At 44.4% G+C, this 57671-nt stretch carries 35 protein-coding genes (2 of these 35 only partly in view); 31 read left to right on the top strand and 4 right to left on the bottom strand.

What is annotated here, in order from left to right:
* The 30 genes from N7U62_RS11900 to N7U62_RS11755 all read left to right on the top strand — a co-directional run.
* Positions 1-852: the 3' portion of a glycoside hydrolase family 43 protein gene (locus N7U62_RS11900; protein ID WP_264138196.1), read on the top strand. It extends 135 nt beyond the left edge of the window; 852 of the gene's 987 nt are visible here — the last part of the coding sequence; its start codon lies off the left edge, out of view; it ends in the stop codon at positions 850-852.
* 182 nt (positions 853-1034) lie between these two features.
* Positions 1035-3173 (top strand): glycoside hydrolase family 43 protein, encoded by a 2139-nt coding sequence (locus N7U62_RS11895; RefSeq protein WP_264138195.1) that lies wholly within the window; start codon positions 1035-1037, stop codon positions 3171-3173.
* Between the two features lie 4 nt (positions 3174-3177).
* A complete protein-coding gene (locus tag N7U62_RS11890) occupies positions 3178-5205 on the top strand; it encodes a DUF2264 domain-containing protein (protein ID WP_264138194.1) in 2028 nt (675 codons plus the stop codon).
* 9 nt (positions 5206-5214) lie between these two features.
* On the top strand, positions 5215-6525 hold the full coding sequence (locus tag N7U62_RS11885) for a BNR repeat-containing protein (RefSeq protein WP_264138193.1): 1311 nt from the start codon (positions 5215-5217) through the stop codon (positions 6523-6525).
* An 11-nt stretch (positions 6526-6536) separates the two neighbouring features.
* Entirely contained in the window at positions 6537-7535 is a 999-nt protein-coding gene (locus N7U62_RS11880) for a glycoside hydrolase family 43 protein (protein ID WP_264138192.1), read from the top strand.
* 4 nt (positions 7536-7539) lie between these two features.
* A complete protein-coding gene (locus tag N7U62_RS11875; protein ID WP_264138191.1) occupies positions 7540-8409 on the top strand; it encodes a poly(ethylene terephthalate) hydrolase family protein in 870 nt (289 codons plus the stop codon).
* Positions 8410-8418: 9 nt separating this feature from the next.
* Positions 8419-9966, top strand: a complete 1548-nt coding sequence (locus N7U62_RS11870) for a carboxylesterase/lipase family protein (protein WP_264138190.1) — start codon at positions 8419-8421, stop codon at positions 9964-9966.
* A gap of 38 nt (positions 9967-10004) precedes the next feature.
* On the top strand, positions 10005-12671 hold the full coding sequence (locus N7U62_RS11865; RefSeq protein WP_264138189.1) for an alpha-L-arabinofuranosidase family protein: 2667 nt from the start codon (positions 10005-10007) through the stop codon (positions 12669-12671).
* Positions 12668-13540, top strand: a complete 873-nt coding sequence (locus tag N7U62_RS11860) for an alpha/beta hydrolase (RefSeq protein WP_264138188.1) — start codon at positions 12668-12670, stop codon at positions 13538-13540. The genes N7U62_RS11865 and N7U62_RS11860 overlap by 4 nt, the downstream gene beginning before the upstream one ends.
* Before the next feature lie 47 nt (positions 13541-13587).
* Complete coding sequence (locus N7U62_RS11855) at positions 13588-14544, top strand: glycoside hydrolase family 16 protein (RefSeq protein WP_264138187.1); 957 nt, start codon at positions 13588-13590, stop codon at positions 14542-14544.
* 19 nt (positions 14545-14563) lie between these two features.
* Positions 14564-15583: a family 43 glycosylhydrolase gene (locus N7U62_RS11850; protein WP_264138186.1), complete on the top strand. Its 1020-nt coding sequence runs from the start codon at positions 14564-14566 to the stop codon at positions 15581-15583.
* A 2-nt stretch (positions 15584-15585) separates the two neighbouring features.
* Positions 15586-17385 (top strand): CocE/NonD family hydrolase, encoded by a 1800-nt coding sequence (locus N7U62_RS11845; RefSeq protein ID WP_264138185.1) that lies wholly within the window; start codon positions 15586-15588, stop codon positions 17383-17385.
* A 391-nt stretch (positions 17386-17776) separates the two neighbouring features.
* Positions 17777-20203 (top strand): glycoside hydrolase family 2 TIM barrel-domain containing protein, encoded by a 2427-nt coding sequence (locus N7U62_RS11840; RefSeq protein WP_264138184.1) that lies wholly within the window; start codon positions 17777-17779, stop codon positions 20201-20203.
* Between the two features lie 8 nt (positions 20204-20211).
* Positions 20212-22269 carry a glycoside hydrolase family 53 protein gene (locus tag N7U62_RS11835; RefSeq protein WP_264138183.1) on the top strand — a complete coding sequence of 686 codons (2058 nt, stop codon included), beginning with the start codon at positions 20212-20214 and terminating at the stop codon, positions 22267-22269.
* 20 nt (positions 22270-22289) lie between these two features.
* On the top strand, positions 22290-24725 hold the full coding sequence (locus N7U62_RS11830; protein WP_264138182.1) for a glycoside hydrolase family 2 TIM barrel-domain containing protein: 2436 nt from the start codon (positions 22290-22292) through the stop codon (positions 24723-24725).
* 9 nt (positions 24726-24734) lie between these two features.
* The gene (locus tag N7U62_RS11825; protein WP_264138181.1) at positions 24735-26345 is read left to right on the top strand and encodes a family 43 glycosylhydrolase; all 1611 of its coding nucleotides are present in this window, start codon (positions 24735-24737) and stop codon (positions 26343-26345) included.
* A gap of 20 nt (positions 26346-26365) precedes the next feature.
* Positions 26366-26695, top strand: coding sequence for a hypothetical protein (locus N7U62_RS11820; protein ID WP_264138180.1), 330 nt, complete (start codon positions 26366-26368; stop codon positions 26693-26695).
* Positions 26695-27006 carry a RagB/SusD family nutrient uptake outer membrane protein gene (locus N7U62_RS11815; protein WP_264138179.1) on the top strand — a complete coding sequence of 104 codons (312 nt, stop codon included), beginning with the start codon at positions 26695-26697 and terminating at the stop codon, positions 27004-27006. Before N7U62_RS11820 ends, N7U62_RS11815 begins: the two co-directional genes overlap by 1 nt.
* Positions 27007-27171: 165 nt before the next feature.
* Entirely contained in the window at positions 27172-28326 is a 1155-nt protein-coding gene (locus N7U62_RS11810) for a glycoside hydrolase family 88/105 protein (RefSeq protein WP_404818020.1), read from the top strand.
* An 82-nt stretch (positions 28327-28408) separates the two neighbouring features.
* Positions 28409-29764 carry a rhamnogalacturonan acetylesterase gene (locus N7U62_RS11805; protein WP_264138178.1) on the top strand — a complete coding sequence of 452 codons (1356 nt, stop codon included), beginning with the start codon at positions 28409-28411 and terminating at the stop codon, positions 29762-29764.
* Position 29765: 1 nt separating this feature from the next.
* Positions 29766-30083: an L-rhamnose mutarotase gene (gene rhaM, locus N7U62_RS11800; RefSeq protein WP_264138177.1), complete on the top strand. Its 318-nt coding sequence runs from the start codon at positions 29766-29768 to the stop codon at positions 30081-30083.
* A gap of 39 nt (positions 30084-30122) precedes the next feature.
* Positions 30123-32534 carry a glycoside hydrolase family 31 protein gene (locus N7U62_RS11795; protein ID WP_264138176.1) on the top strand — a complete coding sequence of 804 codons (2412 nt, stop codon included), beginning with the start codon at positions 30123-30125 and terminating at the stop codon, positions 32532-32534.
* Between the two features lie 21 nt (positions 32535-32555).
* Positions 32556-35342 (top strand): glycosyl hydrolase, encoded by a 2787-nt coding sequence (locus N7U62_RS11790; RefSeq protein WP_264138175.1) that lies wholly within the window; start codon positions 32556-32558, stop codon positions 35340-35342.
* Positions 35343-35359: 17 nt separating this feature from the next.
* Positions 35360-36130: a rhamnogalacturonan acetylesterase gene (locus N7U62_RS11785; protein ID WP_264138174.1), complete on the top strand. Its 771-nt coding sequence runs from the start codon at positions 35360-35362 to the stop codon at positions 36128-36130.
* Positions 36127-36909 (top strand): sulfatase-like hydrolase/transferase, encoded by a 783-nt coding sequence (locus tag N7U62_RS11780; RefSeq protein WP_264138173.1) that lies wholly within the window; start codon positions 36127-36129, stop codon positions 36907-36909. Before N7U62_RS11785 ends, N7U62_RS11780 begins: the two co-directional genes overlap by 4 nt.
* Positions 36910-36944: 35 nt before the next feature.
* Positions 36945-37565 (top strand): sulfatase-like hydrolase/transferase, encoded by a 621-nt coding sequence (locus N7U62_RS11775; RefSeq protein ID WP_264138172.1) that lies wholly within the window; start codon positions 36945-36947, stop codon positions 37563-37565.
* 25 nt (positions 37566-37590) lie between these two features.
* Positions 37591-39663, top strand: a complete 2073-nt coding sequence (locus N7U62_RS11770; RefSeq protein WP_264138171.1) for a beta-galactosidase — start codon at positions 37591-37593, stop codon at positions 39661-39663.
* Between the two features lie 24 nt (positions 39664-39687).
* Positions 39688-41079, top strand: coding sequence for a glycoside hydrolase family 88/105 protein (locus N7U62_RS11765; RefSeq protein WP_264138170.1), 1392 nt, complete (start codon positions 39688-39690; stop codon positions 41077-41079).
* An 11-nt stretch (positions 41080-41090) separates the two neighbouring features.
* Positions 41091-42410 carry a beta-propeller domain-containing protein gene (locus tag N7U62_RS11760; RefSeq protein ID WP_264138169.1) on the top strand — a complete coding sequence of 440 codons (1320 nt, stop codon included), beginning with the start codon at positions 41091-41093 and terminating at the stop codon, positions 42408-42410.
* Positions 42411-42436: 26 nt separating this feature from the next.
* Complete coding sequence (locus tag N7U62_RS11755) at positions 42437-45448, top strand: glycoside hydrolase family 2 protein (protein ID WP_264138167.1); 3012 nt, start codon at positions 42437-42439, stop codon at positions 45446-45448.
* Between the two features lie 144 nt (positions 45449-45592).
* Here the strand turns inward: N7U62_RS11755 and N7U62_RS11750 are convergent, their stop codons facing one another.
* From N7U62_RS11750 to N7U62_RS11735, 4 genes are all read right to left on the bottom strand, one after another.
* Positions 45593-48043, bottom strand: a complete 2451-nt coding sequence (locus tag N7U62_RS11750) for an RICIN domain-containing protein (protein WP_264138166.1) — start codon at positions 48041-48043, stop codon at positions 45593-45595.
* Positions 48044-48449: 406 nt separating this feature from the next.
* On the bottom strand, positions 48450-51767 hold the full coding sequence (locus tag N7U62_RS11745) for a DUF5107 domain-containing protein (RefSeq protein WP_264138165.1): 3318 nt from the start codon (positions 51765-51767) through the stop codon (positions 48450-48452).
* Positions 51764-53155, bottom strand: coding sequence for a sugar porter family MFS transporter (locus tag N7U62_RS11740; RefSeq protein WP_264138164.1), 1392 nt, complete (start codon positions 53153-53155; stop codon positions 51764-51766). The genes N7U62_RS11745 and N7U62_RS11740 overlap by 4 nt, the downstream gene beginning before the upstream one ends.
* Positions 53156-53333: 178 nt before the next feature.
* A complete protein-coding gene (locus N7U62_RS11735) occupies positions 53334-54257 on the bottom strand; it encodes an AraC family transcriptional regulator (RefSeq protein WP_264138163.1) in 924 nt (307 codons plus the stop codon).
* 278 nt (positions 54258-54535) lie between these two features.
* Between N7U62_RS11735 and N7U62_RS11730 the strand changes: the two genes are divergently transcribed.
* A protein-coding gene (locus N7U62_RS11730; protein ID WP_264138162.1) for a glycoside hydrolase family 2 TIM barrel-domain containing protein crosses the window boundary here: on the top strand, positions 54536-57671 show its 5' portion. 218 nt of this gene lie beyond the right edge of the window; 3136 of the gene's 3354 nt are visible here — the first part of the coding sequence; the start codon lies at positions 54536-54538; its stop codon lies off the right edge, out of view.

The following is a 57671-nucleotide window of genomic DNA, read 5'->3' as shown; positions in this document are numbered from 1 at the left end:
CCTGCCGCACTTGTGCACGAGGGCAAAATGTATATTTACTGCGGAGAGGATAATGGAGATGGCAAGTGGTACAATATGCCCAACTGGCAGGTCTATTCTACAGAAGATTTGAAGACATGGACTGAACACCCGGTCCCATTAAAGGTGAATACATTTGAGTGGACCAAGCATAATTCTTCATGGGCTTCTCAGGTAATCGAGCGTGACGGGAAATTCTATTGGTATATAAGTGCAGAGCACGCTAATGGAACAGGCAAGGCCATCGGTGTAGCGGTATCTGATTCCCCAACGGGGCCCTTTGTAGATGCCAGAGGATCTGCTTTGATCACCAATGACATGACCACAGAATACACCGACATCTCATGGGATGATATCGACCCTACGGTTTGGATAGAAGAGAGTGGACAGGCTTATCTATTTTGGGGCAATACCCAGTGCTACTATGCCAAGCTAAAGGATAATATGACGGAGTTAGATGGAGAGATTATGCCAGTAGAACTTCCAGATTTTACCGAAGCTCCATGGATACACAAAAAGGGAGATTGGTATTATCTGTCTTATGCTACCGGATGGCCAGAAAAGACCGCCTATGCAATGAGTAAAAGCATAGAGGGGCCCTGGGAGTATAAGGGAATACTTAATGAGCTGGCCGGAAATTGCAACACCAATCACCAGTCGATAGTGAAATTCAAAGGCAAATGGTATTTCGTCTATCATAACGGAGGGCTGTTCAAAGGCGGGAGCTATTTGAGGTCGGTGTGCATAGACGAGTTGTATTACAACAAGGATCAGAGCCTCAAGAGAGTTCAGATGACTACTGAAGGTGTAGCGCCTGTACAATCTAAAAAATAAGATTGGCAGTGTGGTTTGACCTTTCAACTTGAGAATTAGGAAGACCAAGCCCGTTATATCTAAAACAGATTGAAAAATAATTGACGAATGCCCCCCCTCTAATTGCACGATAGTGAGAGGGGGCTTTTTAGCCATTGAGGTAAATTTGAGTAGATCATTGGCTTAAATGAAAGATTATAATTATGACTAAATTTCTAAAAGCAACGGCATTGGGTATGCTGGGGCTACTTTTTTTTAGCTCCTGCCAGGAGGAACCTCAGTTTGAATCCTACTTGTTTGCCTATTTTGTAGGCAATGGCCCTGGACAAGAGGCCATTCATTACGCATTGAGCGATGATGGGTTCAACTACTATGCGCTGAATGGTAATCAACCTATCGTCGATTCCAAATCGATAAGTACATCAGGTGGAGTACGGGATCCACATATCCTCAGAGGAGAAGATGGGTTGTTTTACATGGTAGTGACGGATCTGTATGTTCCAGAAATGGGCTGGCAAAATACCGCTATGGTCTTACTAAAGTCTGCTGACCTGATCAACTGGACACATACGGTATTGGATATTCCTCAACTCTACCCAGAAAATTTCGGAGAAGTGAACCGTGTTTGGGCTCCTCAGACCATCTACGATGAAGTGGAAGTCAAATACATGGTCTATTGGTCGATGCGCCACAACCAGGACAAGGACATCATCTACTATGCTTATACCAATGATGATTTTACAGCGCTGGTCAGCGAGCCGAAGCAATTGCTTTTCAAGGATGGAGCCTGTATCGACGGAGACATAGTGAAGAAGGATGGTAAGTTTCATTTCTTCTTCAAAAATGAAGATGAAGGTGCCAAGGGCATCCTGAAAGCCGTTTCGGACAAAATCAACGAAGGTTATGTGGTAGGAGAAGAATATGTAGATCAGACTGATGCACAGGTGGAAGGTTCAGGTACTTTTCAGTTGATCAATTCGAACAAGTATATCTTGATGTACGACATGTACACCACTGGCAAATACCAATTCTGTGAATCTACAGATCTGGAGAACTTCGAGGTCATCGATGAGGAGGTATCCATGAATTTTCATCCCAGACATGGATCTGTGATCCCAATCACTAGAGAAGAAAAACAGGCCCTGCTGGAAAAATGGGGTGGAATAGAAGGTGGAGTCCTTACGGTAAATGGAGAAGGAGTTAAATCCAACAATGTAGTGGTCGATGAGCAAGCTGCTACGATCTATATTCCGGTCAGTGATGAGGCGGATATCTCTTCATTTGAGCCAGATTTTGAGCTGGTTCCATGGGTAAGTGTTGATGCCAAAGGAGCCAAAGATTTTACACAGGGAAGCGTGTCGTATCAATTTGCCGACGGTTCTGGAAATGAAAAGGCCTACGAAGTAAGTCTGTCACAGGATAATAATCCTGTAGTGACGGGCTACTATGCCGACCCGGAGATCATTTATTCTGAAAAGGAAAAGAAGTATTATTTGTATCCAACTTCAGATGGATTTACGAGCTGGTCAGGATATTATTTCGAGGCATTTTCCTCCACGGATTTGGTGCATTGGAAGAATGAGGGAGTGATACTGGATCTGAAAAAAGATGTAAGCTGGACCGATCGCAATGCATGGGCACCTACCGCGATAGAACGAAAGATGGACGGTGCATACAAGTACTTCTACTATTTTACTGCAGCGCAAAAAATAGGAGTAGCTGTAGCAGATTCACCGGCAGGTCCGTTTGTGGATTCGGGGCAGCCATTGATTGATTATAAACCTACTGAAGACATTACCTGGGGGCAAGAAATTGACCCGGATGTGTTTGCGGATCCTGTTTCTGGGAAGCACTACCTCTACTGGGGCAATGGCTATTTGGCTGCTGCTGAGTTGAATGAGGATATGGTAAGCATACAGTCTTCAACCCTTAAGGTGATGACGCCAGATAAAACGTATAGAGAAGGAACAGAAGTGTTCTATCGCAAGGGCAAGTACTACTTCCTATGGTCTGAGGATGATACCCGCAGCCCGAATTACAAAGTACGCTATGCGACTTCAGATTCACCGATGGGCCCCCTGGATATCCCAGCAGATAACATTGTGATCCAAAAGGATGAATCTCAGGACATACATGCTACCGGACACAACTCCGTGATACAGATACCCGGCAAGGATGAATGGTATATTGTTTACCATCGATTCACCAGGCCAAAAGGACCTTCAATGGGAAGATCAGCTGGATATCATCGTGAAGTGTGTATAGACGAATTGAAATTTGACGAGGAGGGAGCGATCATTCAGGTAACTCCGACACTCAAAGGAATAAAAGCAATTAATTGAGCCAATGAAAAGACTAACAGCAGTATTGCTGCTAGCAGGCCTATGGGGCTGCAATCAGCAAACCGAGAAGCAGGTAATAGAAGAAGCTAAGTCAGAGAATATTTTTGAAGTAGTCAACCCAGACTATGAAACGAGTCCCTATACCGGGATGACACGTCAGCACTGGAAGGATGCGGCGCTCTACTTGCTAAAAGGAGCATTTAGCTATGTAGATGACCTGGATGACCCTATGAAATTCCCGAAGTTGCCGGGTAAGAGTTATCCACAAAAAGAATCTCAGGTGCCTACAGAAAAACTGGAAGGGATCTGTCGGACCTTGTTCGTAGCAGCACCCTTACTAAAGGATGATCCAGAACTAGAAATAGGCGGTATAGGAGTGGCAGAATATTACCGTCACCAGATTTTGAATTTACTAGACTCGACGCATGCGTCCTACATTCCTCACAGGAGAGAAGATCAGGGACCTACGCAAATATTGGTAGAATTTGGTGCTTTGGGTATGTCACTCTTTGTAGCACCGGATATTCTTTGGGACCCATTGAGTCAGGAAGACAAGGACAGACTGGCAGCCACTATGCTTAGCTATGGCGATGGGCCTACTGTACCTAGCAACTGGAAGTTCTTCAACATCTTCGTGCTTAGCTTTTTCAAAGATCAGGGCTATGAAGTCAATGAGGAGCTACTCGTGCATTACCTCAACAAATCCCTGGAACACTATCGTGCCGATGGTTGGTACAACGACGCACCGGCTTACGACTACTACAGCATGTGGGCATTTCAGCTTTATGGATCTATGTGGAGCGAGGTTTTTGGGAAAGAACACTATCCTGAGATCGCTGCAAAGTTTTTGGACTATTTCGATGATATGATTGACAACTATCCGTACCTGTTTAGCGAGGATGGGGAGATGATCATGTTTGGTCGCAGCATCAGCTATCGCATGGGCTCGATTGCTCCTTTTCCATTCATGGGACAACTAGAGGACAAAGAGATCAATTTGGGTTGGTTGCGTAGAATCTCATCTGGGGTGATGTTGCAGTTTTTACAGCACCCGGAGTTCATGCAAGACAATGTGCCTACGCTTGGGTTTTATGGACACTTTGAGCCGGCTGTGCAGAACTACAGCTGCCGAGGCAGTGTCTACTGGATGGGCAAAGCCTTTCTGGGGCTTTTGATCCCGGAGGACAGTCCTTTCTGGACTGCCAAAGAAAACAATGGTCCATGGGAGGATACCTTTCAGGACGATCAGGTCTACAACAAATATCAGGAAATCAGCAACCTGCTGATTACGGATTACCCAGGTATAGGCGCATCGGAAGTGCGTATTTGGTGTCATGAGAAAGTGGCCGATGATTGGCAGAAGTTCCGCTCCACAGAAAACTACAACCGCCTCGCTTACAACAGTGCCTTTCCCTGGCAAGCTGATGGACAGAAGGGGGAAGTAGCGATGAACTACCTGATCAAGAATGCCAAGGCGGAATGGGAGGCCTTTAGGCTTTACACCTTTCAGAAGTATGAAGAGGATATCTATTATCGCGACGTGGTGCTGGAGACAGATGAAAATATCAAGATGCAGCTCGCCGAAATGACGCTACCTAATGGCATCCTGCGAGTGGATAAAAATTTAAGTGATAAAGCCGTCGACATGCGAATGGGGCACTATGCTCTGCCCGATCTGGGCCAGGGTATTTCCAGCACGCTGCAGACTGTGGGTGAGTATCAAGCGACCATTATCGACAATGGCGAATATCAACTTGCAATGGTTCCACTGCTGGGATGGAGTGAAACAGAAACTGTCGCTACTCAAGGATTGCACCCTGTGAGCGATAGCAGTAAGGTGATCAATGTCTCGACTTCATTTGATCCAGCTGGAGAGCATATTCATGCGACTTTGATGCTATGGAAAAGATCTGGTGAGGAATGGACAGAAAAGGAATTAATGCCTGTGGCCACTATAGATGTTCAGGATGAAGGCCAGTCGGTACAACTTTCTTTCATAGATGGAAAGAGTCGATCGGTTGATTTTAACTAAATGAGGAGGATGAAAAATTCAAAGTGGTTGTTCATTTGGATATGCCTGGGCTGGAACATTAGCAGTTGCGAGCGCAGCAATCCATCCATCACACAAGTGGGGGAAGGATGGGCGAGCAATTCGGTGAATGCCGTGATTTTTCGTCGCAATTCTTTGTCCACATATGAAGATACACAGTACGCCTCGTACTATGACAAGGACCAGAATATGGTACTTGCGAAACGTCCCCTGGGGTCGGATCAATGGCAGGTCAAGCCAACACAGTTCAAAGGCAATACTAAAGATGCGCACAACTCGATCAGCATAGCAGTAGATGGTGAGGGCTTCTTGCATGTCGCCTGGGATCATCACAATACTCCCTTGCGCTACAGCCGTAGTGTGGAGCCTGGATCATTAGAGCTGAAGGATGAAATGCCAATGACCGGTGAACAGGAAAGTGATGTCACATATCCGGAGTTTTATCGTCTGCCATCGGGTGATTTGCTTTTTCTGTATCGCTCGGGCGAGTCGGGCAATGGCAATCTGGTGATGAAGCGCTATGATGTTACCAAAGAAAGTTGGAGCCTGGTTCAGGACAACTTGATTGATGGTGAAGGGCAGCGAAATGCTTACTGGCAAGCATGTGTAGATGGGGAAGGTACAATTCACCTTTCCTGGGTATGGAGAGAAACATGGGATGTCGCTACGAACCATGATTTGTGCTATGCGAGATCTAAGGACGGCGGGCTAACCTGGGAAAACTCAAAAGGAGAGCCTTATAGTCTGCCGATCAATATCAGCAATGCAGAAGTGGCCTGGGAAATTCCTCAAAAGAGCGAACTTATCAATCAGACTTCTATGACAGCTGATGCAGCAGGTCAGCCGATTATTGCCAGTTATTGGAAGGAGGGGGCAGATGCTTCTCCTCAATATCATATCGTCTACAAAGAAGATGGGGCCTGGAAGAGTGCTCAGGTGTCGCAGCGCCAGGGCAATTTTTCCCTCAGTGGAGGAGGAACTAAGAAAATTCCAATTTCGAGACCGCAAGTGCTGAGTAAAGAGGGTAAAGGAGAGCAGCAAGTATTACTACTTTTCAGAGACGAGGAACGAGACAACAAAGTCTCAGTTTTTACGAATCAGACTTTCCCATCGGGTGAGTGGGAAGCGAAAGACTTAACCCAAAGTAGTGTGGGATCATGGGAGCCTTCCTATGATACCGAGCTTTGGAAGACTCAGGGGAGCTTGAGTTTGTTTGTTCAAAAAGTGACGCAAGTGGATGGTGAAGGTCTGGCAGAGAACCAGGCAGAAATGGTCTACGTGCTTGATTGGGATATTAATTAAATAAAATGTATTTGAAGAGTTCTTATTTGTGTTTAGTTGTTTCTGCATTGTTTTTCCTCTCTTGTGAAAAGCCTTGCAAAGATCTGTCCTACAACAACCCCATCGTGGGGCAGCGGGCAGATCCATGGGTGCAAAAGGTAGAGGATACCTACTATATGGTCGCTACGGCTCCTGAGTATGATCGCATCGAAATCCGAAAAGCAGACAGTATCAATGCCCTGGGGTCAGCAGAAGCAAAAGTGATCTGGCGGAAACATGAAACCGGAATCATGGGGGCTCATATCTGGGCACCCGAGCTTCACCGCATTGATGGCACATGGTATATCTACTTTGCTGCCGGGGACGCGGAAAATGTATGGAATATCAGGATGTACGCCCTATCCAACCCCTCTGAAGATCCAACGCAAGGAGAATGGAAAGAAGAAGGAAGGATCTACTCTCAGGGAGATTCATTTTCTCTGGATGCTACCACTTTCGAGCACAATGGCACGCGATATTATATCTGGGCACAGAGTACACCGCCTAAGAGCGGAACCTCGCTCTTCATGGCAGAGATGGATGGGCCGACTAAGTTGAACGAGAAAGAAATCATCATCACCACTCCAGAGTACGAATGGGAAAGGAAGGGGTATAACGTGAATGAGGGCCCGGCAGTGATCAAACGAAACGGCAAGATCTTCGTGACCTATTCGGCCAGTGCTACAGATGCCAATTATTGCATCGGTTTGCTTTGGGCAGATGAAAAGGCTGATTTGATGAATCCTGATTCATGGAGTAAATCTGAAACGCCAGTCTTCTCTACCAACCCTGAGGTCAGACGATTTGGTCCGGGTCACAGCTGCTTTACGGTCTCGGAGGATGGTAAGAGTGACGTTTTGATCTACCATGCCAGGGTATATGAGCAGATCAGAGGAAACTCTTTATATGATTTTAACAGGCATACCAGAGCGAGAGTATTTACCTGGGATGAAAAAGGCTTTCCAGACTTTGGACAAGACCTAAAGGATTAGGAAAATGATAAGAAGACTAATAGTAAGTTGTTTCTTGTGTTTATGCAGTCTGGCTACATATTCACAAATTGTAAAAACCAAGCTGATCGATAATGGTGGAAATGGTCCTTATAAGGCCATAGCGGTATCGGAGAAAACCTTGCCGGATTTTGTGGTGTACCGACCCGAAAACCTCAAGAAGGCGGTCAAGAAAGAAGGGACATTACCCATATTAGTTTTTGCCAATGGTGCCTGTGCCAATACATCCATTACTCATGAAAAGGTATTGTCAGAGATTGCTTCCCATGGATATATCGTGGTAGCCATTGGTGCTTTGAAAATGTCCAATGATGAGAACTGGGCTAGCACAGAAGCTCAAATGTTGGTGGATGCCATGGATTGGGTAGTGAATCAGAATGAAAATGAGTCAGGAGATTATTATCAGAGGCTAGACTTAAGCAAAATAGCAGCCGGGGGTCAGTCCTGTGGTGGTGCTCAAGTAATGGCAGTAGCAGGTGATGCTCGCATCAAAACTTACATGATGTTTAACTCAGGCATGGGGGATATGACCATGGCAGGAGCGAGTACCGAATCTTTGGCCCTTGTGCATGGAAGCGTCATCTACATCGTAGGGGGTGAAGAAGATATCGCCACCAACAATGCCAGGCTCGACTATGAGCGAATCAATCATGTACCTGTGACCTTTGCCAATATGCTGGATGGGAATCATGGGGGTACATTCAATGAACAGTATGGTGGCGCCTTTGCTCGAATGGCGCTCCACTGGCTCGACTGGCAATTGAAAGGAGCGGCTGACCAGTCAGCAGTATTCCTGGAGAGTGATCTGTCCGATTTCAAGAATTGGTCTATGGATACCAAAAACTTTACCAACTAACCTGATACCATGAAGACTAAAGCACTATTAATTATTATTTCTGTAATCATCTTTTCATGTTCTGAACAAGATCCTTCGATCGTAGAGGTAGAAGGAGGTGTGCTGAAAGGTACGGTTGAGGGTGATTTACGGGTGTTCAAAGGGATTCCTTTTGCTCAACCCCCTGTTGGTGATTTAAGATGGAAAGCGCCTCAGCCTCCTGAAAAATGGGATGGGATTCGACAAGCAGTGGAGTATGCACCCTCGCCAATTCAAGGAGGAAATCCACCGTCTGGCAAAAGCGAAGATTGTTTGTACTTAAATGTATGGACCAGAGCTCAATCCAATCAAGACAAACTACCCGTGATGGTTTGGATTTATGGAGGAGGTTTCGGTGCTGGAACTACAGCCGATCCTGTTTGCAGTGGTGTGGAACTAACCAAAGAGGGTGTTGTAGTAGTAGCCATTGCTTATCGTGTGGGGATTCTTGGCTTTTTGGCGCATCCTGTGCTGAGTGCCGAATCACCTAATGGCGTGTCAGGTAATTATGGAATACAAGATCAGATTGCAGGACTGCAATGGGTGCAAAACAACATCGAAGCTTTTGGTGGTGACCCCAAAAATGTCACCATTTTCGGTGAATCAGCTGGCGGTATTTCTGTGAGTATGCTATGTGCATCTCCATTGGCAGAAGGGCTGTTTCATAGAGCTATCTCGCAGAGTGGAGGCTCATTTGGTCCGACAAGAGCAACTACCTACCCTGGAGAAAACATGAAAACCCTCGAAATGGCTCATGCAGATGGAAAGGCTTACGTAAAGCGTGCTGGAGGTAACTCTATAGAAGAATTGCGTCAAATACCTGCTGATAGTTTGCCAGGAGGTAGAGGTTGGCCTATTGTGGATGGCCATGTCATACCTGATGTGCAGCATAAGTTATATGAGAAGGGAAAATACAACGATGTACCAGTGATGATTGGGTACAACTCTGACGAAGGAGCCAGTTTTACATGGAGTCGTTCTCCAGAAGATTTCGTCAAGGGGATAGAGAGGCGTTATGGAAAGTTTGCTGATACTTTGCTTTCTGTTTACCCTATGGGTGAGAATAAAATTACCCGAACTGCCCGTGATTTGAATCGCGATGCAGCGTTTGGGTGGCAAACATGGGTATGGGCAGAGTTGCAGTCCCAAACGGGCAAATCACCTGTTTACTATTATTATTTCGATCAGCACCCAGAGTATCCAGAGGATTCTCCGAAATATGGCTATGGATCACCCCACGGTCAGGAGGTAGCTTATGCTTTCGGTACCTTGGACGAAATAGAAAAGCCAAATGATTTTATTCAGGTGGACAGCGCACTATCAGAAACGATGGTAAGCTATTGGACCAATTTCAGCAAGTATGGCGATCCCAATGGCGAAAATTTGCCGCAATGGTCCGCCTATACTCATTCAAATCCAAAGGTAATGTACCTGGATGCAGATCCTCATATGGGGACAGTGCCAAGTGAAGAATCGATGATGGTATTAGACAGTTATTTCAAATGGAGAATGACAGCAGAAGGGCAAGTGATGAATTAAGCTATCCATCTAATGTATAAAAGCAAAAACAGTTTATTATGAAAGACTACCTACAGTTATTATGGACCATGATTTTTGGGACGGCTCTTTTGAGTTGTACGCAAAATGAAGAAAGAGCCCTCACCAAACCATCCATTATCAATATTGACCTTGCTCAAGAAGGTAATGAAATTTCTGAGGATTTATGGGGGATTTTTTATGAGGAGATCAATCGATCTGGAGATGGTGGATTGTATCCTGAGATGATTTACAATCGGGCCTTTGAGGAAAAGAATATCCCTCACACACTGACCTATCAAGATGGGGTAATCAAGGCTCCTTCTAAAGTGGATTACGAATCAGGCAGGGTCAAAAACTGGCAGACAGAATTCGATGTTGAGAACAAGACTGATGGCTGGAAGTTAGAGAGCAATAGCGAAGCAGATGCTTCAATGAAAGTGGTTACAGCATCTCCACTTGATCCTGCTACACCTCATTCCTTACTGATGGATATCCAATCAAATGATGGAGTGAAGTTGGTCAATGGAGGTTTCAAAGGGATTGCATTCACAAAAGGAGAGAAGTACGATTTTCTATTTTATGCGCGTCCTTTTGCTTTTACCGGTCCTATTACCGCTTCTATTGTAGATACATTGGGCAATGTAGTGGCTACACGTGCGTTTGACATGTCTGGCAATAATGAATGGGATGCTTATTCCTTCTCATTTACCTCCGATGTGACTAACAATGCTCTTCAACTGGAGCTGACTTTTGGAGCTGCCGGTCAGGTTTGTCTTGACTACATTTCCTTGCTGCCGCAAAGTACTTTTATGGATAGAAAAGGTGGACTGAGAAAAGACATTGCACAAATGCTCGCAGACCTCAACCCAGCCTTCATTCGTTGGCCGGGAGGTTGTGTAGTAGAAGGCTGCACCATGGAAAACCGCATCAAATGGTGGGAAACCATCGGGCCGCATATCACTCGAAAAGGCGAGTGGGATCTTTGGGGCTACCACAATACTTATGGTTTTGGCTACCACGAGTTTTTGCAACTATGTGAGGATGTAGGTGCCAGCGCCATGTATGTGGCCAATGCAGGGGTTTCTTGTGCTGCCAGAAATGGTGACTACTATGAGATGGATCAAATGCCCGAAATCGTAGAGCAGGTATTAGGGTCGATAGAGTATGCTATCGGAGATGTAAGTACAAAATGGGGAGCAGAGAGAGCTAAAAATGGACATCCTGAACCATTCCCGCTCAAGTATCTGGAAATTGGGAATGAAAACTCAGGCGAGATCTATGCAGAGAGATATGATATGATCTATGATGCTGTCAGAGAGAAGTACCCAGATTTGGAAATCCTCAATGCGCATTTCTTTTTCACTCCAGAAATACCAGAATACTATACTGAAGAAAAAATTCAGATGTTGGACCCACATTGGTATCGCGATGCTGAGTTTTTCTTTGCTAACACCCAACTTTTTGACACCATCCCACGCGGTAAGTTTGATATCTATGCTGGTGAATATGCTTGCATTCAGCAGGGGAATATGTATGGGGCGCTGAGCGAGGCGGCTTTTATGACTGGCATGGAGAGAAATGCTGATATCGTGAAGATGGCTTCATATGCGCCACTGTTAGAAAATGTCAACTATAGAAATTGGCCGACGAACCTGATACATTTTAAAAATGATTCGGTATACGGTCGATCTTCTTATTATGTACAAAAGATGTTCGCCGAAAATCGCCCTGATGTGAATCTGGACACCCAATTGGACTGGGTATTTCCAGAAGAAAAAATAATCGGTGGTATTGGATTGGAGTCGCCTTCTGATTTGACAATCAAGGATTTAATAGTAGATACCGAAGATGATGTTGATAATGCATCGATCCTTAGCGATGAGAACAATTGGAAGGTGGTCAAAGGCACCTGGACAGTAAATGAGGAAGGGCTGAAAGCAGAGGCGATTCCAACACTACCTCAAGGGCAGCGCGCCTTTGATTTCGAAGGAGATGTAACCAATTCCATCCACAATGAGCAGATCCAGGCAGAAAACCTGGTGATGTCCTTTAAGGTCAAAAGAGATAGCCTGTTCCATGGGCTGAAAATCAAATTCGGTCTGAAGGATGACGACCATTATTTCCAGATTAATCTTTTCGATCCTTCGTGGAGATGGTTTCCATGGCTCAATGCAAACGTGGAAAATAATCCAGATTTGAAATTGACAGCCTCCTTGCAAAAGGCTATCAAGAATTCAGGAGGTAGGTTTGGTAGATTCGGTCCTGCTACCATTGATGTAGGCCGATTTGATAAGGAATTTGATTTTGGCATGGACAAATGGTATGATATAAAAGTGACTGTTCAGGGCAAATTGATCAGTCTTGAAGTGGACGGGGTTAGCCTGGGTCAGATCGAATACCAAAGACCACAAAGACAATTTGCCATTGCCGGATATGACAAAGAAAATGGTGAAGTAGTGGTGAAAGTAGTCAATGGAGAAGGAACTCCATTTGCTACTCAAATCAATTTAAACAATGCGGCTAATCTGGAGAAAACAGGAGAAATCATAGAGATGTCTGCCGAAGAGAAAGATGCAGAAAATAGTTTCGCTGAGCCTATGAAGGTATCCCCTAAAACTATGGCTTATGATGGGTTTAGTTCATCTTTTGACATGGAGTTCAAACCATATTCATTGACTATCCTAAAAATCAAAGCAAGCAAATGATGAGTATAAAATATAAATCAATAGGACTGATTCTGCTGATGGCAGTGTCAGTCATGGCTTGCAGTCAGCAGGCTGAGAAAGCAGAAGATATAACGAAGGAAGCCAGCTTTACTTCGGACTATAAAACCATAACTGTAACCAAGGATATTCCATATAGAGAGGGAGAAAGTGATGCCTGGAAGCTTGATTTGGCTATGCCGGCCAATTTTGGGAGTGAATTGCGTCCGGCATTGGTGATTGTTCATGGTGGCGGTTGGCGTTTCGGTTCCAAGTCAGTAGATGTTTATCAAAAGATGATGGTCGCCTATGCCCAGAAAGGCTATGTAACGATCAATGTAGAATATAGATTAACCGGTGAAGCAGAGTTTCCTGCCTGTATCGAAGATGTCAAATGTGCCGTTCGCTGGTTGCGTGCACACGCGGATGAGCTCAACGTAGACCCCAATAGAATCGGTAGCTATGGTCATTCTGCCGGAGCACATTTGTCTATGATGCTGGCTATGGTGTCAGACACTGCCAACCTCGAAGGTGATGGTGGATGGGATGAATACTCCAGTATGGTCAATGTAGCAGGAGCAGGTTCTCCTCCTACAGAACTGGGTCGAGATATGCCTATGGCCAAAAAAGAATGGTGGCCGATCGGTTATATAGCCGCTGGTCATCCACCTATGTTTCTAATTCAGGGGACAGAAGACAAAATCGTATTACCAGAAAGAACTCGGGACTTTGTAGAAAAGATGAAAGCGGCAGGAGCGACTAATCTGGAATACCTAGAGATGGAAGGAGATCATGGTATCGCTTACAATGGACAGTTGGATGTGACGGATCCGGCACTGGAAAAATTCTTTGACAAATACCTGAAGCCTTAAAGAAGATACCTCAAAAGCTGAAAAGCAAATATGGATAGAGCAGAAGCATGAGCAATCCATTTTCATCAATAGCACTAAAATGGCGTTTGGCCAATCGAGCCCAGAGTGAAGTACGATGGAGTTGGTTGAGCTGTGTTTTGCTGAATCCACGGGTGGCTGGTATCCTGGCCTTATGTATGTCATTTGGTTCTATCCTCCCATCGGAAGTTTGGGCTCAGTCGCAGAAAGAGTATCAACTGATCTGGAGTGATGAATTTGAAGGAGAGGGAAAGCCCGATACGACTTTTTGGTCTTTTGAACGGGGCTTTGTAAGAAACGAAGAGCTCCAGTGGTATCAAGATGAGAATGCCAGTCTTGAAAACGGATTGCTGGTAATCAACGGGAAGAGAGAAGACTTTCCTAATCCTAACTATGATGCCCAAAGTTCAAACTGGAGGCGGTCAAGGGAAAAAATTGAATATTCATCCTCTTGTCTTTATTCTAAAGGCAAAGTGGAATTTCAGTATGGCGTTTTAGAGGTAAGAGCCAAAATAGATACGGCCATGGGGATGTGGCCAGCTATCTGGACTTTGGGCATAGATCAGCCCTGGCCTGCCTGCGGCGAGGTAGATTTGATGGAATACTATCTCGTGGGCGGTCGTCCTACGATTTTGGCCAATGCCTGTTGGTCAGCAGGAGAAAACTATAAGAGCCACTGGGATTCGGAGAGTGTGCCACTCAAAGAGTTAACAGTGGGTAATGATAAGTGGAGTAGTCAATTTCATATTTGGAAAATGGACTGGACTCAGGACTACATTAAGCTGTATTTGGATGATCAATTGCTCAACGAAATTGACTTAAGCACGACCACCAACCCTGACGGGTTCAATCCCTTCCGTCAGCCCCATTACATCTTATTGAATCTGGCCCTGGGGTCCAATGGAGGTGATCCTTCGGGAACCCATTTCCCGAGGACTTATGAAATAGATTATGTACGACTTTATCAGCAGTCAACTACCAGATGAATCGAAATTAGGAATAAATATGAAAGATAAATTAAGTAAGAAATATAAGCTGTTAATCATCTTGATGCTGTGTGGTACCTGGGGCATGGCACAGCCTAACTGGAAACCGGATGATTCGAAGGGATTTGTAGCACATGATCCAGTAATGATCAAAGAGGGAGATGACTTCTACTTGTTCACCACAGGTGGTGGGATGGCGAAGAGCACGGATCTTGAAAAGTGGAAAAGGCTGAAACGTGTGCCTAGTAAGCTGGAATGGGTCACCGATGATATAATACCGGGCTATAGAGGTGGATATTGGGCACCAGATATTCAATATTTAGACGGTACTTATTATCTGTATTATTCTCCTTCAGCTTTTGCCAAAAATACTTCGGCGATAGGCGTAATGACCAATAAGACTTTGGATCAAAAAAGCCCGGATTATGAATGGGTAGACCATGGCATGATCCTCCAGTCTATCCCTGGTCGTGATTTTTGGAACGCCATAGATGCCAATGTTTATTTCGATAGAAAGTGGGGAGGGGAAGTGACAGGCTGGCTGTCTTTTGGTTCATTTTGGGGTGGTCTCAAGCTGGTAAAGCTTGACTCAACCATGAAGGCGCTAGCTGAGCCACAAGAATGGTATACAATCGCCAAGCAGGAGAGAACATTTGGAATGCCGGATACCGATCCGGGAGATGGTACCATAGAGGCGCCTTTTATTTACAAGAGACACCAGTACTACTATCTATTTGTGTCTACGGACTATTGCTGCCGTGGATTAGATAGCACTTACAAGGTTTTGGTAGGGCGTTCTCGCGATATCAGAGGTCCTTACTTTGACAAGGAAGGTAAACCCTTGTACGCTGGGGGAGGAACCTTTGTAGCTGGCGAAACGGATGAATATGCGGGGATTGGTCACTGTGCGGTTTATGATTTTGATGGGCAAACCTATTTCGTAGCTCACGGATATGATAAAGATGACAAAGGACATTCCAAGTTGGTTATAAAGACCATCGAGTGGGACAGATCTGAATGGCCAACAGTTCAATTTTAATTATGATCGACTTCAGTACTATTTACAAATATTCAATCGCTTTCAGTTTGGCGGTGGGTACGTTTATAAGCTCATGCGGAACTGAAAAGAAAAGTGAAGTGCAACAGAACCGCATTTCCAGACCAGGCGAATACGTCGGATACAGTGAGGCGATTTATGCAGAGGAGTACGATATCAGTTCGCAATATGTAGAAATGCGTGATGGGGTCAAGCTGGCGGTGGACATCTATCGCCCAAAGGATAAAAAGACTGGAGAAGTCATAGATACCCCTCTTCCTGTACTATGGATGCATACGCCATACAATCGTAGATATAGTGGCGATACAGAAGAAAAATTGACGGTAGACTGCTATGCGGGTACTGCCAGTGAATTGGTGAAGTATGGGTATGTGGTGGCTACTGTAGATTTTAGAGGTTTATATGGTTCTTTTGGGCACAATGAGGGCTTTAATCGAGGTGAATGGGTAGGTCCTGCCCGTAACGATGCCTACGATATTACCGAATGGTTGGCAGTGCAGCCCTGGAGTGATGGGAATATTGGTATGTGGGGATGTTCGGCCACTGGCGGCAGCCAGATGCAAGCGGCTACTACAGCCCCTCCACATCTCAAAGCCATGTTTCCCATGAGTTTTGATTTCGATACGTATGCTTTTCGTGTACCCGGAGGGATTGGAAACCCCAGCCGTTGGCCACAGCCGGACGATGGCTTGACGTCTCAGCAAAGAAGAGATCGATGGGCAGCAACCGTAGATGGTGATGAAGACAGTACGCTTTTGAAAGCTGCCATCAAGCAGCATGAGGGCACGATCGAAAGTGCTGGCTATGTCCCTTTCCGAGATGGCTACTCTGATGAGTTAACAGATGAAGCCTCCAAACAATGGTGGGTAAAAAGTAGCCCGTCTACCTATCTTGATAAGATCAATCAATCAGGCATAGCCATGTACATGGCGGTGAACTGGGACGAAGGATATACCAAGCATGGTCCTTATTTCGCTTTTAATAACATCACCAATCCAACGAAGATTATCATGGGGCCTGGCGTTCACTGCGATTGGTTTACTGCTCAGGATTTGACAGGTTTCGACATCCTTGTAGAGGAGTTACGCTTTTTTGACTACTGGCTCAAAGGCATTGATAACGGTATAATGGACGAAGATCCTGTTTATTACTTCACTTATAATGCACCCAAAGGTGAGGAATGGCAGACGTCTCAAGAATGGCCATTACCAGAGGAGAAAAGGGTGAAGTATTATCTTGGAGAGGGAAGTATTGCAACTATCCAACCTACTGATGGAGGCCAGGATGAAACTAGGGTAAACTATGACTTTAAGCCTGGAACGAATGGCAAAGGAGCGATTGTCTACGAAACTGAAGCATTAAGTGAAGATGTACAGGTGACCGGTCATCCAGAGATGAGTCTTTGGATTTCCTCAACGGCTACTGATGGGGATTTTGTGGCGACCATTCAAGATGTAGCACCAGATGGTAGTGTTTCATCTTATCATATTCAGGGACAATTGAGGGCTTCTATGCGGAAGCAAGCAGAAGCTCCATACAACAATTTAGGACTGCCCTATCACAGCTCAAATACATCCGACGAAAAGCTGTTGGTGCCTGGTCAACCTACTTTGCTTGAGTTCCCAATATTACCCATTTCCATGGTTTTCAAGACGGGGCATAAGATCCAACTGGCCATCAGTTTTGCTGGAAGGGGGACACCCAAAATTGAGCCCGCTCCGAAGGTAACAATTTATCGAGATGCAGAGCATCCATCTTATTTGGTGCTCCCAATTATCGAATGATAGTATTGATCAACTTAGATGAAAATAAAAAGTAGAATAAAAACCAGTCATAGAGGGGCTTTTTCCCTTTGTGATTGTTCGCTGAATGATAACAAAGGGACATGAAAGATAATTGATAGTTTATGTATGATTCGTTCAATAGTCCTGGTAATGGTAAGACTAATTTTAACACGGGTTAAGTATGAAAGTGATTACTCCCTGGAGTGTGGAGTCGCAATGGCTCCAATAGCATGATTGTGAAAGTATAAAGATTGATCTGAAGATGAGAACAAAGCTGCAAGGTCTCATTTTGAAAGCTAGATTCTAGCGCTCATATCCAAGTCCTTTCATAGGAGTCATCCACTGACGTAAAACGAAATTCGAAATAAAAATTAAACTGATTTATTAGCAAATGAAGATTTTTAGAGTGGTCATTGTACTTGCGATAATCGTCCTGTTGAGACAGGGAGCAATGGCTCAGAAGACAGAGGTCATCCAATTGAAAGAGGGATGGAAATTCCACAAAGGAGAGGAGGTATCAGCCTATCAGGTGGATTTTAACGATTCCAAATGGGAGTCAGTGGTCGTTCCTCACGACTGGGCGATATACGGGCCTTTTGACAAAGAAGTAGATAAGCAAGTGGTCAAAATCGTCCAGAACAATGAAAAAGTGGCGTCAGAGAAAACCGGTCGTACGGGTGCATTACCTTTCGTAGGTGTCGGTTGGTACAGAAATACCCTCGATCTGCCCAACCTCGATAATAAGCAGGTTTTGCTGACTTTTGATGGGGCCATGAGCAACGCAATCGTCTATGTTAATGGCCAGTTGGTGGGGAAACGACCCTATGGCTACAGTTATTTCTATTTTGATATTTCGGACAAACTCCAGAAAGGAGAAAATGTGATAGCGGTTAGGTTGGAAAATCAGCCTTTTTCATCCCGATGGTATCCTGGGGCGGGTCTTTATCGCAAGGTTCAGGTGCTAATAAAAGACCAGGTGAGTTTTGAGCACTGGGGACATTTCGTGACGACTCCTTATGTTACGCATACGCTGGCTAGGGTTAATATCAAGTCCAGAGCAAAAGGAGAAAATCTTCGTGTCGAAACCCATATCAAAGATGCCAATGGTAAGGTGGTAGCTACACAAGCTTCTTCCACCCAGTTCGGTGATGAATTTGTTCAGGATCTGGCAGTGGTTAATCCTAATCGCTGGGGGATCGAAAATCCCTATTTGTACACCGCAGAGATCAAGTTGTTTCAGGGAGAAACCTTAAAGCAGGTTGAAAATGTTCGTTTCGGGATTAGAAATATCGCGTATACTCGAGAGGAAGGGTTTGTATTGAATGGACAGCCTACTCAATTCAAAGGCGTCTGTTTGCATCATGACCTGGGGCCATTAGGAACAGCTGTCAACCGAGCAGCACTTAAGCGACAGTTGACGATTCTGAAAGATATGGGGTGCAATGCCATTCGTTCGGCTCACAATATGCCATCCCTGGAGCAGGTAGAGCTTTGTGATGAGATGGGCTTTTTGCTTTTGGCCGAAAGCTTTGACGAATGGAAAAAGCCTAAAGTCAAAAATGGATACAATCTCTACTTTGATGAGTGGGCGGAAAAAGACATTGTGAACCTGGTACGAGCTACTCGCAATCACCCAAGTATCATCATGTGGAGTGCTGGTAATGAAGTGCCAGACCAGCACGGATCAGTCGGAGTGAAGAGAGCCAATTGGATTCAGGATGTTTTTCATCGCGAAGATCCAACCCGGCCAGTCACAGTAGGTATGGATCAGGTCAAGGCGGTGATGGAGTCAGGCTTTGGTGTATTGCTGGACGTACCGGGATTGAACTACAGGGTTCATTTGTATGAAGAAGCCTATGAGAAATTTCCTCAGGGATTTATTCTGGGATCGGAAACGGCCTCTACTGTCAGCTCTAGAGGAGTATACAAATTCCCTGTTGAAAAGGGCATCAATAAAAAATACGATGATGGGCATAGCTCGTCTTATGATTTAGAGTACTGTAGCTGGTCCAATCTACCCGAAGATGATTTTGTGATGCAGGATGATAAGCCCTGGGTGCTGGGTGAGTTTGTCTGGACGGGATTCGACTATCTCGGAGAGCCTACACCTTACGATGGATTTTGGCCATCTCGAAGCTCCTATTTTGGTATCAATGACCTGGCAGGGTTGCCCAAAGATCGCTACTATCTCTATCGTAGCAGATGGAATACAGAGGACGAAACCTTGCATATACTCCCACACTGGAATTGGAAAGGCCGTGAAGGTGAAACCACTCCGGTTTTCGTCTACACCAACTACAACAGTGCGGAGCTTTTCATCAATGGAAAAAGTCAGGGAGTCCGCACCAAGAACGATAGCACCAAGCTAGATCGCTATCGTCTGCGCTGGATGGACGTGAAATACGAACCGGGTACGGTACGAGTAGTGGCCTATGACGATGATGGCAATGCCGTGAGCGAAAAGGAGATAAAAACTGCCGGAGCACCGCACCACATTGAATTGAGTGCTGATAGAACCATACTGAATGCAGATGGAGAGGATATCAGTTTTGTGACGGCTACTGTTGTGGACAAAGATGGCAACCCTTGCCCGACAGCCGATAGCCAATTGAAATTCAAAGTGAAAGGAAATGGGAGTTTCAGAGCAGTTTGTAATGGAGACCCTACCTCTTTGGAATTGTTTCATAAGCCAACGATGAAAGCTTTTAATGGCAAGTTGGTGGTCCTGGTGCAATCCTCCACCGATACAGGGCCTGTTAAACTATCAGTATCAGGAAATGGTCTCGAATCAGGCCAGTTGGAGATACAAGTCAAATAATTAGTAGCATGAAAGAACTAAAAATACTATTCAATATGATGACCTCTTTTATTAGAAGGAAAAAATTCAATACCTCAGTCGTATTGCTTTTAGCTCTCACTTTATTTGGTTGTACACCAGATACATCTGACGCCCCCTCACAGAGTATAGGGGCTGATATATCTTTCGTTCCACAAATGGAGTCCTGGGGACGTAGTTTTTACGATACAGAAGGTAAGGAGACTGATATTTTTGATCTCCTAAAAAAGCATCATTTTGACAATATCCGATTAAGGATATTTGTAGATCCTTCTGCCGAAAATGGGTATTCTAAGGATGGCTTTTGTGATTTGAACAATACCCTGGACATGGCCAAGCGTATCAAGGCGGCTGGCATGACGTTTACCCTGGATTTTCATTACAGTGATACCTGGGCCGATCCCGATAAGCAATTCAAGCCTTCTGCCTGGGAAGGGTTGACAGATAAGGCCCTAGAAGATAAGCTGTACGAATACACTAAGGAAGTGCTGACCACTCTAAAGAAAGAAGGCGTGGCTCCTGAAATCGTTCAGGTGGGCAATGAGATCAGCCATGGTATGGTATGGCCCGATGGCAGAGTACTAGACAATGCAACAGAGGAAAATTGGGCAGCTTTGATGGGCTTGTACAAGGCGGGGCAAAAGGCAGTTCGGGAAGTCTTGCCTGATAGCAAGCTTATGGTTCACCTGGCATTAGGAGGTCAAAACACGCTATGTCGAGAGTTTTTGGACAAAATGAATCAATATGGGGCTGAGTTCGATATGATAGGTCTGTCCTACTATGAGCGCTGGCACGAAACCTACAATGATCTGAAGGCCAATTTGTACGACCTTTCGAAACGTTACAATAAACCGGTGTGCGTCAACGAGTATGGAGCGAGCGAAGAGAACATTAAAATTATCAATGATATCGTACGATCTGTCCCTAACGGCTTAGGCTATGGAACGATGGCCTGGGAGCCTACTCGTGCGATGTTCGACAAAGAAGGCAAACCCTCAGAAGCAATTTTTGCACTATACGATGAGGTATATGAGCAGAACCTAAACCCTGATCAACAGGCTAAAGTGGAGCCTCCTTTTGAGCGAACAGTGAATATCGAAACACCGGTGATTGGAGCCGATGTTTCTTTCGTGCCACAATCAGAAGATCGTGGTGCCAAATATTCGGATCAAGGACAAGAAAAAGACGTCCTGGAGATATTGAAGGATCACAAATTCAACTGGATCAGACTCCGTTTGTTTGTGGACCCCGATGCAGAAAATGGCTATTCTAGAGGAGGTAAAGGTTTTTGCGGGTTAGAGAAAACCCTGGAAATGGCCAAGCGTGTGAAAGCAGCCGGAATGAACTTTTTGCTCGATTTTCACTACAGCGATACCTGGGCTGACCCAGGAAAGCAATTCACTCCTTCAGCCTGGAAGGAACTGCATGGTTCGGCATTAGAAGGTAGAATTTACAGCTACACCAACGAAACCATCAAACGCTTCATCGGCGAAGGGGTACGCCCAGATATGGTTCAGGTCGGAAATGAGATCAACAATGGGATGGTTTGGCCACAGGGCAAACTGCCAGAGGGGAAAGAAAAAGTGGATTCAGATGAGGAGATGGAAAGCTTCAGTGTGCTGTTGCGCTGTGCCAGTGCGGCTGTTCGTGCGGCTGACCCGAGCATTACCATTATGGTTCATATTGCCTGTGGTGGGCAGAATCCCGAATCTGTGGCTTTTTTCGATAAGATCATAAGTCGTGATGTGAAGTTTGATGTGATTGGACAATCCTACTATCCAGAATACCACGGTACACTGGAGGATTTGGAAGCCAATCTCAATGACCTGGTGACGCGATATGATAAGCCTATTTTCGTAGTAGAATATCACCACAACAGAAAAGAAGTCAATGATATCGTCCACAATATTCCAAACGGAATGGGGCTGGGCACCTTTATTTGGGAGCCTACATCCCCTCGATGGGGTGGGCTGTTCGATCAAGAAGGGAACACCAACGAAAACATTGACATCTATCCTGAATTATATTCAGCATATACTGCCGATTAATCCACCAAAACAATAAAGTCATGAAGAACCTGCTGACGATTATTATCATCCTATTGAGCACGACGCTGTTTGCACAGCGAAGCAAGAGTCGAGTTACAACCAACTTTGATTCCAACTGGCAATTTTCACTAGGAGATACACCCAATGCTTCTAAAGCAGATTTCAACGATGATAGTTGGCGAACATTGGATGTGCCGCATGATTGGAGCATAGAGCTGGAAAACGATAAAGAGGCTCCTGGAGGCGGTAACGTAGGCTTTTTCCCAACAGGGATCGGTTGGTATCGTAAGACTTTTGATGTGCCAAAATTCGATGCAGAAAATAATTATTCTATCGAGTTCGATGGTATATACATGAACAGTGAGGTTTGGGTCAATGATGTCTATTTGGGCAAGCACCCTTATGGCTATTCTAGCATATATTATGACCTGACAGGTATACTAAAGCCTGAAGGTAATGTGATTGCAGTGAAAGTGGATAACTCCAAACAGCCTAATTCACGTTGGTACACTGGGTCGGGAATCTATCGGCATGTTCGACTGGTAGCCACTAAAAAGCTTCATTTTGAGAAATATGGGATATTCTACTATACCAAATCTGTTGAAGAGGGCAAGGCTACTTTGTATCTGAAAACCTCTATCCAGAATGACAACCCAGGAGCCATTCAGGAAGTGACAATCGAAAACGTGCTGCTGGATGCCAACGGTAAGAAAGTGGCTTCAATAAAAAAGGAGTCCACGATCAAAGGGAATAGTAGTTTGTCTTTCGAGCAGGAAATGGAAGTACCCTCGCCTGAGTTGTGGTCGGTGGCATCTCCATATCTATACACGCTCAAGTCTACCATCAGTGTCGATGGAAAGGAATCCGATTGTGTATATACCAATGTGGGGATCCGAACCATAGAATATCATGTCGACAATGGATTCCTACTGAATGGAAAACAGGTGAAGATGAAAGGAGTCAACCTGCACCATGATGGAGGGGCTGTGGGAGCGGCAGTTCCAGAAAGAGTTTGGGAAAGACGCTTAGAGATCTTGAAAGAGGGAGGCTGCAACGCCATCCGCACGGCCCACAATCCTATGGCGCCTGAGTTTTATGATCTCTGCGACAAAATGGGGTTTTTAGTGATGGACGAAGCTTTTGATGAGTGGGTACATGGCAAAAGAGATTATGCCTACCAGTTGTACTTTGAAGATTGGTATGAAAGAGATCTGAAGGCCATGGTTTACCGAGATCGCAACCACCCTTCAGTAGTAATGTGGAGTGTGGGCAATGAGGTGCCTGATCAGTCTAGTGAAGAAGGCCCCGAGATCGCCAGAGCATTGATTAATATATGTCACGAAGCTGATCCTACTCGATTGGTTACGGCAGGTAATGACCGTATTGCTGCGGATGACAATCCTGCATCTGAGGCTTACCTGGCAGAATACCAGAATGACATTGTTGGTTATAACTATCCGGATCGCTGGCACGACCGCCGAGAACTGTACTACCACGAGGATAAAACCAACTATCCTAATCGCCGGGTAGTGGCAACAGAATCGACTGGAATGGGAGGCTATCGCGGCAATTACAACCTGGGAGATGATCCTGAAAAAGTGAATGCCCGATATGCGTATGGTAGACCACTAGATGTAGAGGGACGATGGAAATACACGCTATTATACGACTATGTCATTGGTGATTTTATGTGGACGGGTATCGATTACTATGGAGAATCCTGGAGGTGGCCTTTTCGGGGTGCTTCTTCTGGATACCTGGACAACTGTGGTTTCAAGAAGGACGGTTACTACTTTTTTAAGAGTATTTGGACCGAAGACCCAACCCTGCATTTGTTGCCTCATTGGAACCTGGAGGGACGTGAGGGGCAAATTCTACCTGTGATTGCTTATTCCAATTGTGATACCGTAGAGCTGTTTTTGAATGGGAAATCTTATGGAGCGAAATACCTCGAATTTCCACGTAAAGGAAATGCCGAACGATGGAATAAACCTGAAGAAGGAAAGGTTTACACGACAACCAGCGATTTGCACCTATCTTGGGATGTGCCCTACGAGCCGGGTGAACTGGTAGCAGTAGGAAGGAAAAACGGGAAGGAATATACCTATAGATTGGTCACAGCAGGGGCTCCAGCTCAAATTCGTTTATCAGTGGATCAGGAAAAGATCATGGCTGATCCTACCGATGTAGCGCACGTGACGGTAGAGATTCTGGATAAGGACGGAAACAGGGTGCCAACGGCAGACAATTTGGTGCAGTTCGAAGTAGAAGGAGCCAAGATCATAGGTGTAGAAAGTGGCAACATGCGGGATTTATCATCACCTAAAGGCAAAGAAAGAAAGGCTTTCAATGGGTTGTGTATGGCCATAGTACAAGCTGAAAAAGGAGGAAAGATCACTGTAAAGGCAGTATCAGAAGGTTTGACTAGTGATTCTATAACTATTAAAGCAGAATAAGTGAGCGTTATGAAGATATCCAAAATCATATTAACAGTTAAATACATTTTTTGCATTGGGTTGATTGCCGTATTGAGTAATCCTGTATTGGCTCAGTGGAACAACATCAAAAACGATAGCTTTTGGGATACAAAAGACGGTCAACCGATCTATAGCCAGGGCGGAGGTATTTTTAGATTTGCCCATCCAGAAACGGGCGAAGAAAAATACTTCTGGTATGGTGTGCATTACAAGCAGGCCGAGATGTATCGCGAGGATCCTTCTGTGACGCAACCCCGAAACAATTTTGAAGGAGTGACCTGCTATTCATCCACCGATCTGGTCAATTGGGAATTCGAAGCAGATGTCCTAACACCAGACGAAGTGTTCGACGATCCAGACCGAAGATGGGGCTGGCTTGGGCGTATGGGTGTGGCATATGTGGAAGAGGCCGATCAGTACGTACTCATCATTCAATACAATGCCAGCGTACTTTTTGCAGTAGCCGATTCGCCTTTGGGCCCTTTTAAAAAAACACATACCAAAAGCATGGAGAGCTGGATAGGCACGCCTAACACAGGAGATCAGACGGTTTTTACCGATGAGGACACGGGCAAATCTTATTTGGTCTATAGCTACGGCAAAGGACGACATAAGATTTACATCTCAGAGATTGGCCTCAAGGATGGTAAGATAACTTTACTCGATTACAAACAAGTGTTTGGAGGCGCAGGCCGAGAGGGTAACTGCATGTTTAAGTACAAAGGCAAGTATTACCTGGCTGCATCACAATTGTACGGTTGGGATGGTTCTCTCGCTTACTATCTAGTGGCAGATGATATTATGGGACCTTATCTTCCGGAAAACGACATGCAGGTTTTTGCTGGTGCTGAAGACGATTATGCCCATATTTCTCAAACTGGTTTTTTTGTGACCGTTCGTGGTACGAAACAAGAAACCGTCATATTCTGTGGGGATCGCTGGGCTGATTTTGCCGGGAATGGCCTGGGGTACAATCAGTGGTGTCCATTGTCTTTTGAAGAATACGTTCCTCATTTCAACTCCTTGAATTCATGGGACTTGAACGAAGAAACAGGTGAATGGCGAGTGGCCGAGGATAACAACTATGTGAAAAACCCAAGCTTCGAGGCAGATCGAAAGCAAATGCCTAGTCCAGTAAAGCCAGTTCAAACCCGATTGCTAGGGTGGGAAACCACTGTCGTTAAAGGAACGGAGATCTCACTAGATTCCCTGTCACCAGTGCTCAATCATGCCAATACAAAAGAAGAGCGTGAAGTGGTGATTGGTGAGAGAAGTTTGAATATGAGTGACAGGGTAGATTTTATTCGAAAAGTGCATCAAAAGGTCGATTCCTCTCCTTATGTAGAGTTCGAAAATGGCAGTTATACCCTTACCGCAAAAGTGAAGAACAAGGGGGATTTCAATCAACTGGAAATGTTCGCAGAATCTGGTGGCAAACGCTTTGATTTTAATATCATTGAGGAGAATGAAAACTGGACGACTATAAGCATTGAAAAAATAAAGGTGAAAAACAATGAGGTCATAATTGGCTTTTTGGCTGAAGGAAAAGCCGGAGCATTTTGTTTGGTTGATGACGTCTCCTTGATTAAGAGTAGGTAAAATATTTGATAGAAAAGAAAATGAAACACAGTACTTCGATTCCCATTGTAGTCTTTTTGTTATTGCTAGTGGGCATGGCCTCTTGTAGTCAAGAAAAGAAAACCCATGAAACTGATGAAATGGCGGCCTATCTATTGGTCTACTTCACTGATCCGACTCATAGTCTTTTCATGGCTTTGAGTACTGACGGGTATACCTTTACAGACATCAACAACGGCCAACCTATTGCTGCAGGTGATACATTGGCGAGTCAAAAAGGTGTCCGAGACCCTCACATTTCGAGAGGGCCTGATGGTGCATTTTATATGGTGATGACATTGCCTTTAGTAGATACGCAGATATTTTATTGATGAAGGCAGAGGCACTTTTCAGACAAGGTGATACAGGTGGAGAAGCGCTTGACCTGGTGAATCAGGTAAGAGCTAGAAGTAATGCTACACCATTGACAGTATTGACTGAAGATGATATTCTGGATGAGCGCGGAAGAGAACTAGCTTTCGAGATGCATAGAAGAAGAGATTTGATTCGATTTGACAAATTTGGAGATCCCTGGGAATTTAAGGAGGCATCTGATGATTATCGAAAACTCTTCCCAATTCCACAGGCGGCAATTGATGCTAACCCTAATTTGGAGCAGAATCCTGGATATGCAGGAGGATGATAGAATTAGATAAATAGTAATTTGTTTGAAAAAGGTGACGCGATAACCAGCGTCACTTTTTTCAATATAGCGAAGATCAGTTTATGAGCTATTATTATCGAGCTGACTGAAACTAAAATGATAATGCTACCCATGAATGAGAATGAAATTAAAAAGATTACCTGGATGCAACTTTTAAATAAGATTGGCTCAATGCTTGGCTTGCTGGCCATACTAATTTTTTCTTTGGGTTGCACTCCTACTTCCACAGAACTTCCCTCCAAAACTGAAACACTGAAGGCCATGCGGCTGGCCAACCAATACTTCATGGACAAATGGCCTGATACAGGAAAAACCATTGTTACCAACAAAGAGCGTCCAAGCAACATCTGGACCAGAGGGGTCTATTATGAAGGATTGATGGCGTTGTATGCTACTGATCCAAAGCCGACCTACTATGACTATGCGGTAGAATGGGGAGAATCTCATAATTGGAACTTTCGCGATGGTGTGACTACCAGAAATGCCGACAACCAGTGTGCAGGTCAAACATACATTGATCTATATGAACTAGACCCTCAGGAAGAACGCATAGCCAATACTAAGGCTTCTATAGATAGTATGATGGTCACTGACAAGATTGATGATTGGGATTGGATAGATGCCATTCAAATGGCCATGCCGGTTTTTTCAAAATTGGGTGCATTATATAGAGATACGGCCTATTTCGAAAGAATGTATGACATGTACGCTTATTCAAAATATCAAGAGGGGGAAGAAGGACTTTACAACCCCGAAGATGGGCTATGGTGGAGAGATGCTGACTATGACCCTCCTTACACTGAACCTAATGGAGAGGACTGCTACTGGTCCAGGGGAAATGGCTGGGTAGTGGCTGCATTGGTGAAAGTGCTTGAAGATATTCCTGATGATGAAATACATCGTGAGGAATATGAGCTCGATCTCAAGGCCATGTTGAATGCGCTCGTTAAGGTACAAAGAGAAGATGGTTTTTGGAATGCCAGTCTTCACGACCCTACCAACTATGGTGGCAAAGAGGCTACAGGGACCTCATTGTTTGTATATGGAATGGCCTGGGGATTGAACAATAATTTGATTGATTCAGCAACCTATTATCCGGTTGTGGTCAAGGGCTGGAATGCACTTTTAGAAGAGTCCTTGCACGACGATGGTTTTCTAGGCTATGTTCAGAGTACAGGAAAAGAGCCGAGTACCGGACAGCCAGTAACATACGATAAACAGCCCGATTTTGAGGATTATGGTTTGGGATGCTTTCTGCTAGCAGGAAGTGAAGTGTACAAATTGTCAACAGAAAGATGATTTTTGGTGAATAGGTGCATTTTTGGAAAGAGAACATATGGAGCGAATTGAAGAACTAAATTTTGAGGGAACAACCTTAAATATGGAGAAAAAAGGCAGTACAAAACAAATTGAAAAATATAGACGAAACGAGCGAACCATTACATGGTTCGTGCATGGGGTGATACCTCTATTATTTATGCTATTTTCATGTGAAAGTGCTGATCAGTCTCCTGCTGAGCATTGGTATTATGAATTCGGTACAGCATACGATACTGGTGCCAAAGTGCAAACAAATGTCCCTAATCAGCTCGACTCTTTGGGCTACCAAATTTCCGGTTCCTTCATTGAAGAGGAGGAATACTATACTACTGATAAGCATTTCACTTTTTGGCAATCTATTCCTGAGGGCAATTATCGAGTAAAATTGATATTAGGAGACTCAGAAGGGAAATCTAGTACCTCTGTTCGTGTAGAATCTCGCAGGCTCATGTTATATGAGCATAATACTGACTATGGTCAAATAGATACAGTCACGATCATAGTCAATGTACGGTCAGCCTTAATCCATGGGCAGGACAGCATCCGACTAAAGCCAAGAGAGATGGGCTATTTACAATGGGATCCCTATTTGTCTATTGAGTTTACTGGTGAGCGACCATGTCTTAAAGCGATGCGTATCGAGCGAGTAATGGATGTACCGACCATTTTTCTGACTGGTAATTCTACGGTAGTGGATCAAGACAAGGAACCTTGGGCGTCATGGGGACAGATTTTCCCTGTGTTTCTAAAGCCAAATGTTGCGGTGGCCAATTTTGCCGAGTCAGGTGAAACTTTAAAATCCTTCATCGGGGAGCGAAGACTTGAGAAGATAGATTCCTTGATAAAACCCGGAGATTTTTTATTCATGGAATTTGCGCATAATGACCAAAAGCCAGGTAGCGGTCACGTAGAGCCCTATACCAGCTATATCGAATACCTGATGAAATTCATCAATCTAGCTCGAGAGAAAGGTGCCACGCCCGTGCTGGTGACATCAACCAACCGACGATCCTTTGATGAAAATGGCCAAATCATCAATACACTGGACGAGTACCCGAATGCCATGAGGCAGCTGGCTGAAAAAGAAGACGTTTTGCTCCTGGATCTAAACACCATGAGTAAGGTTTTGTATGAGACGCTGGGAGTAGAAGGATCCAAAAAGGCATTTGTGCATTATCCAGCCGGGACCTTTGCCTGGCAAAGGGATGCACTAGCAGACAATACTCACTTCAGTACCTTTGGCGCATGGCAACTAGCCAAATGTGTCGTAGAAGCCATTCGACAATCAGAGTCTCCATTAAAGAACTATTTAAAAGAATCTATCAAACCTTTTGATCCGGCTGCACCGGATCAGTTGGAGGATTGGAAATGGACAATTTCAGAAACTGGGTCTAGTATAAAACCAGATGGATATTAAGATGAAGAGCAGAGTAGCATTTAAAATGAAATTAAAGCCTGGAAATATTCAGGAATATAAAAAGAGACATGACGAAATATGGCCTGAATTGCAGGAATTGCTGAAGGAATCGGGGGTGTCAGAGTATTCTATATTTTTTGATGAGGAGACTAATTCCCTTTTTGGCTTCCAAAAAGTAAGTGGAGAAGGAGGTAGTCAAGATTTAGGAAAAGAAGAGATAGTGAAGAAATGGTGGGCATATATGGCAGATTTGATGGAGGTTAACGATGATAATTCTCCAGTCACTGTTGCAATGCCCGAAGTGTTTTATTTGGCCTGATAGATATCGTAGGCTTACCAATTAATAAATGATGAGAAGATGAAAAGAGGACTGTTTTATTTCATGTTGACAGTATTGTTGATAGGAACCGCAAAAGCGCAGCAGCTTGTTGGTGATTATACTAGCGGCTTTAAAAAGGAAGGGAATATAGTTACCCTACCCTATACCGATGCAGATGTACGGCTGGAGTTTTGCCAGGATCGTATGGTTCGGGTACGTACCAGTTGGGATCGGGATTTTGAGGCGCCAGAGCCTTACATGGTTATTAAATATGATTGGGATGAGGTGCCTGTTGAAACTGAGGAAACTACTGAAGCTTTCACCTTTCAAACGAATGAACTGAAATTAGTAGTTAATAAGTCCCCATTTTCAATTCAAGTCTATAATGCCGAAGGCCATCTTTTGTCTAAAGGCATGGGGCATACTAAAAGTAATGAGACAGTTCTGAGCAAGAAAACACTGCTTCCCAATGAGCACTTTTTTGGATTCGGGGAGAGAATGGATCAATTGGACCGCACAGGCAGATCAGTAGAACTCAATGTTGGACGAGGCGAAGGTAGGCCACACCTAATCGGTGCCTATGATGTACTGCAGGCCAATTACTGCCCTGTCCCGTTTTTTATGAGCACCAGAGGCTATGGAATTTTTCTTCACAACTCTTTTAAGAGCTCCTGGGATATGGGTGCTTCAGCTTCGGATGCCTACAATTTTGGGGCTGAAGGTGGAGAATTGGATTACTACTTTATTTACGGACCCGATTTTTCTGAGATCCTGGATGCTTATACAGATGTGACTGGCAAATCGCCGATGATAAACCGGTTTGCTTTTGGTCTACATGTGGGAACCTACAGCGGTGGTACCTGGGGGTACGAAGAGATGACTTCCACGCAGTATGTGGTTGCATTGGTTAAGAAATTCAGAGAATTGGGAATCCCGATTGACATCTTGCATTTGGATTCTACCTGGCGGATTTTTGGAAAAAATGGAGGTAAGGGCGCTACAAGTTTTGAGTGGAGAGAAACTTTTGATGATCCTGAGGCTATGTTTGACAGTCTTTATGCCATGAATATCAACATGGCTGGCGTGCATTTACGCCCGAGATTTGACAATGGCAATACACTTGACCTTTTGGATCAGGCGCGAGAAAAAGGCTATGTCTATCCTGAAGAAAATAACCCGGGAGAGTTTGTCAATTTTTTTGATCAGGAAGCTACTGACTGGTGGTGGGAAAATGGCGTGAAGCGAGTAGCAGATCAAGGCGCCATGTTTCTAAAGACGGATGAAGGAAGTGCTTTTGGTCGCAAAGCCAATGAAAGTGATAAAGTGGGGCCTACTGGTAAAGAAATTTATAAGCTTCACAATGTTTTTCCTATAGCCTATGCCAAGGCACCTTACGAAAAATTTCAGCAGTACAACCAGATCAGAGGTATGAACCATACGCGCGAAGGTTTCGCCGGAATTCAGCGCTATCCATTCATCTTTGCTGGTGACTGGCCTAGCGAGTGGCAATATTTTGAACCCGTGATCAAAGCAGGGTTGAATATAGGACTATCCGGGGTGAGTTATTGGACACATTGTATGGGGGGATTTGAGCACAACGCAGATCCCGAATTGTACATTCGTTGGACTCAGTTTGGTTTATTAGGACCAATCGCCCATTTGTTTGGGATGGATCATCCAGGTTATAAAGAGCCTTGGAACTATGGCGAAGAGGCACAACGAATATTCAAAACATATGACAGCCTTCGATACAGTCTTATCCCTTATCTGTACACAGCAGGTTGGGAAACTTATCAAACGGGTATGCCCATCATGCGTGCTTTGGTTTTGGAGAATCAAGATGATATAAATACCTACAACATCACCGACCAATATCTGTTAGGAGAGTCAATCTTAGTATGTCCAGTCACCACAAAGGGTGCAAAATCCAGACCGCTGTACCTGCCTGATGGAAAATGGTACAACCACTGGGATGGGGAAATATATGAAGGAGGACGGGATGTTCATGTCGTTACCCCGCTGGATCAGATGCCTATTTTCTACAAGGCTGGCAGCATTGTGCCAAGTCAGTTGCCAGTACAGTACATCGATCAAAACCCACTGGATCATTTGGTATTGACCATTTACCCAGGTAGCCAGGCATCTTATGAGCTATATGAAGATGATGGACGTACGCTGGATTACCAATCAGGAGAGTACACCACCACCTCCATTGAATATTCTGAGAAGGAGGAGGGTAAAGCCATTGTGATTGCGGAAAATACGATGGGATACGAATTGCCAGACCGAACCTATTCTGTTAAAATTAAGACATCTGAGAAACCCGAAGATATCCGTGTGACATCAGGTAAGAAGTCAAAACGACTGAAAGAATGGAGCTATGATAATGGAACGCTATCTTTTGATGTGATGAAAAAGTATGGACAACGCATTGAAATTAATATTCGATAGATGACAAACACACTAATACGAATGACAAGACTACAACACATAATTCTATTTGTTCTTCTATTATTGGCCTCATGTACGGAACGTGAGAAACCACTGGCAATTGATTGGCCGGAGGTCACAGCAGAGACCAAACCCTGGACTCGCTGGTGGTGGCATGGGAGTGCTGTGACCAAAGAGGGCATAACATCAGAGCTTGAATCATTCAAGGAAGTTGGATTTGGTGGAGTAGAAATTACTCCCATTTTCGGAGTGAAAGGGCAGGAGGATCAGTTCATTGATTTTCTTAGCGAAGAGTGGGTGGACATGCTTGTTCACACGCTCGAAGAAGCTGAAAGACTTGGACTGGGAGTAGATATGGCCACCGGAACAGGCTGGCCATTCGGAGGCCCCTGGATTGGAGAAAATGAAGCGCCGAGGAATGTCCTTCATAAAACCTATGTTTTGAAATCAGGTCAGTCACTCAAGGAAAAAATCCAATATATCCAGCAGCCTATGGTAAGGGCGGTAGGAGATCCCGTTGGGATAGATCAAATCAAGTTTCCTATTGCTGCGAACGATAATTTACAGGAGTTGGCTTTGGATCAGGTGAAGTTTGAAAAGGAGCTACCGTTGATTTGCCTGATGGCTTATGACCAAGCAGGTAACACATTGAACCTCACTGACCGTGTGAAAAATGGCAAGCTAGATTGGACTGCACCTGATGGCGAATGGCAACTGTATGCCTTGTTTATGGGATGGCATGGCAAAATGGTAGAGCGGGCTGCTCCGGCTGGTGAAGGCAATGTCATTGACCATTTCTCTAAATCGGCCATTCAGGTCTATTTTTCGAAATTTGATTCTGCATTCAAGGATTGCGATTTAGGAACTCTCAGGGCATTTTTTAATGATTCTTATGAAGTAGATGATGCCAGAGGACAGGCAGATTGGACCCCTGAGATGTTCGATGCTTTTCAGCAGTTGAATGGGTATGACCTGAGAGGCTATTTGCCAGAATTGTTAGGTCAACGTGAAGGAGAGACCAGCAAGAGAGTACTGATGGACTACCGTGCTACGGTAGAGCAGTTGATCAGCGAAAACTTCACCAACGAATGGAAATCATGGTCGAGACAATATGACGCCATCATTCGCAATCAGGCACATGGCTCACCCGCTAATATTTTGGATCTGTATGCGCAGGTGGACATCCCAGAGACCGAAGGTACAGAAATACTAAAGATCAAGTTTGCCTCATCTGCAGCCAATGTGAATGGAAAAAGGTTGAGCTCATCTGAGTCAGCTACCTGGCTGAATGATCATTTTCAATCTTCACTGGCGGATATCAGAAAAAACCTGGAGAGGTATCTATTAGGAGGGGTTAATCATGTGTTTTATCATGGTACGGCCTATAGTCCGGATGATGAAGTATGGCCAGGCTGGTTGTTTTACGCAGCTATCCATGCCAATGACCGCAATACCTGGTGGGATGATTTTTCGAAACTGAACGAATATATCGCCCGAATTCAGTCATTCATGCAGAATAGCCAACCGGACAATGATGTTTTGGTTTATTTTCCTGTTTATGATCGCTATGCAGAGCGCGGACATGGATTACTAGAGCATTTTGATATTAGAGGCAATTTTTACAAATCTCAAGTCAAATTGTTAGGTGATACCCTCTTAGAAAAAGGAGTCGCATTTGATTTGATTTCTGACAAACAGATTGCTAATCTCAAGGTGGATGCCAATCAGATTGTGAGTCAAGGCAATGCTTATCAGGCCATTTTGATCCCAAAAACCACTTATATCCCAGTGGCAACCATGCGTAAATTGCTTGAGTCGGCTAATGCAGGAGTTAAGGTGCTTTTTCATGGAGATATGCCAAAGGATGTTCCAGGGTTAAATGATCTTGAGAAAAGGCAACAGGAACTGCTTAGTTTGAAAGAAAAGATGGGAGCTACGGCAGCTGTCGCCTCATCATTAGAAGAATTGCTAACAGTGGTTCAGTTGCCTGTCGAATCCATGACCCAGTTGGGATTGCAATTCAATCGGAAGAAATACGAGGGGAATACCCTTTATCTGATAGCTAATTGGGGCGAGGAGAGAATCGATCAGTGGGTACCAATGGCCAAGGGAGCAGCTCATGCTTATTTGTTTGATCCTATGACAGGGGAAAAAGGAATCGCTCAAACCAATGGACAATCGGTGTATTTGCAGTTGGCACCTGGCGAAAGCTGTTTGGTTGTTTGTGCTGAAACACCCTTTGAAGGAAATTCTTTCTCCTACTATACAGAAGGTGAAACGCAAAAAATCAAGGGTGAATGGGAGGTAGTATTTACGAAGGGCGGCCCTGATTTGCCCGAGAGTCGAACGCTATCGAGCCTATCCTCATGGACGAAATTTGAGGATGTCAAAGCATCCAGGTTTTCTGGAACAGCTACTTATACCACTACTTTCGAAAAGCCTGCAGAGAAGGCAGCCGCTTACCAAATCCGTCTTGGTAAAGTGCATGAGAGTGCACAAGTCTATCTCAATGGAGCATACCTTGAGACATTGATCGGGCCAGTCTATGAGCTGACCATTCCGAGTGAAAAGTTGAAGGAAACCAATGAACTAAAAGTACTCGTCAGCAATCTGATGGCTAATAGGATCAAGCACATGGACGAGTCTGGACAAACGTATCAGCGCTTTTATAACATTAATTTTCCCGCCCATGATGCAGAAAATAGAGGTGAGGATAAGTTATTTCATGCGGATCATTGGGAGGCTCAACCATCTGGACTGTTAGGTCCAGTAGAGCTGGTGGAACTTGAAGAAAAGACATTTAACTAATAAAAATAATTATTGAAATGACATTGTTATCTAAAATATTAACCATCGCATTGCTATTTGTAGGATTAGTGCCACCTGAGAAGCCTACGGTTTATCTGGTAGGAGATTCTACTGTGAGATGCGGCAGTGGAAAAGGAGGAGGCGGACTCTGGGGATGGGGTTCCTTTTTGTCAGACGAGCTGGATACGACGAAAGTTTCTGTGGTCAACAAAGCCATGGGAGGAAGAAGTAGCCGTACCTATATCCAGGAGGGGAGATGGAATGATGTGCATGATCAATTGCAGGAAGGCGATTACGTGATCATTCAGTTTGGTCACAATGATTCGGGCCCTGTCAATGATGATTTTAGAGCAAGAGGTACCATCAAAGGAAATGGTGAAGAGACAGAGGAAATAGATAATATATTGACCAAACGTCGTGAGATCGTGAAGTCCTACGGTTGGTACATTAGAAAATACGTGGCTGACACAAAAGCAAAAGGAGCCATTCCTATTGTCTGTTCGCTGGTCGCCAGGAACATATGGGAGGATGGAAAAATCACACGCAATACCAATGACTATACCCAATGGGCCAAAGAGGCTGCCGAAATGGAAGGGGCCTATTTCATAGATCTAAATGATTTGGTAGCGACTAAGTATGAAGAATTAGGACAGGACTATGTGACAAAAAAACTTTTTATAGAGGACCATACTCATACCAATAAGGCAGGTGCCAAAATTAATGCTGAATTGGTGTCAGAAGCCATTAAAAAATTGGAGGACTGTGGATTGTCAGCTTTAGTAAAATGATGATTAAAGCCAGAATGTTCTATTGGACCTACTCACTATTGATGGTTTTTGTGCTGCTACTGGTAGGCTGCAAACAAGAAGCCTCTCGTCCCAATATCGTGTATATATTGGCTGATGATTTGGGCTATGGAGACCTTAGTTGCTATGGTCAGCAGAAGTTCAAAACCCCGAATATAGATCGACTGGCAAAGCAAGGGATGCTTTTTACCCAGCACTATGCAGGCAGTACCGTTTGTTCGCCATCCAGATCAGCACTGCTCACAGGACAGACGACAGGGCATACGCCTGTTAGAGGCAATATTCGGGTGGAGCCCGTAGGGAATTGGCCATTAGAAGCGGAGGCTTACACCCTGGCAGAGATGCTACAAAAAAGTGAGTATGTGACTGGAGCTTTTGGCAAGTGGGGTTTAGGCTACCTGGATACCGAAGGAGATCCCAACTTACAAGGCTTTGACGAGTTTTATGGATTTTATAGCCAGACACTGGCGCACCATTATTTTCCAGACCAGCTTTGGCACAATGATGAAAAGATTGTTTTGACAGGGAATCGAAATGGGCAGGAAGAGCAGTATGCACCTGACCTCATTCATCGGGAAGCACTCAAGTTTCTAGAGGACAATGCAGAGAGTCCTTTCTTTTTGTACTACGCCAGCGCCTTGCCGCATGCAGAAATGAAAGTACCTGAAGAAGAGCTGAACCAATATGCAGGCCAATTCGATCCTGAGACTGCCTACGACGGAGTGGATTATGGAGAGGAGCGATTCAGAATGGGGCCATAGGGTCGGCAGAGAAACCTCGAGCTGCATTTGCCGCCATGGTAGAAGTGCTCGATCGAGAGGTTGGAGAGTTGATGGCCAAATTGGAGGAGCTTGGTTTGGCTGAAAATACGATCGTCGTATTTACCTCGGACAATGGTCCACACCAGGAGGGCGGGGCTGATCCGGATTACTTTGATAGCAACGGTCCATTTAGAGGGTATAAGCGTGACCTTTATGAAGGAGGTATTCGGGTACCTATGATTGTCCGATGGCCTGGAAAGGTTGAGCCGGCTTTGCAAACAGATCATCCTTCAGCTTTTTGGGATGTGATGCCTACCATAGCAGACATAGTGGGCGCAGAGCTACCAGCCAATCTTGATGGCATATCATTTCTCCCCACTTTGCTTGGTGAGACGGAAGATCAAAAGAAGCACGAATATTTGTATTGGGAGTTTTATGAGTTAGGAGGACGTCAAGCTTTGATAAGTGATGGCTGGAAATTGGTGAAGTATAACCTCCTGGATTCGGCTAATACTACCGAAGAGTTATATTATTTACCAGATGATCCTTCTGAGTCGAGGGATTTGGCGGATGAAAACACATCAAAGGTTGCGCTTCTATCAGGTCTGATGAATAAAGCTCGCACTCCTTCTGAGGTATTTGAGTTTAGAGATTAATAGTTACGAGAAACGAGAATTTGATATGAGAAAAATTATTATCGCGATTTTGCTGATGGGCAGTGTGAGCAGCTTTGCCCAATCACTTAAGGAAGCATTTCCAACAGATCAACTGACAAGTGTCGGTGCCTACTATTATCCAGAGCACTGGGAGGAGTCACAGTGGGATCGTGATTTAAAGAAAATTGCAGATATGGGTTTTGAGTTTACCCATTTCGCTGAATTTGCTTGGGCCCAGCTAGAGCCACAAGAGGGCGTCTATGATTTTGAATGGTTGGACAAGGCAGTTGCCCTGGCCGCTAAGCACGACCTCAAAGTCATCATGTGTACATCTACAGCTACTCCACCTGTGTGGCTGGTTCGAAAGCATCCAGATATTCTGATCACTCATGAGGATGGCACCACTATGGATCACGGCTCACGTCAGCATGCTTCTTTTTCCAACGAGTTCTATAGAGCATATTCTCAAAAATTGATTGTAGAGCTGGCCAAACACTATGGTCAGGATGATCGAATCATGGGCTGGCAGTTGGACAATGAGCCGCGCCCTGTAGTGGATTATAGCCAAGATGCAGTAAAGAGGTTTCGTATATGGCTGGAGGCAAAATACAAGAGCATTGATGCGCTCAATACGGCTTGGGGAACCAATTTCTGGAGTGGAACCTACAGTGATTTTTCTGAAATCAATCTCCCTAAACATGGACAATGGGGCATGAACCTTTACCAGCGTCTGGATCACAATCGATTTTGCAATGAAGAAACGGCGAGTTTCCTCGATCAGCAGGCAGTTACTATCCGAGAGCACGCTTCTTCAGATCAGTGGGTTACCACCAATTATATTCCGATGTATGGTGCCAGTTTTATTGGCAAGAGTCAGGAACTGGATTTTATTACCTATACCCGCTACATGGTATATGGGGATCACAAAGGCATAGGCCCGAAAGGGTATCGTGTAGGTGAGTACTCTAGGATTGCTATGGCCAATGATTATTTCCGTCCACTAAGTCCCATCTATGGTGTTATGGAGTTACAGCCTGGACAAGTCAATTGGGGACAGATCAACTCCCAGCCTCTGCCAGGAGCAGTACGTCTATGGTTGTGGCATGTCTTTGCTGGTGGGAGCAAGTTTACTTGTACCTATCGTTTTAGAGCACCCATCTATGGCTATGAGCAGTACCACTACGGTATAGTAGGGCCTGATGGAGTGACACCTACCAGAGGGGGATTAGAGTATCAGAAATTTATCGAGGAAGTAGAACTGTTGAGAAAGAGTTATAAAAAATCCATAGTTCCTCAGGAATACCTCGATCGAAAAACTGCCATCCTTTATGATCCAGACAATACGGTGGCCATCAATCAAAACAAACAAACCAAAGTGTGGAATACGGAAGAGCATGTACTGAAGTATTATAAAGCGCTAAAGGCCTTTGGAGCTCCCGTTGATTTCATTCGGGATACTTCTGATTTTTCCCAATATCCGGTCATGGTATTGCCCGCCTATCAGCAAATGGATAGAGGTTTGATTCAAAAATTAACTGAATATGTGAAGAATGGGGGGCATCTGGTGATGTCTTGTCGAACTGGACATCAGGACGAAAAGGGGCACCTATGGGAGGCCAGTCATGCAGCACCGATCTATGAGCTGATCGGAAGCGAAATAGAATTTTACGATCTCCTGAGATCATATGATTCAAATTCAGTGGCCTTTGAAGGGGAAGAGTTCTCCTGGACAAGTTGGGGGGATGTACTCAAGCCCAATGAAGGTACCGAGACCTGGGGGCAATACGCCAGTGATTTTTATCAAGGCAAGGCGGCTGTCACTTTCAATGAACTAGGAAAAGGAAGCGTGACCTACGTAGGAGCCGATAGTCATGAGGGTAAACTGGAATACGCTGTTTTGGAGAAACTGTATAAGCAGTTGGGAATAGCGATTGAGAACTACCCTAAGGGGGTCATTGTGGAGTATCGTGACGGGTTTGGTATTGCTATGAACTACTCCAATGAAGATTATAAAATGCAATTACCAGCTAATGCCAAAATCCTGATCGGTGATCAGGGTCTATCCACGGCCGATGTGCTTGTGTGGAAATTGAAATAGTTAACGAAATAAAATCTTTCAGTAATGTTAAAGAAAATAAATTCATTCATTCTGATGCTGGCTATCGCGTCAGCATTTACTACTGTTCAGGCGCAAAAAGCCAACGACGTAAACACGCCTTTGCACCTGTCCAAACCCGATTATGACACGCCTTACGGTATTCCTTCGGAGGAGTCCATTGTAGCTACGCTCGATAGGGTGTATGAATACCTGGAAAGCACTACTCCTTCGGTAGTCATAGATCTGGGAACAGGAGAAAAGATTGAAAAAATCAATAAAATCAAGTCGGATCAAAAGATAGCCTTCGAACAGGGGGACTTCAGACCGGTAAGTTATGAGTGGGGAGTGACATACGCGGGTATGCTGCTCGCCTCTCAAAATACCGATGATCCTAAATATGCCAAATACACCTTGGATAGAATGAACCTTTTGGCGGAGTTGTATCCACAGGTAATGAAGCTTGAGCAAAAGCAATCTGGTTTTCGTCATCCGATCAGGTCGGTGTTGCACCCTCACGCACTGGATGATGCAGGTGCCATGTGTGCTGCCATGATCAAATCTAAGGACTATGGCTTTGAGGGAGAGTTGGATCCGATGATTACAAATTATATGGACTACATCAGCAATAAAGAGCTGAGACTGGAAGATGGTACGCTTGCCAGAAATCGTCCTATGAAAAATTCGCTTTGGTTGGACGATTTATTTATGAGCGTGCCTGCTTTGGCACAAATGGGACAGTATAGCGGGGACAATCGCTACTTTGACGATGCGGTAAAACAGGTCATTCAGTTTTCTGACCGTATGTTCAATCATGAGAAAGGGCTGTACATGCATGCCTATATCATAGATATGAAGGAGCACCCACAGTTTCACTGGGGCAGAGCTAACGGATGGGCGATCATGACGATGGTCGAGTTGTTGGAAGTATTGCCAGAGGATTACAAAGGAAGAGATAAAGTGCTGGAGTATCTGCAGAAGCATATTTACGGTTTATCCCAATATCAATCTGGATCAGGATTTTGGCATCAGTTGCTAGATAGAAATGATTCTTATCTGGAAACGTCTGCTACGGCCATATTTACCTATTCGATAGCTCGAGCGATCAACAGAGGATATGTAGATGCAAAAGCTTATGGCCCGATGGTTTGTCTGGCATGGAATGCCATTGCCTCCAAGGTAAATGCAAGAGGACAGGTGGAAGGCACTTGTGTAGGAACAGGGATGGGGTTCGATCCGGCGTTTTATTACTACCGTCCTGTCAATGTTTATGCGGCTCATGGCTATGGTCCAGTGCTGTTGGCAGGTGCTGAGATGATCACGCTGTTGGATCAAAACTATCCAAAAATGAATGACAGTGCGGTGCAGTTTTACAATCAGGAAATCAACACTGACGAACCTATTTTTAGCGAACAGTAATTCTTGAGACTATGATAAAAGCAACATTACAAGCAATACTACTAGTAACCGTCATAGTAGCCACTTCTGGGTTGGCTTTCAGTCAGATTGGGACTCGTTTTCCATCCGAAAGAAAAGTGATCAAGGATCCTGTGACTGGAAACGAGCTGATATTCCTCACCAGTACCCCGGCAGGAGACTCTAAGATATATCCGACTCACAATCAATGGACTGCTGATGGGAAGTGGGTGGTTTTTCGCTCCAATCGGGTCAAAGGTGAGGCGATGGCTGTAAATGAAGAAACAGGAGATATCGTACAAGTGACCGAAGGAGGCTACTATCGCATGCTCTGTGTCGCCAGAAAATCCATGAAGCTTTACTTCATGCGAAAATCAACTGATGATGCAATGGACGTAGTGGAGGTCGATCTGGAAAAGCTATTCGCTGACAGCGCATCAGGAAAACTCAAATCGGCCAGGAAATATCAGCGCGTTTGTGGGACGACCCCTTCGGAGTTAGGAGCGAGCGGAGACATGGCCTTAGATGCGGATGAAGAGTGGGTTTGGTTCAGAGCTGGACGCGAAGCTGCTCTAAAGAATTTGCCAGAGGGGACGGAAATTGAAGAAGATTTTGGTCCCAGGAATATGGGGGCCGGCCCTGGTGGAATAGCGGGCATGAATGTCAAAACAGGAGAGGTGAAATATGTGGTTTCTGTTCCTTTTCAGGTTGGGCATATTCAATCTAACCCATGGGTGCCTGGTCAGATTATTTTTTGCTGGGAAACGGGTGGGAAATCGCCACAGCGTACTTGGATCGTTAATTCAGACGGCACAGGTTTGCGTCCCTTATATCCAGAGTCTCCGTACGAATGGGTCACACATGAGGCAGTAATAGGCAAGGATGAAGTAGCAATCGCCATCATGGGACATCGCAAAATCCCAGAATCTACCGGGGAAAAACCAGAGGGAACGGATGTGAAAGGTGCCAATCCTGGACAAGAAACTGAATGGGGCCCTTGCGGTACCAGGGAGAAGCCAACCGGGCTTGGTATCGTCAATATCAACACAAGAGAGATGACTATTGCCGGTCAGACCAAGGAAGGTAGCGGACTGTGGCATGTACATGGCTCTTCTGATGGGAAGTATGCCGTGGGTGATGATTTTAGCCGAAATATCTATTTGATAGATCGGGACACAAGAGAAATGACCCTTTTATCTACTGGACATAAATCGACCGCTGCAGATCATCCTCACCCAACTTTTAGTCCGGATGGGACGAAAATTGAAATCCAATCGGCCATGCTGTCCGAGGATGGCCGATCGATGAATATTTGTGTCATCCCCATACCTTGATTCCTTTTTGAATGAAAGACTGTATTATGAAATTTCTGGAAAGTATAAAATTGAAAGCCTTATTAGGACTAGTATTGACGCTATTCTATTTTTCAGAAGGGGGCGCTCAGAACCCTTCTGCAGATTTGCGGACGAAATACAATTTTAATCAAGAGTGGAAACTGCTTGTAGGTGATCCAGAAGGGGCTGAAAAGGTAGGTCACAACGACGACCAGTGGAAAGAAGTGACACTGCCCTATGCATGGAATGAAAACGAGGCTTACAAAAATGACATTCATAACCTGAGTACAGGTATAGCCTGGTATCGCAAACAATTCCAATTGCCTAAAGACCTTGAAGGAAAAAAGGTGTTTTTGGAATTTGAAGGAGTGAGACAGGGCGGAGATTTTTATGTAAATGGCCAATACATTGGTCACCACGACAATGGTGTGATGGCTTTTGGCTTTGATATCAGTGAACTGGTCAATTTTGGTTCGGAAAGCAACACCCTGGCTGTCCGAACAGACAATTCCTGGGATTATAAGGAACTTCACACAGGCGTGAAACATCAATGGAACAACGATAATTTCAATGCCAACTACGGCGGACTTCCTAAAAATGTGTATCTGCATGTTTCAGATAGGTTGTACCAGACTCTTCCTCTATTCTCTACCTTAGGGACCACTGGCGTATATGTATATGCACGCGAATTTGATATCCCTGGGCGTAAAGCCGTCATCTTTGCCGAATCTCAAGTAAAGAATGAATATGCAGTAGCAAAAACCTTTCAATATCAGGTGGAAATACGGGATATGGATGGGGAAACCATCAAGGTGATGGATGGAAACAGTGTAACGATATCTCCCGGTGGAGTAGCCACAGCAAAGGCTTCTGCAATGGTTGAGGGTCTCAATTTTTGGAGTTGGGGATATGGATATCTCTACGATGTTTACACAAGACTAAAGATGGACGGCCAAGTGATAGATGAGGTGAAGACTACTACAGGTTTTCGCAAAACTGAATTTGCCAATGGCATGATCAAGTTGAATGACCGAGTGATTATGGTCAAAGGATACGCGCAGCGCACAAGTAACGAATGGCCGGCGGTGGGTATGAGTGTTCCTGCCTGGCTCAGCGACTATAGCAATCGACTCATGGTAGAAACCAATGCCAACCTGGTACGATGGATGCATGTGACACCCTGGAAGCAGGATGTGGAGTCCTGTGATCGGGTAGGTTTGATGCAGGCCATGCCTGCAGGTGATGCAGAAAAAGACGTGAAAGGGAGACAATGGGAGCAAAGGGTTGAACTGATGAGAGATGCGATCATTTATAATCGAAACAATCCCAGTATTGTCTTTTATGAAGGAGGGAACGAAAGCATCAGCGAGGTTCACATGAAGGAACTCAAAGATGTGCGTGACCAATACGATCCATATGGAGGCCGGGCAGCAGGTAGCCGCGAAATGCTGGACAGTGAAGTGGCCGAATATGGAGGTGAAATGCTTTACATCAACAAGAGTGCAGATATCCCCTTTTGGGCGACTGAGTACTCCAGAGACGAAGGCTTGAGAAAGTACTGGGATGAGTTTAGCCCGCCCTATCACAAAGACGGTGATGGTGGGACAGATCATACCAATATCAATGGAACCAAAGTCAAAGATGCGAGTCCTTACAATCGAAACCAGGACTCTCATGCCAAAGAAGATGTGATCCGATGGTATGACTACTGGAGAGAACGACCAGGTACCGGAAAGAGAGTGAGTTCAGGTGGTGTCAATATCATTTTTACAGATACCAATACCCACTATAGAGGTGCTGAAAATTACCGCAGAAGTGGAGAGGCTGATCCGATGCGGATTCCGAAGGATGGTTTCTATGCACATCAGGTGATGTGGGATGGCTGGGTAGATACCGAGAGCCGAATGGCCCACCTTATGGGACACTGGAATTATAAAGAGGGAACAGTCAAAGACATGTATGCAGTTTCCTCCGCAGAAAAGGTTGAGCTTTTTGTCAATGGTAAGTCTAAGGGCTTTGGAGAAAGGAGCTATCATTTTCTTTTCACCTTTGAGGATATCAAGTGGGAAGAAGGTTCGGTTAAAGTGGTAGGTTATGATGAGTCGGGTAAGGCTGTTTGTGAGGACGAAAATGTAACAGCAGGTGAGCCGGTGGCTATTCGTTTGACTACTTTGACAAACCCGACTGGATTTAAAGCCGATGGAGCAGACATGGCCCTCATCGAAGTGGAGGTGGTAGATGCACAAGGTCGCAGAAATCCAATTGCCTTTAATGAGATCGATTTTTCATTGGACGGTCAGGCAGAATGGCTGGGAGGAATCGCACAAGGGCCGGATAATTATATTCTATCTAAAAAGCTACCAGTAGAGCTGGGCGTGAATAGAGTGCTGATCCGGTCGACTACCAAGGCTGGTAAAATTAGTCTGACGGCAAAATCGGAAGGACTCAATTCGGCTTCCATAAAACTAAAGACTCAACCAATAGAGGTAGAAGGTGGACTTAGTGATAAGCTACCGGGGGCTGACCTTCCTTCCAATCTGGAAAGAGGTCCTACACCCCTGGAGCCTTCGTATGAGGTGACCCGAGTACCAGTTGAGATTGTTTCTGCAACAGCCGGAATCAATAGTGATCAAGCCAGGCAGAGTTTTGATGACAATGAATTAAGCAATTGGTCAAATAATAATATTCTAGAACAAGGTTGGATCAAATACCAATTTGATTCAAGCTACCAGGTCAGTGAGGTAGTGTTGAAAATGAATTCTTGGCGAAGAAGGAGCTACCCCATCGAAATAAAAGTGGGTGACAAGACGGTGTTCAAAGGCAATACAGAAAGAAGCCTGGGTTATATCACGATTCCGTTTGAACCTGTCTCAGGAGATAACCTGACCGTCAAACTCATCGGTACTACGATCAATGAGGATGCTTTTAATATTGTCGAGATCACAGGTAAAAAAGATCTGGTGAAAGATGGGTATAGAGAAGAAGAGCCTCCAGAAGGAATATTGAGTATTGTTGAGATAGAAGTGTATCAAGAGTAGTTGATAGCTTAAGTATGTAAGAGTTTCCATATATAAGACTCATTGATACTGATCAAACAGTACTAAATAAAAAATGTCCACCCAGTTAATGAGGTGGACATTTTTATATAATCGTTTTGAGAAATCTAATTCACTCGCAAAGCATTATTGCTTGATCAACTTGAATCGGTTGATGCCTGAGGTTGATCTTACTTCTATGAAATAAGTTCCAGCCTGAAAGTCTTGAATGTTAATAGAGTTGACCTGTTCAGTCAATTGACTATTCAAAACTACCTGGCCAGAGATATTGAAAATCTTCGCTAGAGCCGAACCATCATTGTTCTCCAGTTGGATATTCAAAACATCGTTTGCTGGGTTGGGGTAGAATTGGATCTTGTCCGTCTGGTTGAGAGGTTCGCTTACTTCGTTGCCCATACGGGCACTGGAGCCTACATTGATCAATTGCCACTGTGCGTTTTGGCTGGTAGTGTTGGCCCATTGGCCTACTACTTCACCATTGCCAGTATAACCCATTCCGTCCAAGAATAGTCCGGTACCTCGATTTTGTAGTCTGTAGTAGCTGCCGCTGTACTGCTGCAGGTCCCAGTGCGAATTGGGATGATTCGTGTCAGCGTACTGCCCACAGTCCGCACCATTGTTGGTCAGCCCCATACCATCGAGGAATAACCCAGTACCTCTGTTTTTCAGTTGACTGTATCCATCACCTGTGTCTATCAATTCCCATTGTGAATTGACATGAGTCGTGTTTGCATATTGCCCACAGGGATCTCCATTAGTGGTGCGTCCCATGCCATCAAGGTACAATCCAGTAGCACGGTTTTGTATTTGGTAGTAATTGCCCTGCACAGTTATGTTAAAAGTGACAGAGCTTTGTGTGCCGCAGCTGTTCGTAAATGTTGCTGTTGCTGAGCATGAACTTGTCGGGTAGATTGTTTGTTCACGTGATGAACCTGATGTGCCACATCCACTCCATGACCATGATCCACCCGAAACAGGCTGTGGGCCAAACTTTATTTCGTCTCCAGAATTAACGGTAAGGTTCGTGCTTCCTTGCCACGATCCACCATTCACTTGCGCATAGGCTGTGATGGCTGTAGGCTGGCAATTGTTTCCGCCTCCTGTAGATATCAGACTAAAGTCGTCCACATTGATCCACTGACCACCGCTGGCGTTGGAGTACACGCCCACTTCAATCGAACCGTTGGTCACTTCGATATCTGGAATACTGATTTCTGTCCATGATCCTATGGATTGATTAATAGAATAGCGTCTTTCGCTTCCTCCATAATTCTTCGCATAGATTCGTGCAAATGATTGTCCACCACTGCTTTTTACCCATGCTTTCAGGTCATAGGTGCCGTTAGGCAATGAAATGTTCTGATACATACCGGCTTGATAAGCACTGGAACTCCACTGCTCTAAACAGAAGCGTCCCGGATCATGGCTGTCCTGAAGGTTTCCGTTAGGGTTGCTGCCACTATCTACCCAGCCTGGCCAGCCAGTCACATCAGTTACATTGATTCTATCCGCTTCAATGTTAGGGTTGAGGATGTAATTGTTGCCACTACCCACAGACCAGGTACCTGCTGATGCATTCACGTTCCATTGGCTTAGAGAATGAAAAATAGGGGTGGTGCCATTAAATGAAATCGGCATCCATTGATTGTACCCTACGCCATTGCCGGCAAAGTCTGCCCAGCGATCCCCTCCAAACATGGCGAAAGATCCAGATGATCCATTGACTGAAAATGCAAGCCCACTCTGTGTTACGTGAGAGTAATCATTTTCTGTTCCCTGGATTACAAACTCATTGGAATAAGGACCATAAATATTGGAGGCTGTAATAAAGTAAGTCTGTGAGGTGTTCCAGCCATGAAGATCAGATGAGATAAAGTAATAGGTGCCGTTATGCTTGAACAAGACATTTCCTTCACGTCCTGAAGATGCTCTGTGGATTCGAGTGGCTGGTTCTACATACAAATAATCAGAAGGACGGAGATGTGCGACGTATTGGTTGTTTCTTCCTTGCACATTGCAGAAAGCCAGGTAGGCCTGCCCGTCATCATCAGTAAATACTGATTGGTCACCCGTCATGTCATTAACCACATTGCCGATGGACGTCTGAGTAGCTGCCAGGGTGAATGGACCTGTAGGTGAATCACTCGTGCAAAATGCCAGGTTGGGATACATTTGAGCGATGAGTACATACTTGCCTGTAGGCTCGTTATAGGCGCAACCTATTCGACCTACCCATCCGGCTTGTAGTCCTTGAGCAGGCGTGATCATGTCTCCCTCAAAAGTCCAATTGGCCAGATCAGTTGAAGAATAACAAGTGATCGAGAGAAATTCAGTGTCGCCATTCTTGCCCGAAAAGGGGTTGTTGTAATAGGTCTCAGCACCTCTGTACTTCGCCCCATACCAGTAGTAGGTGTTGCCTACTTTCAGAACGCCTCCCCCTTGTGAATAGATGGGGTTGCCGTTCGTGTCATGCCAAAACTCGTCGTTTTGGATCGTCTGACTAAAGGCGCTGACGTGACACATCAGCGAAATAGCCACCGTAAAAAGAATAGTAATAGTAGTCTTTAGTTGTTTCATCTTATAAAACGGTTTTATTAAAAAATGATTGAAATTCAATGATACAGAAATGAACAACTCGAATTATGGACAATCAATTTGAAGATATGGATAATTATATGTTCAGATTAACCGTACTTGCCTCATGTTGAACTATTTGTGTTCAATGAAATATTGATAAAACTAGGATTTTAGTATGATGTAAAGTGTTAGAAATCATACAGGAATCAGAAGTTATAGAACAAAATGAGTTGAATTATAGTTTGTAACGGTATTATGTGTTTTTCTGATGTGATGATTTATTAGTCCATAGTGGCTTGCAGTTTTGATATGTGAATAGAACTGCTTAAGTGTTGATAAAAAATAAGTAGGCAATCCAAGCGGCTTGCCTACCTTTATATAAATGAGATATGTAACTTGTTTCAGTTTAAGGATTAATCTCTTTCTCCATTTTTACCATTTTTTGATGGGTAATGGCCCCTAAATGGCATTTGTCCAGTTCGAGCACCTTGTGGAATTGCTCTTGCGCTTCGCAAGTATTTTTGAGTCCGAGATGTCCTAACCCTATCAAGTAGTGACAATGGATTTGGTTTCGTTTGTCCAAATCGTCTTCCCAGATCATTAGATCGGGTAAGGAAACAGCGAAGTAATCAATCTTGATATGGTCGTTCAAATGAGCTTCACCGTAGCTGATGAGCTTCTCAAACTTTTGATTGGCTTTGTCTTTCTCACCAAGTTCGAGTAGTGCCAGGCCCTGATACAGGATTTTGTCAGGATTTTGGTCATTGTAAAATACCGCCGCATGAGGTTCGTCATTACCTGAACTTGCGGTTTTCCAGCATTCAACGGCAGCTCCCGTGTCTCCCATTTTCTGAAGGACGATACCCATCCAATAATAGATGTCGTTTTCCTGCGCACCATGCAGCTTTCCTTCTCCTAAGTTGTGAGGGTACTCCATCGATTGTTGGAGGTAGCTGATTGCCTCATCCCATTTGGCGTTTTTCAGAGCCTCTTTGGCCAGAGAGATCAAAGTTGCTACATATTGTCCCGTTACTTTTCCTTCACCACCTTCCCATGGGTGGAATTTCCGGTTTTGTAAGAGCTGGAAGGCTTTCTCGTGCTGGCCAATTATATTGTATAGAGCTATTTTTTCTAAATAAACATCGTCTCTGGAGTCTACCAGATCGGCATACTTTTCGATCAGCTCTAGGCGGAAGGAAATATCTTTATTCATTCGTTTATACAGCTGATCTAGTTCCATGAATATCCGGGCATCCGTTTCGTCCAGTGAAAAGGCCTTTTCCAAATATTTCAGTGCTGATTCTTCCTGGTTCAGTTTGTTGAAATAACCCAGAGCCAGATTTCTGAATGCAGTTGGGAACTTAGCATCCAGTTGTGTCGATTTTTCCCAGTAGCCAATGGCATCTTCGTATTGTTTGGTATAGAAACTATAGTTGCCCAGAAAGTAAAGGGCTCTGGCGTCTGAGGGGTTCAGTTGCAGCGCTTTTTTCAAGGCTATTGCTGATTCGATCTGATTAGGGAAACAGTAAGCCGGATCGGCTATTGCTGCCTTATCGAAATATTGAAGCGCTTCTTCATCCTGATCTAAAAAGGTATAGAACCATCCAATGTAATACAAGGCCATAGGGTAGTTGGATTGAGATGTTTTTAATCCCAGCTCTAACAAATCAATTCCTTCCTGGTAACACCCTGCAGCCGCATAGTCCAATGCGTATTCTATATAGTTGTGAATGTTGTCCCTGATAAGTGTCGTGAGCTCAGTTTTGGCCTTTTCCGATCGCATAAGCAAGTATTGCTCGTACAGGATACCAAAATTAAATGCGTCTCCGGCAATGGATTGTTGAGCTGTCTGCATTGCTTCTGCCTTTTTGCCCAATTTTCGCAGGATAATTGTTTTCAGATGGAGCGCTTTCTGGTCGTTGATATTTCTGATCAGCGACTTTTCAATGTGCGCCAGGCCCAGTGACCAATTTTGCTCCATACAGTCTATCTGAGCCACAGAATAGTACGCTGGGTTTTGCCAGCCCGCATTCCATGTGGCTTTATTGAAATGATTATAGGCTTCACTTAGTTTTCCCTGGTATTTCAGACAGAGACCCAGGTTGTAAAGTGGCTCCCCATCATAAGGGTTGGGGTTCCTTTGTGTCATTCTATCTACGGCCTGTCTTAGGTGTTTTTCAGCTTCTTCGAATTTGGCACGTTTGAGAAACCACAGTCCCATGGCATTATTGCACCGGATATCCTCCGGATCCCTTCGCAAGGCTTCTTCATAATAATCAACAGGGCTATAAGTGGCATGTCTGTATTGCTCGATATGCTGCCCCGTCAGGAATAATTCTTCATTTCTATCTATTTCGTTGGGTTGCAGGGCGGGTTTGGCAGGTTCTGGTATTTCGCTTTTGTTAGGGCCTTCCCATAGCCAGGAGACTATTTCTGCACCTTTATTGTCGGATACTACTACGCACAGAGATTCTGCTTTAATGCCATTGGGTAGCTCGTGTTTTTGGCAGAATGAGTTGGCTGGCGAGGCGTCATAGGTTTTACTGAATAAAATCGTGTCGCCACTTTTTAATTCTACCAGGCAATTAGGGTAAATTCCTGTGGTATAAACTTTGACAGAAACGGTATTTTCTTCCATCTCCAGATTAACCATAGCATCTTTAGTCGCATTTTTCACTACGCCCAAATCACGGTAAGGCATGAAGTATTGAGTGAATTCTCGTTGTTCATTGGGCATGATCCAGGAGAAATCGGGCTGATTATCCGTGTATACTCCGCACATGAGCTCGATGTAAGGTCCGTCTTCATCTGTAAGATTTCGATCCCATGCCTGACCAAAATCTCCATTTCCCCAGGTCCACTGCTTTTTGCCTGGCGATACATGGTGATCTGCTACGTGCAATATGCCACCCTGTACGTCATTCTCATAGCCGCCCACAAAATTGTATTTAGAAGCCACCGCCATATAGGAGGTGGGTACGGGGATGTTTTTGTAGCGAGAGATATCAGTGCCCGGCGAATAGTCTACTTTGTAATAAGTACCCTTAGCAATTGGAAAGGAGGAAACGTCCCTTTTTCCATGATCGTAGACCGCATGTACGTCTGGTGGAAATATCGACTGGTAGTCATCATTCACTTTCACGGCAGGGTTGGCCCACCAGAGAAAGGTCTGAGGAAAAGGAGTCTTATTGTATAGCTTCACTTTGATCTCCAGATAGGACTTGTCTGGATGAAGGGTGAAACCCGCCATTCCTTTGGTGCGAAACATTCTTTCCAACTCGCTACACCAAACCGTCGCGCTACCATCTTCGTTTTCTTCCAGATGAAAATCTACCGGATCAAATGTCGTCGGTCTGTGATGTTGAGGCCAGTTAAATTCTATACCACCTGATATCCAGGGGCCGGTTAGTCCCACCAGCGCGGGCTTGATTACCTGATTGTAATAGACAAAATGTCTTTGCTTCGTCTTGTCATAGGCCATTTGTACTCTGCCGCCTATTTCTGGAAGAATCATGATTTTGACAAATTCATTTTCCAGGTAAACGGCGTTGTACGCTTTGTCTATTTTTTCGTCATGTATTTTTTCGATGACAGGGTAAGGGTATACCGATCCGCTGCTACCTTGATATACCCTTTTTTCGATGAATACAGGGTTCTTTTCAGGTTTGCCTGTGGTATAGGTAGGTATCGTGATTTTCTCTTGCCAGATCTGTACTTTGTTCATTTTTCTTGCATTAAAACCTCTTCTAATTCTTCCAAAGACTTATTCTTAGTTTCAGGAAGTTTTTTGAGAATGAAAATAAATCCCATCAGACAGATCCCGCTGTATACCCAGAAGGTGCCCGATGTGTTAAGTGTCTCGTTGAGATAAGGGAATGTTAATACCAGAAGTGAAGATGATACCCAAAGTGAAAGCGTGGCAATGGACATGGCCTTGCCTCTGATTTTATTAGGGAAAATTTCTGATAGTACAACCCAGGTTACTGGGGCCAGTGATACGGCAAAAACAGCTATAGCTGTGATTACGAGAACAAGCATAGGCCAGCCATTGAAGTCGATGTAATAGAACCAACCTAGTATGATGTATATGATCGTGAGCCCACCGGCCCCAAAGAGCATCAGCTTTTTCCTTCCTAGTTTATCTACAAACAGCATGGCCACTATCGTGAAGGCCAAATTGACACTGCCAGTGAGTACGATATTGAAAAACATGTCATTGATAGAGTACCCTGCGGATTGAAATATTTCCTGTGCATAATTGAATATGATATTTATCCCGCACCATTGTTGGAAAGAAGCTAGTACTACTCCTAAGATCAATATGGACAAAAATCTTTTATCAGTGAGGAGTTGGTTGGATACTTTAGAGTCGTCAATGGAGAGTGAGTTTTCTATGCTGATCAGAGCTTTGTCTGCATAGGCTGCACCACCTATTTTGCTTAGGATTTTGGTGCCTTTCTTTTTTTGTCCTGCTTTGATTAAAAAGCGAGGGCTTTCTGGGACTAAAAACATAAAGAAGAAAAACAGGAAGGCCGGGATCAATTCTGCCCAAAACATCCATCGCCAGCCATGTTGGCCATTCCAGCTGGATAGTATTTCCTGATTAGTAGCTAAGTCAGGAATTTTTTCGGCTATTAGCATATTAGATACCTGAGCTGCCAATATGCCTACTACTATGGTCAATTGGTTGATAGAGACGAACATGCCTCGTATTTTTGCTGGAGTAACTTCTGCTATATACATGGGTGACAGTGTAGAAGCGATCCCTATTCCTAACCCTCCGATGATCCTGTACAGGATGAAAATCGAAAAGTCGCTAGCGATACCGCTACCGTATGCAGAAATGATAAATAGTACTGCCGCTGCTATCAAAAGCTTTTTTCTACCATAGCGATCTGAGAAAGCACCGGCTATTATAGCACCTCCCACACAGCCGATCAGGGCACTGCTCATGGCCCAGCCTTTTAAACCCGGGCTATCCGAAATCTTGAAGAATAATTCATAGAACGGTTTAGCCCCTCCGATGACGACCCAGTCAAACCCGAAGAGGAACCCTCCTAAGGCAGCCACTGAGCAGATGGATAATAAAAATGTGTAATTGTTTGCTTTCATAATTGGAAGTGTTGTTGCAAAAATAAAGTTAAGCTTGGTCTGTGGTATGGATATTTTTTTTGAAAGGATGGATTATAATACGATATATTCAATGAGAAACTGATAATGGTGTATTGTCAAGAAATGCTGCAGGAATTTGAGTAAATTGTAGGCTTGACAAAAGCAATAATTTGACGGATTAGTGCTTGTATTCCGAACGGTACTGAAGAGGAGAAATATTCATAGTTTTTTTGAACAGTCTAGAAAAGTATAGTGGGTCTTCATATCCCAGCTGAAAGCTAATTTCCTTCACACTCAAATCCGTAAAACTGAGAATCTGACAGGCCTTTTGAATTTTGAGATGGTTAAAGTAATGAATCGGAGAGTAGCCTGTTTTCTTTTTGAATAGTGAGAAGAAGTGAGAATTGGAGTAGTTGAAATAGCTCGCAATCTCGTCTACCTTCAGGGCTTGATTCAATCGTTCTTTCATGTACTTGATGGAGCGGGCCACCACATCTTCTTCGGCTGTTTCTATGCCTATCTCACTAAAGTAAGAATCATAAACAAAAGAGCCAATAAGTTGCCAGAGCGTTATATTGACAAACTCTAAGTTGCCAGAGCTATATCCATCTTCTATCACATTCATCAGGTTTTCGAATATACTTATACGTCTCTGCTCGAATGAAATATATCTGGGCTTATCATGACTGTCTTTGTCAAGCTTGTCGAAAAAACTATAGGCTTGGGGGCCAGTAAAGTGCATCCAATAAATGCTCCAGGGGTCTTTTTGTACGGCGTAGTAGGCATGTCGGGTTTCTGGAGGGATGATGTAAAATGAATTGGCTTTTAGCTCTACCTGGGTATTATGGATTTCAATAATGCCTTGTCCTTCTTTACAGTAGATCAATATGTGCTCTTTACAACCATTTTTTCTTTGACGAAAATGATGTTTGGCATGTGGGAAGAACCCTATGTCAGTTATGTACAATTGATTAATAAGACTGTTTTTCTTGACTGTGGTCAAGATCTTTTTAGGGATGTTAATCATCCTCTGCCCTAGAAAACCAGCTTGAACCCGGTTCTCAAACCGCTTAAGATTCTCGTTTTTAGTTGCTCGTCTCATAATCTCATTGGGACAATAGATTGTAAAGTTATCAATAGGTCTGTTTTATCAAAGTAATCATACCATTGTCCATAAACGTAAAGAATATGTCCATCTGATATACTTGTTTCAATAGTAATTTTGACTGTGATATTGAATGAATAATTCAAGTATAGGGTGTTGTTGTTGAAAAAACAGCCTCCTGAACTAGGAAGTCTTCATTATATTCTGTGTGGCTTCTGAATAAATAGAATAAACCATCTTGATGGTTTGTAGAAAGACAAAGTATGATTGAAAGAATGAATTTATTGTGCCTGGGGGCCTTCCTCTTATTTTTCATGAGTTGTGATTCTAATTTGAGTTCATCAGATTCTGAAAAAATCCCGGATCATGGTCTGTGGTCAAGACCTGAGATTGTTCCAATTCCGACAAAGACCGGCCAAGTCGAAAAACCTGTACTTCGTTTAGGTGGAAGTTGGTTGATCAATACCAACCCTGGTGAAAACTATTGGGCAGATCAGGGTAACACAGAAGACTGGAAAGAAGTCATCGTTCCATCGTCTATTGAAAAGCAAGGTTTTAATATCCGAAGAGGAGAAGAATACGCCTACAAGAAAAGCATAATCATTCCAAAGGACTATGCAAGTAAAAGAGTAATCCTTCGATTCGAGGGGGTAACCGGAACTGCAAAAGCCTGGATCAATGGAAACTTCCTCAAGGAACATTATGGTGGTTTCAATGTCTGGACTTGCGATATTACCGACTTTGTGATTCCGGGACAGGAGGCCGTGTTGACTGTAGGTGTTGTGGATGAAGAACGTGAGTTGTCAACCACGTCATTTAACCATGGGGGAATCGTGCGGAGTGTGAAGCTAATGGCTGTGCCAAAAAACCACATTACCAGATTCAATGTGGAAACCGACCTTGACGATAGTTATGAAGATGCTTTGCTCAAAGTATGGACAAAAGTCGCTTTCAGTCAAGGGGAGAAGGTCAGGATAAAGCCCACATTAATTGATCCATCTGGGAAAATAGTACCACTTCAGCAAAATGATATCAGCCTTGATAAAAAGCAACCAGAAAAAATCACAGTATTTAATGTCAAAGCCCCTATAAAGTGGGATGCCGAACACCCGAATCTTTATACTTTGAGATTGGAGCTGATCGAAAATAATGAGGTAGCACAGGTGCTAACCAAGAAAGTAGGTTTTAGAGAAATTACAATTGAAGGGAAGAAAATGCTGGTCAATGGTCAGGAAGTCAAGCTACGCGGAGCAGGACGATTCGACAGTGATCCGGATTTTGGGAAATACCTTTCGGACAAAAAAGCCTGGGAAGAGGTCAGAATGCTAAAAGAAGCCAATCTCAATTTTGTACGTCCTTCGTGCTATCCTGCCACTAATGCTTATCTGGATGCATGCGACAGTCTGGGGCTGTATGTACAGGTCGAAAATTCAGTCACATTTACACGTGGCACGCAGAAGGATACGGCCTATACAGCTTTGTACATGGATCAAATGGCAGAGATGATCGAAGAGGTCAGGAGTCATCCGAGCATCATCATTTATGAATTGGCCAATGAGACTTACTATGGTGTCAACATTACCAAAACCTATGAATACGCGAAAGCAGAAGATCCGACGCGTCCTGTGATATTCAGTTGGTCCCAGAGTGTACCGGAAGGGGTGGATTGGCCCTATGATATTTATAGCTATCACTATCCAGATTGGGATACTGATCTAGGCTCGGCTGGAGTAGCGGTTTTCAATAGTGATGAAGTCCGGCCTTTGCCCACAGGTATGCCTGTATTACATGATGAGTTTGCTCATGGATCGTCCTATTATCAGCAGTCGCTAGCTAGAGATCCAGGAATGAGGAATTTTTGGGGAGAGAGTATCAAAGTGTTTTGGGAAAGGATGTTTACTACCGAAGGCTGTCTGGGTGGTGCGATGTGGGCGATTATTGATGAGAATGCCTACGGTTCTTGGGCGTTTGAATGGGGAGCCATCGACCTATGGAGGCGCACACGCCCCGAATATTGGCATATGAAAAAAGCCTACTCACCCGTGCGCATTGGGGTGAAAGAGTTTGAGCATCCAGGGAATGAGAATTCACTGATCCTCCCGATGAAGAACTGGTTTGATCATACTAATTTGAATGAACTGGATGTTTCGTGGAAAGTGGGAGAAGCTACAGGCCAAATGAAGGGGCCAGATATTATGCCGCATTCGGATGGGGAATTTGAAATTCCGTATGAGGATTGGAAGGAAAATGACCAGCTCGAGTTATCCTTTACAGACTCCTATGGTCGGCTTATTGATCGTTACCTACTTAAAATTGCTGGAAGTGAAGTTTCATTTCCAGCACCATCAGGTCCAGCACCAAGTCTACAGAATAACCCGAATGAGATCATTGTCAGTGGAGAGGGGTTCGAAATTGTTTTTGATAAAAATAATGGCTTGATAAAAAGTGGAACATATAATGGTCAACTAATCCTAAAAGGAGGGCCTTATTTTCAATTGACAGGTGGAAAAATGGGTAAGTGGGTGCTTAAAGACATAGCTGCTAAGGAAGAAGGAAATGAGGTAGTTGTTTCGATTTCTGGCACTAACGAACCAGTTGAAATCAGTTTTGAGCTTAGGATCGATGGGGCTGGACTGATTACAACCAACTATGAGCTGTTGGCCTTTGGTGTGGAAGCTCCTACACCTAGAAAGAAACCCTGGGACGATCAGGATGCCGGGGGATTTCAGGAAGTAGGCGTTTCTTATTTGTTGACAGCTAATATAAACGAACTGGAATGGGATAGAAATGGACTATGGACTTGCTATCCCGAGGACCACATTGGGAGAAACAGGGGCACAGCCAAAAGGACCTCAGACGGAAAGCATAAGATATTTGGTGAGGAACCGGAAAGACCATGGTCACAGGATGAAAGGGATTTTAGTGTCTTTGGTCAATATGATATTGGCGGCCGAGGTACCAATGATTTTAAAAGCATGAAGGAGTCCATTAATTATGCCTCCGCACTGGATGCAAATGGGGGAGTCGGAGTGCGAATCGAGTCGGATGGAACCGAGGCGGTAAGACTAGCGGTACAAGAGGATGAGTCGAGCATTTTGACTATTGAAAATATGACCTTTCATGGTGACTGGACGATGACCCCAGATAGTGTTTCTTATTTTGGATTTCCTGAATTGATGTGCACACGTGAAGGAGATGGATTTACTTTCTCTTTCGAGGGAAGTGGGTTTGCCTGGATAGGAACGAATGATCGCAGTTTGTCCGCTGCAGATATTTACATTGATGGGAAGTTAGTCGAAGATGATTTGATTTTCTACAGCAGAGGGAAATCCCCAAATTCTATATTTTACAGCAAAGAGGGATTAAAGGAAGGTTCGCATACGGTAAAGATTGTTGCACAAAAAAGAACTT

This window comes from Reichenbachiella ulvae (assembly GCF_025833875.1).
GTDB lineage: Bacteria > Bacteroidota > Bacteroidia > Cytophagales > Cyclobacteriaceae > Reichenbachiella > Reichenbachiella ulvae.
Note: the sequence above shows the minus strand (reverse complement) of the source record. Positions and strands in the feature narration are given on the sequence as shown.

What these genes read in the sequence shown, in the direction of transcription:
- N7U62_RS11895 (WP_264138195.1), top strand. Translation starts at nt 1,035, where the DNA reads ATGACTAAATTTCTAAAAGCAACGGCATTGGGTATGCTGGGGCTACTT.
- N7U62_RS11890 (WP_264138194.1), top strand. Translation starts at nt 3,178, where the DNA reads ATGAAAAGACTAACAGCAGTATTGCTGCTAGCAGGCCTATGGGGCTGC.
- N7U62_RS11885 (WP_264138193.1), top strand. Translation starts at nt 5,215, where the DNA reads ATGAAAAATTCAAAGTGGTTGTTCATTTGGATATGCCTGGGCTGGAAC.
- N7U62_RS11875 (WP_264138191.1), top strand. Translation starts at nt 7,540, where the DNA reads ATGATAAGAAGACTAATAGTAAGTTGTTTCTTGTGTTTATGCAGTCTG.
- N7U62_RS11870 (WP_264138190.1), top strand. Translation starts at nt 8,419, where the DNA reads ATGAAGACTAAAGCACTATTAATTATTATTTCTGTAATCATCTTTTCA.
- N7U62_RS11865 (WP_264138189.1), top strand. Translation starts at nt 10,005, where the DNA reads ATGAAAGACTACCTACAGTTATTATGGACCATGATTTTTGGGACGGCT.
- N7U62_RS11860 (WP_264138188.1), top strand. Translation starts at nt 12,668, where the DNA reads ATGATGAGTATAAAATATAAATCAATAGGACTGATTCTGCTGATGGCA.
- N7U62_RS11855 (WP_264138187.1), top strand. Translation starts at nt 13,588, where the DNA reads ATGAGCAATCCATTTTCATCAATAGCACTAAAATGGCGTTTGGCCAAT.
- N7U62_RS11850 (WP_264138186.1), top strand. Translation starts at nt 14,564, where the DNA reads ATGAAAGATAAATTAAGTAAGAAATATAAGCTGTTAATCATCTTGATG.
- N7U62_RS11845 (WP_264138185.1), top strand. Translation starts at nt 15,586, where the DNA reads ATGATCGACTTCAGTACTATTTACAAATATTCAATCGCTTTCAGTTTG.
- N7U62_RS11840 (WP_264138184.1), top strand. Translation starts at nt 17,777, where the DNA reads ATGAAGATTTTTAGAGTGGTCATTGTACTTGCGATAATCGTCCTGTTG.
- N7U62_RS11835 (WP_264138183.1), top strand. Translation starts at nt 20,212, where the DNA reads ATGAAAGAACTAAAAATACTATTCAATATGATGACCTCTTTTATTAGA.
- N7U62_RS11830 (WP_264138182.1), top strand. Translation starts at nt 22,290, where the DNA reads ATGAAGAACCTGCTGACGATTATTATCATCCTATTGAGCACGACGCTG.
- N7U62_RS11825 (WP_264138181.1), top strand. Translation starts at nt 24,735, where the DNA reads ATGAAGATATCCAAAATCATATTAACAGTTAAATACATTTTTTGCATT.
- N7U62_RS11820 (WP_264138180.1), top strand. Translation starts at nt 26,366, where the DNA reads ATGAAACACAGTACTTCGATTCCCATTGTAGTCTTTTTGTTATTGCTA.
- N7U62_RS11815 (WP_264138179.1), top strand. Translation starts at nt 26,695, where the DNA reads ATGAAGGCAGAGGCACTTTTCAGACAAGGTGATACAGGTGGAGAAGCG.
- N7U62_RS11810 (WP_404818020.1), top strand. Translation starts at nt 27,172, where the DNA reads ATGCAACTTTTAAATAAGATTGGCTCAATGCTTGGCTTGCTGGCCATA.
- N7U62_RS11805 (WP_264138178.1), top strand. Translation starts at nt 28,409, where the DNA reads ATGGAGAAAAAAGGCAGTACAAAACAAATTGAAAAATATAGACGAAAC.
- rhaM (WP_264138177.1), top strand. Translation starts at nt 29,766, where the DNA reads ATGAAGAGCAGAGTAGCATTTAAAATGAAATTAAAGCCTGGAAATATT.
- N7U62_RS11795 (WP_264138176.1), top strand. Translation starts at nt 30,123, where the DNA reads ATGAAAAGAGGACTGTTTTATTTCATGTTGACAGTATTGTTGATAGGA.
- N7U62_RS11790 (WP_264138175.1), top strand. Translation starts at nt 32,556, where the DNA reads ATGACAAGACTACAACACATAATTCTATTTGTTCTTCTATTATTGGCC.
- N7U62_RS11785 (WP_264138174.1), top strand. Translation starts at nt 35,360, where the DNA reads ATGACATTGTTATCTAAAATATTAACCATCGCATTGCTATTTGTAGGA.
- N7U62_RS11780 (WP_264138173.1), top strand. Translation starts at nt 36,127, where the DNA reads ATGATGATTAAAGCCAGAATGTTCTATTGGACCTACTCACTATTGATG.
- N7U62_RS11775 (WP_264138172.1), top strand. Translation starts at nt 36,945, where the DNA reads ATGGTAGAAGTGCTCGATCGAGAGGTTGGAGAGTTGATGGCCAAATTG.
- N7U62_RS11770 (WP_264138171.1), top strand. Translation starts at nt 37,591, where the DNA reads ATGAGAAAAATTATTATCGCGATTTTGCTGATGGGCAGTGTGAGCAGC.
- N7U62_RS11765 (WP_264138170.1), top strand. Translation starts at nt 39,688, where the DNA reads ATGTTAAAGAAAATAAATTCATTCATTCTGATGCTGGCTATCGCGTCA.
- N7U62_RS11760 (WP_264138169.1), top strand. Translation starts at nt 41,091, where the DNA reads ATGATAAAAGCAACATTACAAGCAATACTACTAGTAACCGTCATAGTA.
- N7U62_RS11755 (WP_264138167.1), top strand. Translation starts at nt 42,437, where the DNA reads ATGAAATTTCTGGAAAGTATAAAATTGAAAGCCTTATTAGGACTAGTA.
- N7U62_RS11750 (WP_264138166.1), bottom strand. Translation starts at nt 48,043, where the DNA reads ATGAAACAACTAAAGACTACTATTACTATTCTTTTTACGGTGGCTATT.
- N7U62_RS11745 (WP_264138165.1), bottom strand. Translation starts at nt 51,767, where the DNA reads ATGAACAAAGTACAGATCTGGCAAGAGAAAATCACGATACCTACCTAT.
- N7U62_RS11740 (WP_264138164.1), bottom strand. Translation starts at nt 53,155, where the DNA reads ATGAAAGCAAACAATTACACATTTTTATTATCCATCTGCTCAGTGGCT.
- N7U62_RS11735 (WP_264138163.1), bottom strand. Translation starts at nt 54,257, where the DNA reads ATGAGACGAGCAACTAAAAACGAGAATCTTAAGCGGTTTGAGAACCGG.